39 protein-coding genes are annotated in these 45,517 nt (G+C 70.4%); 28 read left to right on the top strand and 11 right to left on the bottom strand.

What is annotated here, in order from left to right:
• The first annotated feature begins 121 nt into the window (after nucleotides 1–121).
• Nucleotides 122–991, top strand: a complete 870-nt coding sequence (locus ACWBNA_RS28720) for a trypsin-like serine peptidase (RefSeq protein WP_482707411.1) — start codon at nucleotides 122–124, stop codon at nucleotides 989–991.
• 6 nt (nucleotides 992–997) lie between these two features.
• Here the strand turns inward: ACWBNA_RS28720 and ACWBNA_RS28715 are convergent, their stop codons facing one another.
• Nucleotides 998–2,620, bottom strand: coding sequence for an N-acyl-D-amino-acid deacylase family protein (locus ACWBNA_RS28715; protein WP_482707410.1), 1,623 nt, complete (start codon nucleotides 2,618–2,620; stop codon nucleotides 998–1,000).
• 10 nt (nucleotides 2,621–2,630) lie between these two features.
• The gene (locus ACWBNA_RS28710; protein WP_482707409.1) at nucleotides 2,631–3,896 is read right to left on the bottom strand and encodes an amino acid deaminase; all 1,266 of its coding nucleotides are present in this window, start codon (nucleotides 3,894–3,896) and stop codon (nucleotides 2,631–2,633) included.
• Nucleotides 3,897–4,050: 154 nt separating this feature from the next.
• Here ACWBNA_RS28710 and ACWBNA_RS28705 point away from each other — a divergent pair, with 154 nt between their 5' ends.
• From ACWBNA_RS28705 to ACWBNA_RS28685, 5 genes are all read left to right on the top strand, one after another.
• Entirely contained in the window at nucleotides 4,051–5,475 is a 1,425-nt protein-coding gene (locus tag ACWBNA_RS28705; protein WP_482707513.1) for a sugar kinase, read from the top strand.
• Nucleotides 5,472–6,236, top strand: a complete 765-nt coding sequence (locus tag ACWBNA_RS28700) for an IclR family transcriptional regulator (RefSeq protein WP_482707408.1) — start codon at nucleotides 5,472–5,474, stop codon at nucleotides 6,234–6,236. Before ACWBNA_RS28705 ends, ACWBNA_RS28700 begins: the two co-directional genes overlap by 4 nt.
• Nucleotides 6,233–6,643, top strand: coding sequence for a RidA family protein (locus tag ACWBNA_RS28695; RefSeq protein ID WP_482707407.1), 411 nt, complete (start codon nucleotides 6,233–6,235; stop codon nucleotides 6,641–6,643). Before ACWBNA_RS28700 ends, ACWBNA_RS28695 begins: the two co-directional genes overlap by 4 nt.
• A gap of 149 nt (nucleotides 6,644–6,792) precedes the next feature.
• Nucleotides 6,793–8,271 carry a GntP family permease gene (locus ACWBNA_RS28690; RefSeq protein ID WP_482707406.1) on the top strand — a complete coding sequence of 493 codons (1,479 nt, stop codon included), beginning with the start codon at nucleotides 6,793–6,795 and terminating at the stop codon, nucleotides 8,269–8,271.
• A gap of 65 nt (nucleotides 8,272–8,336) precedes the next feature.
• Nucleotides 8,337–8,903 (top strand): hypothetical protein, encoded by a 567-nt coding sequence (locus ACWBNA_RS28685; RefSeq protein ID WP_482707405.1) that lies wholly within the window; start codon nucleotides 8,337–8,339, stop codon nucleotides 8,901–8,903.
• A gap of 48 nt (nucleotides 8,904–8,951) precedes the next feature.
• Here ACWBNA_RS28685 and ACWBNA_RS28680 read toward each other — a convergent pair whose 3' ends face one another.
• Entirely contained in the window at nucleotides 8,952–10,304 is a 1,353-nt protein-coding gene (locus ACWBNA_RS28680; RefSeq protein ID WP_482707404.1) for a M14 family metallopeptidase, read from the bottom strand.
• A gap of 308 nt (nucleotides 10,305–10,612) precedes the next feature.
• Between ACWBNA_RS28680 and ACWBNA_RS28675 the strand changes: the two genes are divergently transcribed.
• The 4 genes from ACWBNA_RS28675 to ACWBNA_RS28660 all read left to right on the top strand — a co-directional run bounded on the left by ACWBNA_RS28675 (nucleotide 10,613) and on the right by ACWBNA_RS28660 (nucleotide 16,119).
• Complete coding sequence (locus ACWBNA_RS28675) at nucleotides 10,613–12,943, top strand: ATP-binding protein (RefSeq protein WP_482707403.1); 2,331 nt, start codon at nucleotides 10,613–10,615, stop codon at nucleotides 12,941–12,943.
• A gap of 167 nt (nucleotides 12,944–13,110) precedes the next feature.
• A complete protein-coding gene (locus tag ACWBNA_RS28670; RefSeq protein ID WP_482707402.1) occupies nucleotides 13,111–14,019 on the top strand; it encodes an anti-sigma factor RsbA family regulatory protein in 909 nt (302 codons plus the stop codon).
• 162 nt (nucleotides 14,020–14,181) lie between these two features.
• Nucleotides 14,182–14,664, top strand: coding sequence for an ATP-binding protein (locus ACWBNA_RS28665; RefSeq protein ID WP_482707401.1), 483 nt, complete (start codon nucleotides 14,182–14,184; stop codon nucleotides 14,662–14,664).
• Between the two features lie 141 nt (nucleotides 14,665–14,805).
• Nucleotides 14,806–16,119: an Nramp family divalent metal transporter gene (locus ACWBNA_RS28660; RefSeq protein WP_482707400.1), complete on the top strand. Its 1,314-nt coding sequence runs from the start codon at nucleotides 14,806–14,808 to the stop codon at nucleotides 16,117–16,119.
• 13 nt (nucleotides 16,120–16,132) lie between these two features.
• Here ACWBNA_RS28660 and ACWBNA_RS28655 read toward each other — a convergent pair whose 3' ends face one another.
• The gene (locus tag ACWBNA_RS28655) at nucleotides 16,133–17,395 is read right to left on the bottom strand and encodes a hypothetical protein (protein ID WP_482707399.1); all 1,263 of its coding nucleotides are present in this window, start codon (nucleotides 17,393–17,395) and stop codon (nucleotides 16,133–16,135) included.
• A 60-nt stretch (nucleotides 17,396–17,455) separates the two neighbouring features.
• On the bottom strand, nucleotides 17,456–17,965 hold the full coding sequence (locus ACWBNA_RS28650; protein WP_482707398.1) for a SigE family RNA polymerase sigma factor: 510 nt from the start codon (nucleotides 17,963–17,965) through the stop codon (nucleotides 17,456–17,458).
• 151 nt (nucleotides 17,966–18,116) lie between these two features.
• Between ACWBNA_RS28650 and ACWBNA_RS28645 the strand changes: the two genes are divergently transcribed.
• Entirely contained in the window at nucleotides 18,117–18,548 is a 432-nt protein-coding gene (locus ACWBNA_RS28645; RefSeq protein WP_482707397.1) for a hypothetical protein, read from the top strand.
• A 69-nt stretch (nucleotides 18,549–18,617) separates the two neighbouring features.
• The gene (locus ACWBNA_RS28640; protein WP_482707396.1) at nucleotides 18,618–19,004 is read left to right on the top strand and encodes a hypothetical protein; all 387 of its coding nucleotides are present in this window, start codon (nucleotides 18,618–18,620) and stop codon (nucleotides 19,002–19,004) included.
• 216 nt (nucleotides 19,005–19,220) lie between these two features.
• On the opposite strand, the gene ACWBNA_RS28635 is transcribed toward ACWBNA_RS28640, so the two are convergent.
• From ACWBNA_RS28635 to ACWBNA_RS28615, 5 genes are all read right to left on the bottom strand, one after another.
• Nucleotides 19,221–19,751: a hypothetical protein gene (locus ACWBNA_RS28635; protein WP_482707395.1), complete on the bottom strand. Its 531-nt coding sequence runs from the start codon at nucleotides 19,749–19,751 to the stop codon at nucleotides 19,221–19,223.
• Nucleotides 19,752–20,128: 377 nt separating this feature from the next.
• Entirely contained in the window at nucleotides 20,129–26,758 is a 6,630-nt protein-coding gene (locus ACWBNA_RS28630) for a polymorphic toxin-type HINT domain-containing protein (RefSeq protein ID WP_482707512.1), read from the bottom strand.
• A 251-nt stretch (nucleotides 26,759–27,009) separates the two neighbouring features.
• Entirely contained in the window at nucleotides 27,010–28,263 is a 1,254-nt protein-coding gene (locus ACWBNA_RS28625; RefSeq protein WP_482707394.1) for a DUF1266 domain-containing protein, read from the bottom strand.
• Nucleotides 28,264–28,337: 74 nt separating this feature from the next.
• Complete coding sequence (locus ACWBNA_RS28620; protein ID WP_482707393.1) at nucleotides 28,338–29,093, bottom strand: LppU/SCO3897 family protein; 756 nt, start codon at nucleotides 29,091–29,093, stop codon at nucleotides 28,338–28,340.
• A 51-nt stretch (nucleotides 29,094–29,144) separates the two neighbouring features.
• Nucleotides 29,145–30,812 (bottom strand): IS200/IS605 family accessory protein TnpB-related protein, encoded by a 1,668-nt coding sequence (locus ACWBNA_RS28615; protein WP_482707511.1) that lies wholly within the window; start codon nucleotides 30,810–30,812, stop codon nucleotides 29,145–29,147.
• A 338-nt stretch (nucleotides 30,813–31,150) separates the two neighbouring features.
• On the opposite strand from ACWBNA_RS28615, the gene ACWBNA_RS28610 reads away from it, so the two are divergent.
• The gene (locus ACWBNA_RS28610; protein WP_482707392.1) at nucleotides 31,151–31,516 is read left to right on the top strand and encodes a hypothetical protein; all 366 of its coding nucleotides are present in this window, start codon (nucleotides 31,151–31,153) and stop codon (nucleotides 31,514–31,516) included.
• An 85-nt stretch (nucleotides 31,517–31,601) separates the two neighbouring features.
• Here the strand turns inward: ACWBNA_RS28610 and ACWBNA_RS28605 are convergent, their stop codons facing one another.
• Nucleotides 31,602–33,305 carry a chitinase gene (locus tag ACWBNA_RS28605; protein WP_482707391.1) on the bottom strand — a complete coding sequence of 568 codons (1,704 nt, stop codon included), beginning with the start codon at nucleotides 33,303–33,305 and terminating at the stop codon, nucleotides 31,602–31,604.
• A 323-nt stretch (nucleotides 33,306–33,628) separates the two neighbouring features.
• Here ACWBNA_RS28605 and ACWBNA_RS28600 point away from each other — a divergent pair, with 323 nt between their 5' ends.
• From ACWBNA_RS28600 to ACWBNA_RS28530, 15 genes are all read left to right on the top strand, one after another.
• Nucleotides 33,629–34,501: a hypothetical protein gene (locus tag ACWBNA_RS28600; protein WP_482707390.1), complete on the top strand. Its 873-nt coding sequence runs from the start codon at nucleotides 33,629–33,631 to the stop codon at nucleotides 34,499–34,501.
• A gap of 67 nt (nucleotides 34,502–34,568) precedes the next feature.
• A complete protein-coding gene (gene cpaB, locus ACWBNA_RS28595) occupies nucleotides 34,569–35,276 on the top strand; it encodes a Flp pilus assembly protein CpaB (protein ID WP_482707389.1) in 708 nt (235 codons plus the stop codon).
• A gap of 9 nt (nucleotides 35,277–35,285) precedes the next feature.
• Nucleotides 35,286–36,545, top strand: a complete 1,260-nt coding sequence (locus ACWBNA_RS28590; RefSeq protein WP_482707388.1) for a CpaE/TadZ family protein — start codon at nucleotides 35,286–35,288, stop codon at nucleotides 36,543–36,545.
• 2 nt (nucleotides 36,546–36,547) lie between these two features.
• Nucleotides 36,548–36,949, top strand: a complete 402-nt coding sequence (locus ACWBNA_RS28585) for a TadE/TadG family type IV pilus assembly protein (RefSeq protein ID WP_482707387.1) — start codon at nucleotides 36,548–36,550, stop codon at nucleotides 36,947–36,949.
• Between the two features lie 32 nt (nucleotides 36,950–36,981).
• On the top strand, nucleotides 36,982–37,473 hold the full coding sequence (locus ACWBNA_RS28580; RefSeq protein ID WP_482707521.1) for a hypothetical protein: 492 nt from the start codon (nucleotides 36,982–36,984) through the stop codon (nucleotides 37,471–37,473).
• A complete protein-coding gene (locus tag ACWBNA_RS28575) occupies nucleotides 37,443–37,757 on the top strand; it encodes a TadE/TadG family type IV pilus assembly protein (RefSeq protein ID WP_482707510.1) in 315 nt (104 codons plus the stop codon). The genes ACWBNA_RS28580 and ACWBNA_RS28575 overlap by 31 nt, the downstream gene beginning before the upstream one ends.
• Before the next feature lie 10 nt (nucleotides 37,758–37,767).
• The gene (locus ACWBNA_RS28570) at nucleotides 37,768–39,105 is read left to right on the top strand and encodes a TadA family conjugal transfer-associated ATPase (RefSeq protein WP_482707386.1); all 1,338 of its coding nucleotides are present in this window, start codon (nucleotides 37,768–37,770) and stop codon (nucleotides 39,103–39,105) included.
• Between the two features lie 11 nt (nucleotides 39,106–39,116).
• Nucleotides 39,117–40,061, top strand: a complete 945-nt coding sequence (locus ACWBNA_RS28565; RefSeq protein WP_482707385.1) for a type II secretion system F family protein — start codon at nucleotides 39,117–39,119, stop codon at nucleotides 40,059–40,061.
• A gap of 18 nt (nucleotides 40,062–40,079) precedes the next feature.
• On the top strand, nucleotides 40,080–40,967 hold the full coding sequence (locus ACWBNA_RS28560) for a DUF5936 domain-containing protein (RefSeq protein ID WP_482707384.1): 888 nt from the start codon (nucleotides 40,080–40,082) through the stop codon (nucleotides 40,965–40,967).
• A gap of 7 nt (nucleotides 40,968–40,974) precedes the next feature.
• A complete protein-coding gene (locus ACWBNA_RS28555; RefSeq protein ID WP_482707383.1) occupies nucleotides 40,975–42,345 on the top strand; it encodes a sensor histidine kinase in 1,371 nt (456 codons plus the stop codon).
• An 18-nt stretch (nucleotides 42,346–42,363) separates the two neighbouring features.
• Nucleotides 42,364–43,140: a response regulator gene (locus tag ACWBNA_RS28550; RefSeq protein WP_482707382.1), complete on the top strand. Its 777-nt coding sequence runs from the start codon at nucleotides 42,364–42,366 to the stop codon at nucleotides 43,138–43,140.
• 100 nt (nucleotides 43,141–43,240) lie between these two features.
• Nucleotides 43,241–43,438: a Flp family type IVb pilin gene (locus ACWBNA_RS28545; RefSeq protein WP_383858049.1), complete on the top strand. Its 198-nt coding sequence runs from the start codon at nucleotides 43,241–43,243 to the stop codon at nucleotides 43,436–43,438.
• Nucleotides 43,435–44,034, top strand: a complete 600-nt coding sequence (locus ACWBNA_RS28540; RefSeq protein ID WP_482707509.1) for a pilus assembly protein TadG-related protein — start codon at nucleotides 43,435–43,437, stop codon at nucleotides 44,032–44,034. The genes ACWBNA_RS28545 and ACWBNA_RS28540 overlap by 4 nt, the downstream gene beginning before the upstream one ends.
• Nucleotides 44,035–44,068: 34 nt before the next feature.
• Complete coding sequence (locus tag ACWBNA_RS28535) at nucleotides 44,069–44,647, top strand: hypothetical protein (protein WP_482707381.1); 579 nt, start codon at nucleotides 44,069–44,071, stop codon at nucleotides 44,645–44,647.
• Between the two features lie 7 nt (nucleotides 44,648–44,654).
• A complete protein-coding gene (locus ACWBNA_RS28530; RefSeq protein WP_482707380.1) occupies nucleotides 44,655–45,287 on the top strand; it encodes an OmpA family protein in 633 nt (210 codons plus the stop codon).
• The last annotated feature ends 230 nt before the right edge of the window (nucleotides 45,288–45,517 follow it).

Raw genomic sequence — 45,517 nt, 5'->3', positions numbered from 1 at the left:
CCCCCCCCGCCCTAAAACACCTCCTTGCCTCGCCGCGCCCCTCCGTTGAAAATGCGCATGACAAAACTGCGGGTGGCCGGAAGATCTCCGGTCACCCTCGTCATGTAGAGGGGACCCCCACATGAGAAAGCCTCTCGTCGCCGCACTCTTCGCCCTGGTGATCGCCGGGGCGGGCGCGGCACCCGCGGTCGCGGCACCCGCACCCGCCGCGCCCGCGGCCAAGGCGGACACGAAGACGGCCGCGTCGCCCACGCTCCAGGCCGTCACCCTCGCCGGGACCGTCGCGCTGAGCAACTGTTCCGGCTCGGTCGTCCGCTTCCCGAACTCGCTGGACACCGCCCCCGCGCTGGTGCTCACCAACGGTCACTGCCTGGAGAGCGGCTTCCCGGAGCCTGGCGAGGTGATCGTCAACCGGGCGTCCAGCCGCACCTTCGGCCTGCTCAACTCGGCCGGCACCCGCGTCGCGACCCTGCGGGCCAACAAGATCGCCTACTCGACGATGACCGACACGGACGCCACGGTCTACCAGCTCACCAGCAGCTACGCGACGATCCGGAACAACTACGGCATCAGCGCCCTGACCGTCCAGGACACGCACCCCACCGCCGGCACCGCGATCACCGTCGCCTCCGGCTACTGGAAGCGGCTCTACAGCTGCAGCATCGACGGGTTCGTGCCCACCCTGAAGGAGGGCGACTGGACCTGGAAGGACTCCGTCCGCTACACCTCCGCCTGCAACACCATCGGCGGCACCTCGGGCTCGCCGGTCGTCGACCAGTCCACCGGCAAGGTCGTCGCCGTCAACAACACCGGCAACGAGGACGGCGAGAGCTGCACGGTGAACAACCCCTGCGAGGTCGACGCGAGCGGCAACGTCACCGTCCGCCAGGGCATCAACTACGCCCAGGAGACCTACCGGTTCCCGGCCTGCTTCACGACCGGCAACCAGCTCAGCCTGAGCGCGAGCGGCTGCGTCCTGCCCAAGCCGTGAGAAGGCTCAGGGCGTCCTCCGCACCGCCCGCCCCGCCAGTACGTCCGTCCGCCGGCCGTCCTCGATGACGAAACGGCCGTCGACCAGGACGTACGGGATGCCCGTCGGCAGCACCCGGGGATGCTCGAAGGTCGAGCCCGCCGCGACCGTGGCCGGGTCGAACAGCACGAGGTCCGCCCGGTAACCCTCGCGGACCAGCCCGCGGTCCGGCAGTCGCAGCCGGGCCGCCGGGCGTGCGGTGAGGTGGGCGACGCACTCCTCCAGGGACAGCACGCCCAACTCCCGTACGTACCGGCCGAGATAGTGCGGGAACGTGCCGTACGCGCGCGGGTGGGGCTTGGCGCCCTGGAGGATGCCGTCCGAGCCGCCGGTGTGCACGGCGTGCCGCATGATCGCCCGCACGTTCTCCTCGTGGCCGACGTGCTGGAGGATCGTCGAGCCGAGGCGGTCGTCGAGGAGGAGCCGGCGGGCGGTGACCCAGGGGGCCTCGCCGCGCAGAGCGGCCGACTCCTGGACGGTTCGGCCGACGTGGTCGGCCAGCCCGGGATCCGTCACGCCGGAGATCTCGATCGTGTCCCACTCCACGGGCACACCGTGGCAGCCGTCCGCGCCGACGACCTCCAGGTGGTGCCGGATGCGCCCCGCGGTCTCCTCGTCCGCCAGCCGCTTCAGGACCTCCTGGGGGCCGCCCTCGCTCGCCCAGCTCGGCAGCAGCGCGGCCAGCGTGGTGGAGCCCGGCGTGTAGGGGTACGTGTCGAGGCTGATGTCGGCGCCGTCGGCGAGCGCGTCGTCCAGGAGCGACAGCAACTCGGGCGCGCGGCCCTCGTTCACACCGAAGTTCATCGTGGCGTGGGCGAGATGGAGCGGGCAGCCGGCCTCCCGGGTGAGGGCCACCATCTCCTCGTACGCCCGCAGGGCCCCGGCCCCGTACGAGCGGTGGTGCGGACAGTAGTAGCCGCCGTACGAGGCCACCACCCGGCACAGCTCGGTCAGCTCCGCGTCCTCGGCGTACATGCCGGGGGTGTAGGTGAGGCCCGACGACATGCCGACCGCCCCCTGCTCCATCCCCTCCGCCACCAAGCGCCGCATGTGGTCCAGCTCCCGGGGCGTCGCCTCGCGGTCCTCCCAGCCGACGGCGAGCGCGCGGACCGTGCCCTGGGGGACGAGGTAGGCCGCGTTCACGGCGATGCCCCGGCCTTCGAAACCGACGTCGAGCCGGTCGAGGTACTCGCCGACCGACCGCCAGGAGAAGTCGATGTCGTCGCCGTCGCCGTTCCAGCCGGTGATCGCGCGGCGGACCCCGACGAGCGTGCGGTCGTCGACCGGCGCGTACGACAGCCCGTCCTGGCCCAGGACTTCGAGGGTGACGCCCTGCGCGGCCTTGGCGCTGTGGTCGGGGTCGCGGAGCAGGGCCAGGTCGCTGTGGGCGTGCATGTCGATGAAGCCGGGGGAGAGGGCCAGTCCCTCGGCGTCCAGCTCGCGGCGCGCCTTGGGGCGTTGACAGCCGGCCGCCGCGGCCTCCTGCACGATCGACACGATCCGTCCCTTGTCGATCACCACGTCGGCACGGTACGAGGGGCCGCCGGAGCCGTCCACGACGTCCGCGTCCCGGATGACGAGCTCTTCCACGCCGGACCCCCTAGAAGAACGTACGGATGTAGTCGACGACCGTGCCGTCCGCCTCCGCGACCGGGATCAGTGGCCACTTGTCGAAGGACGTGCACGGGTGGGACAGCCCGAGGCCCAGCCAGTCGCCGACCTCAAGGTCAGCCGCCGGGGCCGTCCGCAGCCAGGCGTGCTGGTCGGACAGGGCCGTCACCTCGATCCCGGCGGCCGGACGCTCCACGCCGTCCCGGCGGACCACCTGGGCGAAGGGCAGATCGAGGTCGTACGCCGCGTCCCGCTTGCCCGCGTTCACGAAGGCCTGCTCGGCGGAGGGCCGGGACACCACCTGCGTCCACAGCCGGAAGGCGGGCTCCAGGGCGCCCTCCTCGGGGACCCGGTTGAAGGGGGTGATCTTGCGGTAGTGGCCGTCGTCGTGCGAGACGTAGGCGCCCGAGCGCAGCAACTTCAGCACGGGGGCGGACAGTTGCGGAATCCCGGCGAAGACGTCGGCGACCGCGTCGAACCAGGCGCTGCCGCCCGCGCTGACGACGATCTCGTCGGCCCGCGTGAACCGGCCCGCCTTGTCGAAGTCCGCGACGAGCGCGATCAGCCGCCGCAGCCACGCCTGCACCCGCTCCGGGGTGGCCCGCGGGACCTCGCCCTCGTAGCCCGCGACGCCGACGAGTCGCAGGGTCCGCGTCCCCGCCACGGCGTCCGCGACCGCCGCGCACTCCGCCTCCGTACGGACCCCGGTGCGGGCCCCCTCGCCGGCGGCCAGCTCGACGACGACGTCCAGCGGGCGGCGGGCACCGCGCAGGGCCGCGTCCATCAGCTCCACGCCGCGTACGGAGTCGACGTAGCAGATGAAGCGGAAGTCCTCGTCGGAGTCGAGCTCGGCGGAGATCCAGCGCAGGGCGGCCGGGTCGACCAGCTCGTTGGCGAGGAAGACCCGCCGGATGCCGAACGCCCGGGCCACCCGCACCTGATGCGGCACCGCGAGCGTGACGCCCCACGCCCCGTGCTCGATCTGGCGCTGGAAGAGCTGGGGGGCCATGGACGTCTTGCCGTGCGGGGCGAAGGCGAGGCCGTGCCGGGTCGCGTACGTCTCCATGAGTGCGAGGTTGTGCGCCAGGCGCTCGGCGGAGAGAGCCAGTACGGGGGTCGCGAAGCCGTCGGTGAACAGGTTGCGGCGCTGGGCGGCCAGCTCGCCGACGGTGAGGCCGTCGGCGTCCGGGGGGAGGCCCTTGAAACGGTGGTCGACGCGTTCCGCCGCCAGGCGGGAGAGCGCTTCGCTGGCCATGGGAGCCTCCCTGATCAGGTGCGTTGCCCGAGCGTTGCGTAGCATGCAACGCTCATTGCGTATATCGCTTACGGCTGTCTAACATCTCCGCCAACACCGGGTCAACGGAGCCGCCGCCCGCGAACGAGCCTCAGGAGCTACGACGATCGTGACCATCAGCGGACCCTGCAACGCCCCCGACGTCGTGGACGTCGTCGCGCTCGGCGAGTCCATGGTCACCTTCCTGCCCTCCCGGCCGGGCCGCCTCGCCGACGTCCCCTCCTTCGACCGGGCCATCGGCGGCGCGGAGTCCAACCTGGCGTGCGTGCTGGCGGCCGCGGGCCACTCCGTGCGATGGGTCAGCCGGGTCGGCGCCGACGCCTTCGGCGACCACCTGACCGACACGATCGGGGCGTACGGCGTCGACGTCTCCGCCGTCCAACGGGACCCGGTCCGTCCGACCGGCATCTACTTCCGCACGGCGGGGGACCGGTCCACCGACGCCCACGAGGTGGCGTACTACCGGGCGGGGTCGGCGGCCTCCGCCATGACGGTGCACACCGTGGACCCGGTGGCGGTGCGGGCGGGCCGGATCCTGCACCTGTCGGGGATCACGGCGGCCCTGTCCGATGGCTGCCTGGCGCTGCTGCGCGAGCTGACCACCAGACGCCCCGGCCGCCCGCCGGTCTCCTTCGACGTCAACCACCGCACCGGCCTGTGGCCGGACACCGACGGACCGCTTGTGCTGCTGGAACTGGCACGCGGCGCCGACATCGTGTTCGTCGGGGAGGACGAGGCGGCGGAGGCGTGGGGGGTCACGGGCGGCCCGACAGCGATCCGCTCACTGCTGCCGGAGCCCGCCGTGCTGGTGGTCAAGGAGGGAGCGCGGGGAGCGACGGTGTTCGAACGCGAGGGAGGAGGCGAGGGCAAGGGAGGGAGCCGGGGCGAGGAAGCGCGTGACCTCACCCAGCTCCCGCTGCCTGCGGGGGAGCGTGACGTCCAGAGGTTCGTGCGGCCGGCGGATGAGCGTGAGGCCGAGTCGTTCCGTGGGTCCGCGGAGGAAGGTGGCGTCGAGTCGTTCCTTGGGTCCGCGGGGGAAGGTGGCGTCGAGTCGTTCCGTGCGTCCGCGGGTGAGTGTGACGCCCGGTCGGGCCGTCCGGACGCGGACGCGAGTGGCTCTCGGCCGGCGGAGGGCGGCAGCCCGTACGCGTGGGGTCGCGCGGCCCAGCCGCCGACAGTGACTCCGGCCTGCGCGCAGGCGGCCGAGCCGGCCCCGCCTCATCCCTCCGTCCCCGACACCGTCACCTTCGTCCCCGCCCTCGATGTCGACGTTGTCGCACCCGTCGGTGCCGGTGACGCCTTCGCCGCCGGGTTTCTCTCCGCCACCCTGCGCGGACTGTCCCTGAGGGTCCGCCTGAGGCACGGCCACCTCTGGGCCGCCGCCGCCCTCACCGCCCCCGGCGACCTCGCCCCGCCGCCCACCCGCGAGCACGCCGACCGCCTGGCCGCCCTCGACGACGACGCGTGGGGGAGACTTCGACTCGGCCCCGGCTGGACACAGGCCGCACAGCGGGCCGAGGAGGAGGTACGTACGCCATGAGCCAGACCGTCGACCGCGCGCTGAACATCCTGCCGCTGCTCGCCGAGGGCCCCGCCGACCTGGGGCAGGTCGCCGACCGCCTCGGAGTGCACAAGTCCACCGCCCTGCGCCTCCTCCGCACCCTGCACGAGCACGGCATGGTCTACCGCCAGTCCGACCAGCGCTACCGCCTCGGCGCCCGCCTCATCGCGCTCGCCCAGGAGGCGATGGAGAACCTCGACATCCGCGAGATCGCCCACCCCCACCTGGTACGCCTCAACGAACAGTGCGGGCACACCGTCCACCTCGCCGTCCACGAGGACGACGAGGTCCTGTACATCGACAAGGTGGAGAGCCGGTACCCGGTGCGGATGTACTCGCGGATCGGCAAGCCCGTCGCCATCACCGTCGCCGCCGTGGCGAAGCTCCTCCTCGCCGACCGGCCCGAACCCGAGCGCCGCGCCCTCGCCGACAAGCTCGACTACCCCATGTACACGGCCCGTTCGACCCCCAACGCCCCAGCCTTTCTGAGGGAGTTGGACAAGGTCCGTGAACAGGGCTGGGCCACCGACCTCGGTGGCCACGAGGAGTCCATCAACTGCGTCGCCGCGCCGATCCGCGGCGGCGACGGGCGGGTCGTCGCCGCGATGTCGGTCTCCGCGCCGAACGTCGTCGTCACGGCCGACGAACTCCTCACCCTGCTGCCGCTGGTCCGCCGTGTCGCGGACGCGATCAGCGGCGAGTACTCCGGCAGATCCCCCGTCAAGGAAGCCACCTCATGACCGAGAAGACCGCGCTCACCCCGACGACCCACACCACCCCGCCCGCGAAGTTCTCCCACGGCGTGCGCAAGGGCAACATCCTCCAGGTCGCCGGACAGGTCGGCTTCCTGCCCGCCGAGGAGGGCAAGCCGCCCACGCCCGCCGGTCCGACTTTGCGCGAGCAGACCCTCCAGACCCTCGCCAACGTCAAGGCGATCCTGGAGGAGGGCGGCGCGAGCTGGGACGACGTGATGATGATCCGCGTCTATCTGACGGACGTGGACCACTTCGCCGAGATGAACGCCCTCTACAACACCTACTTCGAGGAGCAGGCCCTCACCGCCCCGCCCGCGGCCCGCACGACGGTCTACGTCGGCCTTCCCGCCGGGCTCCTCGTCGAGATCGACGCACTCGCCGTCCTGGGCTAGGCCCCGGGGCCCGCCGACGGCCCCTCAACTCACGTCGGCTCCTCGACTCCCGCACTGCGTACACGGCATGGCGCCCACCGTTCCCACGGGCGCCGTGCCGCGCTCCCCCCTGCCCGAAAGCCGTATGTACTTACCCAGAGGACCCCCCAATGTCCTATCCGCTCGCCGCGTCCACCACCCCCGAAACCCCACCCCACACCGGAGGCCTGCTCCTCCTCATGGACGGCACGGCGGGTCTCCTGACCGTCGCCGCCCTCGGCATAGGGCTCCTGCTCTTCCTGATCATCAAGGCCCGCCTGCAGCCCTTCGTCGCCCTCCTCGCCGTCTCCATAGCCGTCGGCCTGCTGGCCGGACTGTCGGTCACCGAACTCTTCGGCACGGTCCAGCGGTCGGACGCCGTCTCCACCATCGAGTCCGGCATGGGCGGCATCCTCGGCCATGTCGCGATCATCATCGGCCTCGGCACCATGCTCGGCGCGATCCTCGAAGTCAGCGGCGGCGCGGAGGTGTTGGCGTCCCGTCTCCTCAATCTCTTCGGCGAGCGGCGCGCACCGCTCGCCATGGGCCTGACCGGCCTCATCTTCGGCATCCCGGTCTTCTTCGACGTCGGCATCTTCGTCCTCGCGCCGATCGTGTACGCGGCGGCGAAACGCTCCGGCAAGTCGATCCTGCTCTACTGCCTGCCGCTGCTCGCGGGCCTGTCGATGACCCACGCCTTCCTGCCGCCCCACCCCGGTCCGGTCGCGGCCGCCGGTCTCCTCCACGTCGACCTCGGCTGGGTCATCCTCATGGGCATCGTCTGCGGCATCCCGGCCGTGCTGGCCGCCTGGGCGTACTCGGCGTGGATCGGCCGCCGCATCTTCGTCGCCGTACCGCAGGACATGGTCGAGGCGGCGGCGGAAGCCAGGCTCGCCGTGGTCGACGAGCAGCGCGCGTCGGGCGTGGAACCGCGGGAGACGCCGGTACCGCTCGGCACCGTCCTCGGCATCATCGGTACGCCGCTGGTGCTGATCCTCGCGGCCACCTTCTCGTCGATCGCGCTGGACCCCTCCACCGGCCGCTCGGTGATCGAGTTCTTCGGCAGCCCGTTCGTGGCCCTGACGATCGCCCTGCTCCTCGCGTACTACCTGCTCGGCATCCGCCGCGGCTGGTCCCGCAAGTCCCTGGAGACGGTGTCCACGGCCTCGTTGAAGCCCGTCGGCAACATCCTGCTGGTCGTCGGTGCGGGCGGCGTCTTCGGCGCCGTCCTCAAGGCCAGCGGCGTCGCCCAGGCACTCTCCGACACCTTCAGCGACGTCGGCCTCCCGGTGATCGCCCTGTCCTACCTGATCTCCGTGGTCCTGCGCGTCGCCCAGGGCTCGGCGACGGTCGCCATCGTCACCACGGCCGGCATCGTGGCCCCCCTGCTCGCCGAGGGCGACCACTCCCAGGCCTTCGTCGCCCTGGTCATCATGGCCATCTCGGCCGGCTCGATCTTCGCCTCGCACGTCAACGACGGCGGCTTCTGGATGGTGGCCAAGTACTTCGGCATCAGCGAGCGGGACACCCTGAGGACGTGGACCGTACTGGAGACGGTTCTGTCGGTGGCGGGGTTCGTGGTGGCGGCGGTGCTGAGCGTGTTCGTGTAGGCGTCTGATAACGAAATCGGGGGCTGGCTGTGTCCGACACAGGATCGTCGACCATACTGCCCGCTGTGGAGCAGCGCATAGGTTCGAGCAGCCAGCCCCTGGAAGGCGCCGGATTCGACCCGGCATTCATCCCCGGGCTCACCTCACCCGCGTCCGGCGAGCCGGCGGATGCCGATCCGGCGGACGCCAAGTCGACGGGCGCCAAGTCGACGGAGGCCGTGGAGACGGAGGAAGCCGCCCCCGAGAAAACCGCGGACGCCGACGAGCCGGAGGCGTCCGAGGAGTCGGAAGAGACCGGGGAGCCGGACGAGGCCGGAGAGGCCGGGGAGACCCCCGACGGTCCCGTCTTCGAGGCCTCCGACCGCCGCGCGAAGATCGTCGCCGACCACCGGGGCGTCCGCCTGGCCCTCGACGACCAGCAGTGCGAGTTCCGCTGGGACGAGATCGGCGCGGTCGAGACGGAGACCCCCCGTTTCGGCAAGCGGTTCACCATCACGGTCCACACCCCTGACCGCCGCTGGTACCCGATCGAGATCGAGGCGACGGCCAGGAGCCGGTTCACCGAGTGGGAGTCACAACTGGACGCGGTGCTCGACGCCTACTTCGACGAGGACGCGGCCGAAGTGGCGTAGGAGCGCAGGAGCGTAGGAGCGCAGGAGCACGGGGGCACCGCGCACCACCTAGCCGCCGCAGTACTGCGTCTCCTTGCCGATGGACCGGTACATGCAGTCGGAGTTCTCCAGCAACTGCAGGACCGCGTCCCGGTTCCGCGCGGTCTCCCGCTCGATGACCTCGTCGGGCGGGTAGAAGCCCCCGCCCGCACTGGACGACGGGTACATCTCGAACGTGTAGCTGAAGATCTTGTGCGAACCCCACAGGTAGTCGTCGATCGACCCGTCCGTGATGTACAGGTCGCTGGACTGCTCCGGTGTGTAGCCGTTGCTCGCGGCCATCTTCTGCCCGACGGCCGCGAAGGCGTTCCGGTCGTCGGCCGTCATCCCGGTGGTCGTGTTCGCGGTGGTGTACCCGAAGGGCCACAGCACCAGTTCGCTGTACGTGTGGAAGTCGATGCCCGCCTTGATCTGCTGGACCCCGCCGACCACCCGGCTGCGCACGAAGTCGGCGACGACCTTGACCTCCGGCGCCGACTCGGCGGCGGTGCCCCGGTACGTCTCGGAGGACGCCGAGCCCGACGAGCCGCCGCAGCAGCCCCACCGATAGGCCCAGTTCCGGTTCATGTCCGTACCGACGTACGACGAGCCGCTGTTGGGCTGCCGGTTCTTGCGCCAGGAGCGGTAGGAGCCGGTGGCGATGTCGTACTCGCCGCCGTCCGGGTTGAGGTCGGGCACGATCCAGATCTCGCGGTTGTTCACCATGTCGGTGATCCGGGAGTCGGAGCCGTAGCCCGCCCCGAGCTCGCGGATCAGGTAGAGCGCCATCTCCACGGTCAGGTGCTCGCGGGCGTGCTGGTGGTGGGTGAAGAGCACCTCGGGCTCGGACTCGTCCGTCGCCACGTTGTCGCTGATCTTGATCGCGACGATGTCCCGGCCCTGGTACGACTTCCCGATGACGCGTCTGCTCATGATGTTCGGGTAGGCCGAGAGGCGGGTGGTGATCTCCGCGTTCATCTCGGCGTGGTTGTGGTAGCGCGAGTCGGCCGAGGGGAAGTCGAGGAGACGTACGTCGTCCTCGCCGTTCGACCGGTCCGGCACCGCGCCCAAGGCGGTGACCTCGTAGCCGAGTTGCCTCAGCTTCCTGACCTGGTCGGCGCGGCCCGAGATGAACACCGAGTGGTCGTCGGCGTCGTCCACGGTCACGCCGGACCGCTGAAGTGCCGTGCGGGACTTGGCGTCCGAGTGCAGGTGCACCTCGTACTGGCGGATGTCGTCGGCCGACGGGGCCGCCTTCCGGGCGCTGTCGGCGTTCGCGGAGAGCGGGGCCGCGAGGGCGAGAGCCATCAAGGAGGCGACGGCGGCGACGGCGGCGCGCCGTCTGCCGCCGCGGGGGCCCGAGCCTCGTGTGCGAAGTCGCATGAAGTTCTCCTGGTTTCTCCGGGAATTCCGGGATCTCCGGAAGTGGGGAGTGGAGCGGGGGGTGGTTCAGCGACGAGCTGGTGCGGGTGTGCCGCTCATCGTCGGTGTATGGCATGAGCAGGTCAAGAGTGAATAAGGACGCGATGGCGTGAACTGTGCGGCGCGAAAGGCCGTGCAGTGTACGCCGGTTGACGCCCGGTGAGGCGGTCGCCGGTGAAGTGCACTCGCGGGTGTGACCGACGCGTGCATATATGCCGGGCCGCGGGACAAGGTGGGGCATCACCGAAACCCCAGAGGACTGGCTGATCATGGGCGGATCAGCGCCACGACGGGACTGGCACCTGCCGGTCGAGACGACCAGCTTCGTCGACCGGCGCCGTGAACAGACCGACGGCCGCGAGCTGTTGGCGCGAGCACGGCTGGTCACGCTGACCGGGCCCGGCGGCGTCGGCAAGACCCGCCTCGCCGCACGCATCGCGGCCCGCGTCCAGCGCGCCTTCCCGGACGGCGTGCGCTTCGTGCACCTGGCCGGCCTCGACGACCCCGCGCTCGTCCCGCTCGCCGCCGCCGACGCCCTCGGCCTGCACGACCACTCCGCCCGGCCACCGCTGACCGCCCTCGTCGAACACGCACAAGACCGGCGCCTCCTCCTCGTCGTCGACAACTGCGAACACCTGCTGCACGCCTGCGCCGACCTCGCCGCCGCCCTGCTGCGCGGCACCACCGGCGTCCGCGTCCTCGCCACCAGCCGGCACCGCCTCGGCCTCACCGAGGAACACCTGCTGGACGTACACCCGTTACCGGTCCCCGACCCCGACGGCGACCTCTCCGCCGCCGACGGCTACCCGGCCCTCGCGCTCTTCGCCGACCGCGCCGCCGCCGTCGCCCCCGGCTTCCGGCTCACCGCCGCCAACCGGGCCGCCGTGGCCCGCCTGTGCCGCCGCCTCGACGGCCTCCCGCTCGCCATCGAACTCGCCGCCGTCCGCATGCGCGTCCTCGGCGTCGAACAGCTCCTGGACCGCCTCGACGACCGCTACCGCCTCCTGTCCGCCGGCAGCCCCGCCGTCCTGCCCCGCCACCAGACACTGCGCGCGGCCATCGACTGGAGCCACGAACTGTGCACCGAACGCGAACAGTTGGTGTGGGGCCGGCTGTCGGTCTGCGCCGGCGGCTTCGACCTGGAGACGGCCGAGGCGGTCTGCGCCGACGGCGAGCGGATCCGGTCGTACGACGTCCTCGAAGCGGTCGCGGGCCTCGTCGACAAGTCCGTGCTGTGCCGCGAGCCCGGCCCGGACGGTGGGCGCTACCGCCTCCTGGACACCCTGCGCCACTACGGCCTGGACAAACTACGTCAGTCGGCGGGCGAGGAGCCCGCCACCCGCCGCCGCCACCGGGACCGCGTGCAGGCCATCGCCGCCGCCTGCGAACAGACCTGGTTCGGCCCCGGCCAACGGGAGATCGTCGCCCGCCTGCGGGCCGACCAGGACAATCTGCGCGCGGCGCTGGACCACAGCCTCACAGCGCCGGGGGAGGCGCTCGCCGGACTCCGCCTCGCCGGCACCCTCTGGTTCTACTGGCACGCCTGCGGCGCCCCCCGCGAGGGCCGCTACTGGCTCGACCGCGCCCTCGACGCCAACCCCGAGCCCACCCGCGAACGCGCCCGTGGCCTGTGGGTCGCCGGACTGCTCGCCGGGTGCCCCGAAGACCTCACCCGGGGCCTGCGCAGAGCCGAGGAGGCCCACACCCTGGCGCGCGGCCTCGGCGACGCCGCCGAGGCCGCCCACGCCGACTACGTCATCGGCGTCATCCGGCTCTTCAGCGGCGACCTCCCCGCCGCGCTGGCCCACTTCGAGGCCGGCGTCGCCCGCGGCCGCGTCAACGGCCAGCACCTCAGCCTCGTCGGCCTGGACCAGGTCGAACTCGCCTGCGCCCTCGCCTTCCTGGGACAGGCCGACCGGGCCGTCGAGATCTGTCGCCGGGCCCTTCGCCTCTGCGAGGAACACGGCGAGGAATGGGTGCGCTCCTACGTCCTGCGGATGCTCGCCCTCGCCCACGCCGTGAAGCAGGACTGGCCACGCGCCGAACGGCACGCCCGCGAGGCACTCCGCCTCAAACTCGCCGTCCACGACGTCATCGGCATCGCCCTCACCCTCGACCTGACGGCCCAGATCGCCACCCAGGGCGACGCCCACGAACGCGCGGCCGTCCTCCTCGGCGGCGCCGACCGCGTCTGGACCGCCGTCGACCGCGACCGCTGGGGAGCCAAGCCCCTGATCACCACCCGCCGCGACAGCGAACGCCGTGCCCTCGACGCGGTCGGCCGGTCCGCCTTCCGGCAGGCCTACGACCGCGGCGCCGCCCTCGACCTCACCGAGATCGTCCGCTACGCCCTCCAGGAACCCGGCCGCCCCCCACACCCGCCCACCACACCACCGTCGAACGGCGCCCCCGAAATCCGCCTCACCCGCCGCGAGGCCCAGGTCGCCGAACTCGTCGCCGAAGGACTCGCCAACCAGCAGATCGCCGACCGATTGGTGATCGCCCGCCGCACCGCCGAAGGCCATGTGGAACGCATCCTCAGCAAACTCGGCTTCAACAACCGCAGCCAGATCGCCACCTGGGTCACAGCCCAGCGCTGACGCCACCGGCCCAAGGCCGGGGCTGCCGTAGCCGCGGGCAGTCGTGCCGCTGGGGCGGCACGGGTGGGCGCGGCGGCACCCTGTCGGCGCCGGGCTGCGCCAACGCCCCCGCCCAGCCCTCACCCAGCACACCGCCACACCAACCGCACGAAAGGGATGACACCCCGGTGACCCACCAACCCGCCCCCACCCAGACCCCCTTCGACCACCGCATGACAGCCTTCGGCGCTGACGACGAATTCCTCGCCACCGCCCTCCCCTTCCTGGCAGAGGGTCTCGCCGCAACCCACGAGCCCCCGCCCGTCGCCATCGTCGCCCCGGACAAGCTGAGCCTCCTGCACGACGCCCTCGGCCGCGACGTCGACAACGTCGGCCTCATCCCGCACACCGACTGGTACACGGGATCCGCCGCCAACGCCGTCGCCCAAGGCGCCGGTTACCTCGCCGCACACGCCGGCCCCGGCGGCCGCGTCCACCTCCTCATGGAACCCGTGTGGAACGGCCGCGCCGGCCGCTCCTCGCGCGAGACCGCCGAGTGGATCCGGTACGAGGCCCTCGCCAATCTCCTCTTCGCCCCGTTCGCGACCACCGCCCTGTGCGCCTACGACACCCGCACCGCGGGCCCCGCCGTCGTCGACGCGGCCCGCCGCGCCCACCCCGACACCGGCGCGTACGAGGACCCGGCACGCATCGCCGCCGAGCTGGACGCCGTACCGCTGCCGCCGCCGCCGGCCGACGCGGAACCCCTCGCGCGGCCGGACGCCGAAGTCGTACGGCAGCGGGCGCGGGCGCGTGGACTGGCCGTCGCGGACGCGGAGCTGTTCGCCGAGTCGGTCACCGCGGCGGCGGCCACCGTCGGCCCGGTCACCGCCACCCTCCTGTGGGGCGAGGCCCCGTCCTGCGTCTGCGAACTGCGTACCGCCCGCCGCGTCGACGACCCCCTCGCCGGCTTCGTCCCGCCGCCCACCGGCGACCTGGAACCCGCGCAGGGACTGTGGTTCGCCCGCCAGGTGTGCGCCTACGTCGACGTCCGCGACGAGGCCGCCGGAGCGACGGTCCGCCTTCAGTACGCGTAGCCACTCGCCGTAGCAGCCGTAGCAGCCGTGGCCGCGCTGCCGTAGCCGCCATGGCAGCCGTAGCAGCTGTGGGAGCCGTGGTAGCCGTAGCCACCGGTTACAGGTAGGGAATCGGGTAGTCCTCCCCGTGTTCCGACCGGCCCGGGAGGACACCCTGAAAGCATGCTGCAACTCTCCGGGGGAGCCCTCCCGGACCCCGACTCCAGATACGGCGCCTACCCCCAACCCCCCCTGGGAGCAGGACATCTGAGCGTCGAGTACGACCCTCGTCCCACCGCCGTCCGCGAGGCCCGCGCCGAGGTCCGCAGGCAGCTGGAGGGATGGGGCCTGGCAGAGCGCGAGGAGGTGCTGGACGCGGCGGAGCTCCTGGTCAGCGAACTGGCCACCAACGCCCTGCTGCACTCCGCGAGCCGCTTCCGGCTCACCCTGACCGCGGCGCACGGAGTCCTGCGCTGCGAGGTCGCGGACTTCGGCCGCCGTACTCCGCAGGTACTCTCCGCGGGCGCCTCGGAGAGCGGCCGGGGGATGTTCCTGGTGAACGCGCTCGCCCTGCGCTGGGGCTGCCACCAGGACGGGCCGGGCAAGACCGTCTGGTTCGAGCTCGGCACGTGCGGGTCCGACGGCTGCGGTCGGCGACAGCCGTAGGGCCTGTCCGCGGGCCCTGTCTGTCACCACATTCCCCGGGCCCCGGCGGTCCGCCGAGCCCCGGGACCTGCCCCGGACCACCGTCTTCCTTCACCGCACGCCCCCTTGTGCCCTCGCCCGCTTTGCGCTTTCTTGATCGGCATGGCGGACACCACGGACAACACAGCGACAGGGACGGCAGCCACCCCAGCACCCCGCAAGTCCAGTTGGAAGTACATCGGCCCCGGAATCGTCGTCGCCGCGACCGGCGTCGGCGCCGGCGACCTCGTCGCCACACTCATCGCGGGCAGCAACTTCGGTTACACCCTCCTGTGGGCCGCCGTCATCGGCTGCCTGGTCAAGATCTCCCTCGCCGAGGCGGCGGGCCGCTGGCACCTGTCCACCGGCCGTACCCTCTTCGACGGCTGGGCGAGCCTCGGCCGCTGGACGACGTGGTTCTTCGTCGTCTACGTCGTGATCTGGGGCTTCGTCTACGGCGCGGCGGCGATGTCGTCGAGCGCGCTTCCGCTCCAGGCGCTGTTCCCCGACGTGATGGACCTCAAGTGGTGGGGCGTCGCGTGCGGCCTGGTCGGCCTGGTCTTCGTCTGGTTCAACAAGTACGACGTCTTCGAGAAGGTCATGACGGTCCTGGTGGGCGTCATGTTCGTGGTGACGGTCTACCTGGCGATCCGTGTCACCCCGAACCTGGGCGACGCCTTCGCCGGCCTGCTGCCCGTCCTCCCCGACGAGAAGGACTCCATCCTCAACACCCTCGGCCTGATCGGCGGCGTCGGCGGCACCATCACGCTGGCCGCGTACGGCTACTGGGTCAACGCCAAGGGCTGGACCAACACGGGCTGGATGAAGGTGATGCGCCTGGACAACCGCGTCGCCTACGCCACCACCGGCATCTTCGTCGTCTCGATGCTCTTCGTGGGAGCGGAGCTCCTCCACTCGGCCAACGTCGCCATCGCGAGCGGCGACAAGGGCCTGATCCAGCTCAGCGACATTCTCGAGGACAAGTACGGCACAGCGACCGCCAAGTTCTTCCTGATCGGCTTCTTCGCCACCTCCTTCACCTCCCTGATCGGCGTCTGGCACGGCGTGAGCCTCATGTTCGCGGACTTCGTGGCCCGCTATCAGAAGCGCGGCGAGGTCAAGGGCGAGGAGGTCGCGTCCGGGGCGCGCGAGAAGTCATGGCCCTTCCGCGCGTACCTGCTCTGGCTGACGTTCCCGCCGATCGTGCTGCTCTTCCAGGGCCAGCCGTTCCGCCTGATCATCCTCTACGGCGTGCTCGGCGCCGCCTTCCTCCCGTTCCTGGCCGGCACGCTGATCTGGCTGCTGAACTCGGCCCGCACCCCGAGGGAGTGGCGCAACGGCCCGGTGAGCAACGCGATGCTGGCGGTCGCCGGCCTGCTGTTCCTGGTCCTGTGCGTGAAGCAGATCTGGGACCAGCCGTGGTCGGAGTTCTTCTAGGTGCTTCCAGCAACTAGCGGAGCGCGTCCCACTTCGGACTGAGGGCGATGGACCTCAGCTGCTCGATCGTGAGGGCGGGCGTCGCACGGGTCGCGTCGCTGTTCTGGTCGGCGGCGTTGAAGGCGCTGATCACGACCCGCCGACCGTCCACCCTCATGGTGTCGGCGGTCCACATGACGACCCCCGACCCGGCCTTCTCGCCGGGCCCCTGCCGGATGGTCACCCGTGTGCCGTTCGGCAGCGTCTCGGATCCGGAGCCGTACAGGTCGCCCGCGACGTCCCGCATGTCGGGCTGGACGTTGACCTGGACGAAGGTCCTGCCCTTGCCGTCGTCGACGACGACGTAGGCGTACTCGGTCTCCTGGCCTCCCTTGGCGACCACTTCGACGCCCTGGGGAAGCAGGCCGGTGAGGGTCTGCCGGATGGCGTCGCCGTCAATACCGGCGGGAGCCGTCACGGGTGCCGAGGGCTCGGGCTTCGCCGCGTCCTCGGGCATGGCGTCGACGGCCTGCCGCCAGACCCCGGCCGAGGCCAGCTCCTTCAACTGAGCGGTGGACAACGGCGGGTTCGGCCTGCTGATCGGCGCGTCCTTCTCGGCCGCGGCGTTCCACTCGCTCACGGTGACGTACTGCCCGTCGGGCGTCACCAGGTCGGCGGTCCACAGCTTCGTGTCGACGCGCCGGTCGGGATACTCGTACCCCTGGAAGATCTTGAGCAGCGATCCGTCCGCCAGCCTGGTGGAACTGCAACTGTCGTAGGGGGTGAGCACCTTGTCCGGGCACTCGGCGATCTCACGGGCCCGGTCGCTTCCCGGCTCGATCCGGTCGAGGCCGAGGGACACGCTCGCGGGGCCCTTGCCGTCGTCGAACACGACACGTGCGTACGGCGGATAGTCCTCGTTCGTGCCGCGTGCGTCCGACTCGCTGAACTGGCCCTTGGGGAGCAGCTCCTGGAGCGTACGGATCATGTCGGCCCGGGACATGGACAGGGGCGTGGCGGTCGGGCTCGCGGCGGCGGTGGGCCCGGTGGCCACGGAGCGCTGTTCCGGCTCCTGGGAGCCTTCGCCGGGCAGGACCAGCACCCCGCCCACGCCGACGAGCGTGAGACTCGCCGCCCCGCCCACGACCGCGGCCCGGCGTCGCAGCCGCAGCCGCCGGCCGCGCGCATGCCCGGCGGCGGCGAGTGCGGCACCGTCGGAGGGGAAGGTGTGTCCGACCTGACGCAGCGCGGCGCCGAGCCGGTCCTCGAAGGGGTCGCTGTGCTGTTCGACGGGCATGGCAAACCACCGTTTCGGCATGGTCGGAAGTATCGGACGTGTTTGAGGGTGGGCTGGGTGTCAGGGACTGACGTACTCGGCGAGGTCCTCGCCCAGGAGCTCGCGCAGTCTCCCCAGGGCACGTGTGCACCGGGTCCGTACGGCGGCCGAGCTGGCGTTCATCGCGTCGGCGGTCTCCTCGATCGACCGGTCCTCCCAGTACCGGAGCACGATCACCGCCCGGTCCTTGGCGGGCAGCCGTGCCAGCGCCTCCAGCAGCGTCAGCCGCAGCGAGACGTCGCCGTGGGCGCCGTCGGCCCGGTCGGGCAGCACGTCGGTGGCCCGCTCGGTACTGCTGCGGCGCCGCTGGTGGGTGAGGAAGGTCCGGGTGAGGACGGTCTGCGCGTACCCGGCGGGGTTGCCGACCCGGGCGACCCGGTGCCAGCTGATGTAGAGCCGGCCCAGGGTCTCCTGCACGAGGTCCTCGGCGAGGTGCGTGTCCCCGGCGGTGAGCAGACAGGCGGACCGGTACAGATGCGCGGCGCGCGCCGCCGCGAACTCCGCGTACTGATCCGCCAGGACCTGCCTCATGTGCTCCCCCTGCTCCGTGCCCCGACCCTGCCCTCACCTCATTGACGCGGTGGGCCCCGGGAAATGTTTCACGCGACTTCGCGCGGGGGGTCCGTGGGTGGGCGGGTAGGTTGCGTTCGACCCACCGATGAGGCGCGAGGAGCAGACGGACATGAACCACGCGGCGTACGGCCCACAGCCGCCCGACGGCACCCGGCCGCCGCCCCCGCCCACCCCACCGGGCTTCGGCCCGCCGCCCCCGCCCACCCCACCGGGCTTCGGCCCGCCGCCCCCGCAGTACGCGCCGTCCCAGCCTTCCGCTGTCGGACCGGAGTTCTTCGCGGTCCACCGCGACAGCTCGATCGTGGTCGACGCATCGGGCGTCGCCCTCGAGATCAACAGCCACGAGGCCGAATTCCCCTGGCCCGAGATCCGCAGCGTCCACTACAAGGCGAGCCCTTCGGGCAAGGCCCTCATGATGGCCGTCGTCCACGTCGACGGCACGGTGTACGAGTGCGTCGTGGACGCGAAACCGAGGGAACTGCTGAGGGAGTGGTTCGGGCAACTGGCGGCGGTGCTGGGCCATTACCGGCCGCTGGGGTAGGCCGGGGCACCCGCAGTGGCGCAGGCACCGGATCTGGAACCGAACCCCTCATCAAGCCAGACTGACCTTATGCCGAAGATGCGATTGCCCAAGACGGGTAAGGCGGGCTTTGCCGAGCTGGTTGCCTCCTTGCCGCACGCCGAGACCGGTGAGGGCGGACTCGTGCCCTCACCGGCGACCGCGGGGGAGTTTGTCGACGAGCTGGGATGCCGCTGGGCGAAGAGCCGTGGACCTCTCGATCCCCGGTTGGCGAAACGACTTGTACGGACGGCGGACGACGTGATCATCGGCGAGGGGGCGGGGGACGTGCTGCGCTCAGTGCCTCACCACGACCGTGAGGCGGCTTGGGCGGATATCGAGGACCGGCTCGACTCATCGGAGCTGCGCACCTATCAGGCGTACGAGTTCGCTTCGGCGGACGGCCGTACATTGGTGTATTTCGAGGAGTTCTGCTGAGCCCTGTGGAAAAGACCCGGCGGCGTACGGCCCGCAGCCGCCCGATGTTCAGCGCTGCGGAAACCTGCGTGAGGCGTGCCGTTCCTCCGTGCTTTCTGGGTTTCTCTGCCGAACGGCAAAGCCCGGCCGAGTAACTCGGCCGGGCTTTGGGCAACATTCCTTGCTGACGAGAGATCGGGTCGGTTGGAGGCAGACCGACCCAACTGCACCTCCCGGTCAAGGCCCCTGATCATCCTGCTCTTCGCCCAACGGGTCCAGGCTGTCTCCCACCGACCATTCGCTTCCCGCGCTCTCCAGCCCATGCTCGCGGAGGCACGCCCATGGCTCTCCGAACTCCAGCAGTGCGGCGGCGGCCTCCGCTGGATCCCCGGACAGTCCCGCCCCGGTTTGCGACTCGACGTCGCCGAGCCGCTGGGACACATACCGGGTCCAGGAATCTCCATCGACCACCCGGAAGTCCCACGTACCAGAAATCCTGAGGATGTCCTCAGGGCCGGCACCGTCGAGTTCATCGGCTCCGCGATCGCCCTCGGAATCCGCAGACGCGAGCTCAAGGTCATAGAACGGGCCTTCGCGACCCGACACGTCATATACCGTCTCGGAGTATCTACGGGCCGCCGAGCGGACAGCTTCGAATTCCTCTTCCAGCACCTCCTCCGTGGCACCGGACGTCGATACTGTTTCGGCATGCCTGCGCAGGGCAGAAAGCAACTCCTGCATCGCTGCGTCAAGTTTCACCTTGCTCACCCTCTCTTTCTGCCGTGTCCATCGCTTGCCATTCTTCTCCGGCTGCCCACTTCCGCCGGTACACGACTCCGGGTGTCTTCAGGGCGAGAGCGACGGCGTCCTGGTCCGGTTTCATCCTCGCGGGCTGCTTCGGCACATGCCGGTATCCCTGTTCGCGCATCAACCGCGCGGCGCCTGCCCAGTTCGGGGCGGCGACGAGTACCTCGTCGTTCGGGTCACAGGCCCCACTGCGGTCGTCGAGGACCGCGAAGGCGACAACAAAGGATCCCGAGCGGACGAATCCTGTCATATCACTCATGGCTGTGTCCTGGTTCGGTGGTTCGGTCCCCTGGGGGCAGAGACATATCTGCCCCCAGGGAATGCGTGAATCAGATCAGTCAGCCCCGGCGGCCCAGCCCACGGCCGTGCCACCGGTAGTGAATCGTGCCGGACTTGTTGCCGCGCCACCAGTCCAGGTGAGCGTGACCGCCGTTACGGCACGGACCACGAAGCTGGCATGTATATCCCCTCTGCCGCATCTTGTTGTAGTCGTTCCTCCGGGCCTTGTAGGCGCCTCGACGACTTCCGAACCATTTACTGCTCATGATCCGGCAGTTGTGAACCAGCGCCGGAGCTCCGTCGGTCTGGACGTAATAGGTGTGCGTCCCGCCGACCGTGAGGTTCCGTACCTGACGCACAGCCTGATGCCGCACTGCTCCGGTGACGACCGGGGTTCTCCCGTCGGGCGCCACAAGCCGGTCCGAGGACCGCACCTTCCCGGCATCGACCCAGCCCCGCCCCTGCACATACAGGGGGTGCTCCGTGGTGGCGGTGAGCGGCTCGGTCCGTCCGTCACCGTCCGAGTCGACGGACAGGGTCACCAGGTCCTTCATGCCGTCACCGATGATGACGTCGGTGACCGGGGAGACCTTGATCTCGCCCGTGATCTCGTCGGCGGCCCGGACCAGATCGCCCTTGACCACCTCACCGATCGGCTTGGTGCTGCCGTCCGCCATCACGACCGGGGTGTCGGGCAGGAAGGAGTTCCTGCGGCACGCCCGTCCGATGGTGCGTGCTGCGCGGATGGCCCGGTAGCCGCGGTAGGCGCGGTAGCCCCATGCGGCGGCGCCGAGTCCGGGAATGAAGCCGGCCGCGGTGAGGGCGATGTCCCACTTGTTGCGCCAGGCCCAGCGCTTGGCCTTCTTGAAGAACTTCTTGAAGCCCCACTTGCCGTCGAGGTCGACACAGTTGACGGGGTCGGCCATGCAGTACTCGTAGGCGTTGGAGTTGCCGCCCTGTTCCGGGTCGACGGACAGGAAGCGCCCTGTGGCCGGGTTGTACTGGCGTACGCCCATGAGGGTGTAGCCGGCGACGGTCTCGCTGGAGCGCTGCTTGCCGCCGAGCCAGCCGTAGCGCACGGCTTTCTGCTCACCGCGGGGGTTGCCGTACTCGTCCGTGTCGAGAACGACGGGTGCTTCGCCCGCGTTGAGCGGGAGTTGCAGGGCGACGTCGCCGTGGACGTCGGTGAACTGGAGCACGGTGTCGCCGGTGGCGCTGGTGACCGCGCCGAGGTCCCCGGACAGGGAGTCCACGTTGCGGGTCAGGGCGCCGGTGGCGGTGTTCTCGATGACCCAACGGGGGTTGTCGGTGTCGCCGTCGTAGTGGTTGAGCTTGTTGTCCGTCGGCGACCAGGTCCCGCCGTTGTCGGTCTCCACCGTCCAGGAGCGGAAGCGCAGGTTGGCGTCCAGCTGCCAGGTCTGGCGCTTGCCGTTCACGGTCTGCTGGCGGACGAGGTCGTTGGCGTAGTAGCCGACGGTCGTCCCGCCGGGCAGGGTGGTGGTGCGGCCGAAGGCGTCGTAGACGTAGCCGCTGTCGGTGATGCGGTCGGCGCTGTCGAAGGTGGAACTCTTGGTCGTGCCTCCAGTGGTCGGGCAGTCCAGGCCGGGTGCCGCGGCGGCGCTGACCAGGGACGTGCGGTTGCTGTGCTTGTCGAGTCCGTAGGTGCGACGGGTGCAGACCGTCTCGACGGTGTCCTCGACGGTGGTGAGGCGCCCCACGGCGTCGTAACGGTAGGTCTGGTCGGACCATCCGGAGTGGCTGGTGGTCTGGCCGTGGACCGATTCGGTCACCGCGTCCGACATCACGACGGTGCCGTCACTGTCACGGGTGTAGGTGCGGTCGACGGGCGCGCCGGTGGTGTCCTCCGTGACGGTGAGGGTGTAGCCGCCGGGCAGTTTCTCCGTGGTGACGGAGCCGTCCGCGTCATAGGTGGCCGAGAAGGCACCGGCGATGGAGTCGGTGGTCTTCGTGGCCAGGCCGCGCGGCTCGGCGGTGTGGTCGTAGGTGTAGGTGACGGTGGACGGAACGGTGTCGGTGACCTTGACCGGGCGGTCGAGCAGGTCGAACTCGGTGGTGGTCTTTCCGCCGTCCGCGTCGGTGTAGGAGATCTGGCGGCCGAGCTTGTCGTAGGCCCGGGTGATGGTGCCGCCCGTGGGCGACGTGGTCTTCGTCTCCTTGCCGGTGGCCGGGTCGTACTCGGTGGTGGTGTCGGGGACCGCCTGGCCGCTGCCGCCGGTGACCTTCACCGTGGTCGGGCGCCCTGCCGCGTCGAACGACGTGGCCGTGGTGCGGGTGACGCCGCCCGCGGTCTCGGTTCCCTTGGCCGCGTTGCCCCACCAGTCGTACTCGGTGGTGGTGGCCGGCAGCTGGCTGGGGTTGGAGCCGCCTCCCGTGACGGCCCCGCCGGGTCCGACGGAGCAGACCAGGTCCGCCCACTCGGGGCGGCCGGCGCAGGTGCCCGTGCCGGTGGCGGACCAGTAGGCGGTCACGACCGTGCCGGCGTCCGTGCCGGTGCTGCCGGTGTTCATGGTCTTGGCGACCCGGCCCAGGGCGTCGTACTCGGTCGTGGTGGTGATGGCCAGTCCGGCGGGGTCCTGAACGGACTTCACCGGCATTCCCCTGGCCCAGTCGTACTCCGTCTGGACGACCCGGGTCTCCGCGTGGACGGTCGGGTGCTCACGGACCTGCGCACCGGTGGTGACCTTGGTGACCTGGTCCTTGATCGTGGCCGTGCCGTCCGTGGGGCGGCCCGCGTCGTACTCGTTGACCGTCCGGGAGCGCGCGGTGACCGGGGTTCCCGCGGCGACGAGCGTCGTGGTGCCGGACTTGAGATCGGCGGTCAGGTCGGCGCGCCGCAGCGGGCCGAACTCCTCCAGTTCGCGCGTGCCGCTCTCGTTGTAGAGGGAGCGCGTGGTCAGCAGCTCGGCACGCTCGGCCGTGGGCAGGGAGGCGATGCCGAGCTCCGCCTGTGCCGCGCGGTCCGCGGCGGAGATGCCCAGGGCGAGGGCCCGGTTGGCCGCCGTCAGTTCACGGACGGTGTTGCCGAACCGGTCGTACTCGGTGGTGCTGATGTGCCCGCCGGGTGTGGCGGAGTTGACCGAGCGTCCGGAGACTCCCAGATAACTGATCTCCGCACGGGCGTAGGACGACGCGCTCAGCGCGTCACCCGAGTGGGACGCGGGGACGGAGTCGGCGGGGAAGACCGCCGTCGCGTCGGCCGGGGCATCGGTCTGCCCCCATGCCTTCACCTCGCTCGCGCCCAGCTTGTAGGGGGCACTGGTACCCGTCAGCGGCACGTCGTAGACGATGCTCGTGACCGCCTCACCGGAGACGGTGTCGGCGCTGCCCTGTTGCAGGGCGGGCCGGGACGCCTCGAGCAGCATGCCCTCTCCGGCGGCGCTGCTGGATCCCGCCTTGCCGTAGGTGAACGTCCAGGGCAGCTCTCCGGGCGGGGTGATCTTGGTGACCCGGCCCGCGCTGTCGTAGGCGTACTCGGTCTTCAGCGAGGGCGAGATCTGCGGGTGCCACGTCTGACGAAGCCGGCCGGTGCCGTCGTAGAGATACATCTGTACGGACTTGGAAGTGGCCGCCGAGGCGCCCGGCTCCGTGGACCAGAGGCGGATCTCCTTGACCTGGCCGCTGTAGTCGCCGTAGCCGGTGTCGGTGGCGGTGGTGGTCGTCGCGTAGACGAACTCCAGTGCCCGGCAGCCCTTGGTGGTCGGGGTCGCGGTGCACGTCGCGGCGGTCGCGGCGGAGGTGGGGGCGAGGATTCGCTTGGGGCGGGCCAGCTTCTTGCCGTCGACGGTGACCGTCTCGGAGATCACGGTCGTGGTCGAGCCCGACAGTCCGTCCAACAGGGTGCTGGAGACCTGCCAGGTGTCCGCCGCGGCGTCGGGCTTGGTGAACTCGGTGAGAGTGCCTTCGGTGTCGGACAGGGTGAAGCTGCCGCCGACGCTGCCCTTGAGGGTCTGGTCCTCCGCGCCGGGCTCGGGGACCCAGCCGGTCTTCGCGGTGTTCGCGGTGAAGTGCGTCTCCTCGTTGTCGGAGTCCACCACGACGACCGCGGTGTCCGAGATCCGGCGGATGTGCGAGTAGTCGGATTCGGTCGCCTCGGCGACCGTGCCGGACACCCACTGCTTGCCGAAGATCGGCGCCTGCCCGGTCTGGGCGGTGGCGGCGTCCGGGGTCCGGGAGGAGGCGGTCCTGCTGACCGAGAGCTCGAAGAAGGAGGCGTCCGTCTGCGAGAGCGTGTAGTCGCCGGTCAGCAGGTTCACCGAGCCGGGGCCGACCTCGTCGGCGGCGGCGCCGTCCGCGGTGCGGTCGACGACCACCGTGAGTGCCTCGGTGCTGCCGGAGGCGGAGTTGGCGCCGGTGAAGTCGGCCTTGATCTGGACACTGCCGTCAGGATCGACGGTGCTCGTCGCGTTCCAGGTCAGGGGCGCGTTCTTGCCGCCGGTGAGCGGGACGGGCCAAGCGGTCAGGGGGGTGCCGCCGGAGGTGACGTCCCCGACGGGGATCTTCACCCAGGGGTCGGCCTCGGAGCGACGCCAGGAGAAGGACACGGCGTTGTACTTGGCCGCGTCGGCCTCGGCGACCAGGGGCAGCCTGCGCGCGGAGCGCTCGCCCTCGCTCGGCTGGATGAAGCCACCCGGACCGGCGTGGAAGACGTACTCGACCGCCTCGGACTTGTTGTCGGCCTTGTCCACGGCCCGCACCTGAAGGGTGTGGGTGCCGTTCTTCGGCGGGGCGATGGCGATGGCCTTGTCCGCCGTCGAACCACCCGTGGCGACCTTCGTCCAGGTCAAGCCGTCCAGTGACCATTCCAGCCAGTTGTGGTCGGCGGCGGGCGGCGTGACGGTGAACGTGCCGGTCTGTCCCGCGCCCTTGACCCACTGACCGCTCGGATAGTCCGTGGAGACGATCTTCGAAGGGGCGGAGGGGGCGGAGGTGTCGACCGTGAAGATCTTCCACGCCGACCAGCCGTTGTTGTAGTGCGTCCCGTCATACGGGCTGGTGCGGAACTTGTACGTCTTGCCGTTGCTCAGCACACCGGCCGGAACCGTCACCGGGGCAGTCTGCCCGGAGGGCACGTACTTCGACACGATGACGTCGCCGACCTGCGTGTTGGTGGCGTTGTCGAAGATCTGGAAGGTGCCGTTGACCTTGTCGCCGTCGGCGTCGACGAAGGTGTCCCGAAGCGTCGGCGTGGTGGTGTTCACCGTGTACGCGCCGCTGTAGGAGAAGTACGGAGGCCCGGCCTCCTGCTTCGTTCCCGTGCGCGGCCGGTAGTTGTAGTTCACGACCAGCTTCGGCGGGTTCGACGCGGCGTTGGCGGAGTTGACCCGCTTCCACTGCGCGATCACGGACTCGCTGGTGGCACGCAGGCCCATGTGTCCGCGCGTGGCGTTCGCCGATGCCCACTCCTGGGTCAGAGCGGTCACATCGGCGTTGATCCACCCGTCGGGCTGAGTGGTGCAGGAGGCGTTGCCCCGGGTCTCGGTGGAGGTGGCCTTCTTCGCCGTCATGGTGGGGCGGTTGGTCCACCGGCTGGAGGTGGAGGCCGCGCCCGACGCCCACACTTCCCACGGGTATGCCTTGCAGTCCGTGTTGTTGCCGGAGTGGAAGTTCCACAGGGACAGCTTGGCGTCCAGCACCAGCGCGTCCTGGATCGGCGTGGTGTTCCAGGAGATGAAGGACTGTGCGGTGCGCGGGGTGCCGTCGGAGTTGGTCGTCCCCGGGTTGCCCAGGTCCAGTTCGGTGTCGGACGACCAGTCGACCGTCTCGCCCTGCTGTACGTACGTGTCGAAGACGTTGGACAGCGAGGAGGTGGACGGGTCGACCGTCACCGGGTACTTGGTGGCCGGGTCGGCGAGGAACTTCGCGTCCGGGGTCACCACGAGGTCGACGGAGGAACCCTTCCGCACCACCTTCATCGACACCGGCACACGGCGTGTGTGCTCACCGGACCGCTTGTCGACGGTGGAGTCCCACATCACTGGCGCGGGCATGACAGCCCGTTTTTTGTCCTTCTTGTCGGTGAACAGCACACTGCCGTCGGGCAGTTGCCTCACCTTGAGGCCCTTGGCCGTCAGCGGCAGCGTGTACGCGTAGCCGTCCGCGGCGGGCTTCTTCTTGATCTCGACGTACTGCTCGAAGCCCGTACGGGTCGCCTCGACCACGACGTCCGCGCCGGGCACGGCGTTGACGTACTCCGCTCGCGTGCCGTCCAGCTTCGGCTCCGGCAGACCGCCCTTCCACTGGAGGGTGATCTGCTCATCGCCCTCCCCCAGGGTCACCAGGTCGACGGCCTTCTGCCGCTGCCCGGCCCTCAGGGACTTCGCGGCCGTGCCGGTCTTCCCCGCCAGGCGCAGCCCGTTGGGGTGCGCCACCGGCTCCACGCCCTTGCCGGACTCGCGCAGCTTCACGTCGACGGCGACCCACTTGCCGTCCCGCTCGAAGCGGACCGGCCCGGCCGACAGCTCCGTCGTCAGACTGCCGTCCTTGTTCGCCCAGGTCCTGGACGTCTCGGTACGTTCCGACAGGGCCTCGACCCGCTTGCCCGACAGTCGGGCCGCCACCCTCGCCGAGGGGATGTCCGCCGCGTTGGTCGCGGTCTTCGGCTGGGGGGCCTTCGCCTGTTCCTGGGCGGGGGCGGCCTGTGCCGTGCCCTGCAGTGCGGCCGTCACCAACAGCACCGCGAGCCCGCCCGCTGTCCAGCGCAGGCTTCCACTCTTCTCGTGCCATATCCGGCCTCTCTCGTCAGGAGAGGCTAAAACTTCCACGGGTCTCACGAATCCCCCTAGTAAACACACGTCGCAGTGGCAAACGAAGGAAGTCTAAGGAGGTGTAAGGGCCATGTAAAGAAAATTCAAAGGTTGTGAAGGTGAAGCGAGTCACTCCCGTCCGGCGCCGTATGGGCGGCCGGGTCGTACGGACGGGCCTACCGGAAGGGGATGTTGAGCCAGGGGCTGCCGGGGTCGGACATCAGCAGCCGATGGGCGTCGACCATGTCGGTGTACCACTGCCCGAACTCCTCGTCGTCGAAGTGCAGACACCGCCCGAGGATGTAGCCGACGGAGAAGTCCTGCCACGACTTGTACGACCGTGCCGCCGTCCGACCTGCCTCGATGACGGCGGCCTCGGCCTCCCGCACGCTCCCGAACCGGGCCCCGAGCCCCCACCGGGCCATCTTCGAGGCACGCCCGAGATCCCAGGCCTCGACGGAGCTGATGTACCGGTTCTCGTCGAGCACTCCGTCGGCGCGCATCCGGGCCTCGTACCGGGTGATCCGCCCGATGAGCCGCTGCACGCCCGCCACCCGGGCCTCGGTCTCGGATTCGGGCCGTGGCTCGATCTTGGTGACCCCGTCGGCGGTGACCACGGTCGAGCCCTCGTCCCGGGCGCGAATGACGTTGGCGGCGGCCTGACGCCAGTAACCGACGTCGACGTGTCCACCGAAGTCACGGGCGATGGTCCGGCGCAGGCCGAGGGCGAACTCCCAGACAGGGCTGTGAGATTCACAGGCGACCAGGCCCCGAAGGGCGGACAACCATTCCTCCCGCGTGGTGATGCCCCACCACTCGCTCAGCCGCTTGCGCTCGTTGGGATAGCCGGTGCCGTGCCAGGCCATGGCGTTCCAGAACGAGCCGTTGTTGACACAGAGGAGGGCACCGCAGGCCAGTCCGTGGGCGACGGGACCGTGCAGCGGGCCACCGACGCTGAGCGTGCGCAGGCGCAAGGAGGGTTCCGGATCGCGTTCACCGCGCGAGTACTGAGCCCAGACGTCGGAGCGCGGCGGCGCGGCCGGGAGGAACGCCTCGCACGGGCTGCCGGGATTGACCACGATCATCGGTGGATCGGTCGGCGCCCACACCCGGGCGAACCACCGGAGGGTGTTCCAGTCGAAGACCCGGTTCGGCTCCGGAACGGGAAGCATCCCCGCGGTGTACACCGGCCAGACCGGACCGCCGGCTCGCGGATCGAACCCGAAGACCGGGTACGTTCCGCCCGCTCCGGCATCCACCTTGTCCCGTCGTACCTCGAAGAACAGCCGGTTCTGCGCGAGCGTGGTGAAGTACGCCGCCCAGTCGTCACGCGCCTTGGCTTCGAGCAGCGCCTGCTCGATGTCGGTCGGCGCGGTCCAGGCGGGCGATGTAGGGGACCCGAAGCCGGCGGGCGGGGGGCCGAAAGACATGCGAACATCCTCAGGAGTCTGTGCCGAACGGTGCGTCCACACGTTCGGGCCGACATGCCGTGCCGGAAACCCGTTCACCGCCGGGCGGGACGCAGACACAGCGACGTCGCACCGTCCGCGCTGTACTCCAGGCCGGCGAGATAGTCCCCGGTCGCGCACCCCTTCGCACCGGGCTCGGTCACCTCGAACTCCGCGTCGGACGCACCGCAAGTCACCGGCTTCAGGTCCTGGTCACTCCAGGAGCCGTCGTTGCGGGCACACGAACCGACCGTGAGCGTCTTCGGCGGATCGTCCCCGAAGACCATGCCGATGACCATCAGCACCGGGATGGCCATCACGACCAGACCGATCGCGGCCAGCGGCACTGCGGCGACGAGGCCGGCCGGCCGCCGCAGCACGGGCTTGCCCGGGTCGAGCGGCGGGCGCCAGCTCCCGGTGGCGGGCTCCGGGAGACCGCGCACGGTGGACCGGGCACCGAGGTTCAGCAGCAGGACGAACGGCGTGATGATCGCGGACAGCGGCCCCCACCAGCCCTGCACCAGCGTGTCCGCCTGCATCTGACGGAAGACAGCCGTCCCGCAGGTCCGGCAGAACATCCCTTCCCGCCGCAGGAACCGCATGATCACGACCATGCCCTGATGCCCACGAACGGTCACCGCGGCGGCAGGAGCGGCTCCGCACACCTCACACACGAGGCCCGGCCCGGGCATGGCTCCCATGGGTGCCGGTCCGGCGTACGAGAAGGACGGCGCCGGCACCTGGGGCGCGTACGCGGGGTGCGGGGCAGGAGGCTGCTGCTGAAATGGGGGCGTGGGCGGCGGTACGTTCACGGAGCCTCCGTCGGTGATCAATCGGCCGGTGAAGCACCTTACCGACCGTTCCTAAAGACTGAGCGGGAGTGAGTCCTGTTGCCAGCACTCTTGCTCAGCCGGGTGTCCCGAACGGTGTTGGGCACCCTGGTCGCCCGCTTTCGCTCCACCGCCGGGCGGCGCGCATCGTGTGCGCGGTCCGGGAAGGTGGGGGCGGGGTTCCTCACGCCTGCGGGTGTCCGGTCGGGCCTGGACGGTCCGATGCCCACCACGATCACTCTGGTCGGGGTGGGGCGGTGCTGTCCGTCGCCGGATCGGATGTCCGAGGGCGCGTCGCCCGACCGCGATGCTCGCCGCATCGTGCCGGGACGTCTTGCGTCGTGGGGTGGTCATTGGCTGTTGCCAGTGCTGGGCACCCCAGCGGCTGGTGTAGGCCGGGTCGACTGCGACCACCGCCACGTTCTGCTCGGCGGCCATCGACACCAGCCGGGCCCTGAGTTTCGCGGTCGGGAAACGGGAGATGAGGCGCCGGAAGCGCTTGTTGCGGCCGTGCTTCTCCCGGCTGGTGCCGTCGGTGAAGTCGAGGTCCTCGATGGCGATCGCGGCGGCCCCGCAGCGCAGGGTGTGGTGCAGCAGCCGGGTCAGGGCGTGCCGGATCTGCGCGTCCCGGTGCTCGGTACTGCCGGTCAGGTCGTAGAAGTAGCGCTGCGGCTCGCCGACCGGGTTGCCGTGCACGTCGAGGTGCCAGGCCGCGAGGTGGTCGTCATTCATGTCCACGCCCACCACCCCCCGGACGAGGGCCGCGTCGAGGGGCAGGACGGGGGTGGCGGCGCGCTGCCAGGAGGCGGTGACATACCAGCGGCCGCGTGCGGTGTCGTGGTGGATGCGGTACGCCACAGCCCGGTTGGCGGTGATCCGGTCACGCCACTCCTGCCCGCGGTGCGGGAACGCCACCGTCGCGTCGAGGACGTAACGGCCATGCGGGGCGTTGGCCAGACGGGCCAGCGGGGCCGGGAGCTTGACCGAGAGCCGACCGGTGTCGGTGACGCGGATCGTCTCGTTGCCGAACCGCTTGCCGGACTCCCCGTCTGCGGCCAGGAACATCCGCTCCGCCCGCCACCGCTCCCGCCACGCCTGCCCGCTCAGCCCGGCCGCCTCAAGGTGGTGACGGGTGTTCGCGAGGCGCTTGCCGCCGCGCACCACATGCACCCGGCCCGCCGCCCGGTCCGCCTCCACCACCGTGAGGCGGTCCTTGAGGGTCTGCAGGCGGCGGGACTTGGCATGCCACTCACCACGCGTCGAATACCCACGCACCAGCCCTGCTCGTTTGTCCGCCTTGGCGCCGAGCGGCCGGGCCAGCCGCGCCTCGATGGACGCGATCTGCCCGCGCAGCCAGGCCAGATGGGCGGCCTGGCCGCGCCGGGCCAGCGCCCACTGATCGTGCGTGGCCTTGGTGATACTGCCCGCCCACCGCGCCGAAGACCTCCCGGTCAACTCCCGCTTGCGCACCGCCCACCCGGCCGCGTCATGCGCCGGCCCCTGCCTGGACCGCTCCGCGAGATCCGCCGCGGCCAGCGACCCCAAGTACACGCCGACCTCGGCGAGCACTTCCGCATCCGCCGCCGACACCCGCAGCCGGTCCCGAACAGCCACCCCGGAAGGACCGGGCACCACGAACGACGCCGCCACCTCCCGCAACCCGCCCACCCTCCACCCCGCCCGGCCGAAGATCCCCGTCACGGCAGTCAACGAGCAGCCCCCGCAAAGGTCACCCATTCGACCCGAGAACTCACGTTCCCCGCCCGAGAGCCAAGGGCCACAGCACACCCCAGGGGGGAGGGCGCACTCCTGACACAGCGGAACAACCGCATCCAGCGCCGGCACTCACTCACGCTCACCAGAAGTCACTCATGCTCAGAAAACCGGCAGCAGTTCCCGACCCCCTCAACTGCCCCGCCCGGCAGCCGAGTCCGGCGCCCGCCACGGCCGTGGTCGACTACCGGCCAAACCCGCTCGACCGTCTCTCACCCGTCGTAGGCTCCCCCGCTCATGGTCGACGCCGATCTTGGGGGACGAACGTGGAACGACCGGACGACCGCACCGCATCCGCCCTGCGCTTCGCCTCGGAACTCGTCGCCTGGGTGGCCACACCGTGGGCCCTGTCCGCGTACTCGTGGGTGCTCGCCGTGTTGGCGGTGGTGGTGCTGATCGGCCTTCCGACCGTCTTCTCCACTCCGGGCGACAAGGCGCAGGTGATCGTCCCGGTCCCGGGACTGGTCACGATCCTGCTCGTGGTGCTGCAGTTCGCCGCGGCCGTGATCTCCGCGTGGGTGGTGTGGCCGGCCGTCGCGGCGGCCATGGTGTCGCTCCTCGTCGCCGCGAGCCTCGTCACGGAACGCCGGCGTTGGCAGTGGCTGGTCTCCACGGACCGACGAACAGCCTGAACCGGTCCCGGTCGACACCGACCGGATCCCGGAGCCGGCCGGCAGCGCCGCCCGGCCCCGGGGAGTCCCGCTCACAAGAGGTTCGTCACGGCAGCGCGTGCACGTGTGGCCCCACCGCGTTGGACCACGCGTTCCCCGCCGCCGCGTCCCAGTTGGTCGACCAGGTCATCGCGCCACGCAGGTCGGGATAGGTCCGGGGTGGCTTGAAGGACCCGCAGGCCGTGCCCTTCGTCAGGCAGTCCAGGGCGCTGTTCACCACGGACGGGGACACGTACCCGCTTCCCGCGCCGCTCGGCGAAGCCGGCACCCCGAGGCCCACCTGTGACGGAGCCAGCCCGCCCTCCAGCTGGATGCAGGCCAGGGCGGTCAGGAAGTCCACCGAGCCCTGGCTGTACACCTTGCCGTCGCAGCCCAGCATGGAACCGCTGTTGTAGTACTGCATGTTGACGACCGTGAGGATGTCCTTCACGTTCAGGGCGGTCCGGAAGTACGCGTTGGAGGTGGACTGCATGTCGATCGTCTGCGGGGCCATCGTCAGGACCAGGGAGCTCCCCGCCTTCGCCGACAGCGCCCGCAACGCCTGCGTCATGTACGTCGTGTTGAGGCCGTTCTCCAGGTCGATGTCGACGCCGTCGAAGCCGTACGTCTGCATGAGCGCGTACACCGAGTTGGCGAAGTTCGTCGCGGAGGCCGAGTCGTTCACCGACACCGCCCCGCGCTCGCCGCCCACCGAGACGACGACCTTCTTCCCGGCGGCCTGCTTCGCCTTCACGTCCGCCTTGAACTGGTCGACGGTGTAGCCGCCCAGACCGGCGGAGTCGAGGGTGAAGGTCACCGCGCCCGGTGTCGCCGTGGCGTCCGCGAAGGCCACCGCGATGATGTCGTAGGAGGACTGGACGGCGGAGAGCTTCTGGACGGTCGCCCCGTTGTTGAAGTTCTGCCAGTAGCCCGTCACCGCGTGCCTGGGCAGCGAGACGTCACCACCGCCCTCACCCGCCGTGGTGGTGCCCGTCACCGTCGCCGACCTCCCCGACTCTCCCGCCGTGTTGGTCGCCGTGACCTGGAAGGAGTACGACGTCGAAGCCGCGAGGCCGGTCACGGTCGCGGACGTTCCCGTCACCGCCGTCACCTTCGTGCCGTTCCGGTAGACGTGGTAGCCGGTCGCGCCCGGGACCGTGCTCCACGACAGGGAGACCGAGGACGGGGAAGTTCCCGACACCGACAGTCCGCTCGGCGCCGCCGGGACGGTGGGCGCCGGATCCCCGCCCCCGCCCCCGTCCGGCCCGAACACCGACACGTCGTCCGCGAAGTACGCGGCCTGCCCGTACCAGCCGTGCGTGTACACCGTCACCGAGGTCGTCGACGCGCCCGTCGTGAACGACGTCGACAGCTGCTTCCAGGACGGGGAGTCCGGCGTCCACGTCGACACGTCCGTCGTACCCGTGCCCGTCGCGCCCAGGTACGCGTACCCGCCCCGCACCCACGCGCTCAGCGTGTACGTCGAGTTGGGCTTCACCGCCACCGTCTGGGTGCACCGGGCGTGGTCCTGCCCGGCCGGGGTCGCCCGCAGCGCGGCCGAGCCGCCGTGCGCCGGTGCGGAGACCGTCGTACCGCTGCCCGCGGAGCAGGTCCAGTCGGTCAGTCCCGACTCGAATCCGGCGTTCTTCGCGTTGTTGACGTCCGCGGCGGACGCCGGGCCCGCGCCGGCCACCGCGAGGGCGAGGGCTGCGGCGAGGGCTCCGGAAAGGAGCAACCGGGTCCGTCCGGGTATGCCTGGTACGGGGTCCACTGGGGCCTCCGGTGGGGGAGAGGGGCGGAGAGGGCTGACGGTGGCCACCGTTGGACGTACAAGTTGGTCCAGACCAATTCGGCTGTCAAGGGGGCGGGCGGAGGGAGGGGGTCGGCTGCCGGGTCAACTCACCCTCGTAGCAAATGATCTCGTGGCACATGCACCCCATCTGGACTGAAATAGCCCCCTTTTGCACTCCCAACAGGACCAGGAAGTCACAGAAACGCTGTTCTCCGGTCACAGGGGCGTGGATACAGTGCTCAGGTAGTCACGCAGTGAAGTCGACTGGGTGCGCCGGGGTAGGGCCGGGCGGGCCGACAGGCATGGGATTCGGGGAGCTGCGCGTGCCAACTGCCATCGCCGTGACCAGTGCCGACATGGCGCTGCCACCGCAGGACGACCGGACCATGCCCGCCGTGGTCCTGTCGGGCCTGGACACCGAGCCGCTCGACCGGTCGCTCGCCGTCCTGCAGTCACTGATCGACCAGCACGGGTACGTGATCGTCGTGTGCTCGCAGGCCGTCCCGCAGCAGACGCAGCGGCGGCTGCACACGGTGCGCTCCCTGCTGGAGAGCGACCGTATCGCCCTGTTCCGTCCAGAACTGCCACCGCTCGGACTCGCCGTCCTCGCCCGCCAGTTGAGGCAGCTCGCCTCGTGCGACCTGAGCCCGGGCGTGCTCGCCTCGGCCGGCCGCCTGCTCACCCACTACATCCATGCCGGGGCGCTCCTGGGCTCCGTGGCCAAACTCGACCGCGTCCCCGTGGGACTGAAGTCGCACGCGAAGTCCTGGGTGCCCGGCAGCCAGTTCGCGGTGCTCGCGCATCCGCAGCCGCAGCTGGAGCGGATCGGCCCAGGGGCCACCCTCGCGGGGCCGGAGTTCGCCACGTCCATGCTGGTGGCGAAGGGGCAGCTCCAGTCCGACTGGGTCACCGCCTCGCTGGCCAAGGCCTGGCAGGTGCAGGGGCTGCGCGAGAGCCCGCTGCCGGCCGAGTCCGCGCGATGGTGGGGGACCGGCAGGCTGATCGAGTTCTGCACCTTCCTGCCCGACCTGTCGGTGCTCTACCAACTGGTCACCTCGGTACGGCAGAACACCTGTCACTGGTGCGGCATCGACGTCATCGGCGACCGCTGCGTCTTCTGCTCCGCCACAGCGCCCGTGTCACCTGTTCGCGAGAACCAACTGCCCGCCGGATAACGCCCCAAGGGCAGACCCGCACCCCCCGACTCCGCTCGACCGAACCCCCAATGAGGTTGCACGGTTCATGAACTCCCGTCAGCGCCGCGGCGTGATACTCCTGCTTCTGTCGGTCCTGTGCGCCCTCGGCGCGTTCGCCGGCGTGCTGTCCGTCATCAACGACGTGAAGTCCAAGGTCGGACCCGAGGTCACGGCGTACCGGCTCAAGGCCGACGTGCAGCCCTACACCAGCCTCGACGCGGGCCAGTTCGAGAAGACCGAGATGCCCGAGCGGTGGCTGTCGGAGACCGCCGTCACCGACCTCGCCCAGATCCGCGGCAAGATCGCCGTCACCACGCTGAAGGCCGGCTCCCTGCTGCAGAGCGACATGATCGTCGACCAGCCCGCTCTGCAGCCCGGGCAGCAGGAGGTCGCCATCATGATCGACGCGGCGACCGGCGTCGCGGGCAAGATCACGCCGGGTTCGACGGTGAACGTGTACGCCACGTTCGAGGGACAGCGCGAGGGCGACCCCGCCCAGTCCAAGATCATCGTGACCAACGCCAAGGTCCTCGACGTCGGCAAACTGACCGCCCTCAAGCCCGACGAGAGCGACCGCACGCGACAGGAGACCGATGCCGTCCCCATCACCTTCGCGCTGACCACCGTCGACGCCCAGCGCATCACGTACGCCGAGTCGTTCGCCGAGGAGGTCCGGCTCGCGCTCGTCGCACCCGGCACCGACACCACCGTCCCGGAGAAGGACCGCACCTACGAACTCGCCAAGGACAAGTGAGAGGCCGCCATGCCCACGAGGATCCTCCCGGCTGTCGGCGACGCGGACGCGGCCCGGTCCATCACGACCCTCCTCAGCCAGCTCCCCGACGCCGAGCCGGTGGCCCCCGTCGTCGACTCCACGCAGCTCATCGACACCCTGGCCCGCCTCGCCGCCGAGTCGATCGACGAACTGCCCGAGGTGGTCGTCGTCCACGAGCGCATCGGCCCGGTCCCCGCACTGGAACTCATCCGCGAAGTCGCCCTCCGCTTCCCGGCCGTCGGCGTCATCCTCGTCACCTCCGACGCCAGCCCCGGCCTGTTCCAGGCGGCGATGGACTACGGCGCCCGCGGCCTGATCGCCCTGCCGCTCGGGTACGAGGAGCTGGCCATCCGGGTACAGGCGGTCGCCCAGTGGTCGGTGGGCGTACGGCGTCACCTGGGCGCCGGCGGCGACGTGTTCACCGGCGTCGGCGGGACCGTCGTCACGGTGAGCGGCGCCAAGGGAGGCGTGGGCGCGACCCTCACCGCCATCCAGCTCGCCCTCGCCGCCCAGGCGTCCGGCCGCAGCACGGCCCTCGTCGACATGGACCTCCAGGCCGGCGACATCGCCTCCTTCCTGGACGTCCAGTTCCGCCGCTCGGTCGTCGACCTGGCCGCCATCACCGACATCTCCCCGCGCGTCCTCGCCGACGCCGTCTTCCGCCACGACACCGGCCTCGCGCTGCTGCTCGCCCCCGGCGAGGGCGAACGCGGCGAGGAGGTCACCGACCGGGCCGCCCGCCAGATCGTCAGCGCCCTGCGCTCCCGCTACGACGTCGTCGTCGTCGACTGCGGCTCCCAGCTCGGCGGCGCGGGCGCGGCCGCCGTGGAGATGGCCGACACGGCGTTGCTGGTCACGACGCCGGACGTGGTCGCGGTCCGGGGCGCCAAGCGCACGGTACGGATGTGGGACCGGCTGCAGATCCGCAAGGCCGAGGAGACCACCGTCGTCGTCAACCGCCACACCCGCGGTACGGAGATCCAGCCACCGCTGATCCAGAAGATCACCGGCACCCCCGTCGCCGGCACCGCGATCCCGGCCAACTTCAAGGAACTGCAGGGCGCGGTGGACGCCGGCCGCCTCCACGAACTGGACAACAGGAGCACGGTGAAACAGGCCCTGTGGGGCCTCGCGGGCGAACTCGGACTCGTCAAGGGGTCCGAGGCGCCCGGCCACCGGGCGGGCCGGCTTCGCGGCGGCGACCGGACGGCGATCGGCTTCCGGCGGCGCAGAGAGCTGGGGAGGTAGCGATGCGCCGACCCGGGAGGAGGACGCGCCGTCCCTGGTGGAGGGACGACGGCGGCCAGGTCGCCGTCGAGTTCCTCGGCATGACCCCGCTGATCATCCTGACGCTGGTGCTGATGTGGCAGTTCGTGCTGCTGGGATACACGTACACGCTCGCCGGGAATGCTGCGGACGAGGCGGTGCGGGCGGGGACGGCTGCGGAATTGGGGGCGCGACAGGGCGCGTGTCAGCAGGCGGGCCTGGACAAGCTGCCGGGCGCGTGGAGCGGCGAAGTGACCTGCGAGACCGGGGGCGGCTATGTCAGGGCCACCGTCACGCTCCAGGTCCCCGTCCTCTTCCCGGGCTCGATCGGCTTCCCCGTCGACGTCGAGGGCCACGCGGGGGCCGTGGAGGAGGTGAAGGACTGAGATGTCGTACGACGGGACAGGACGGGGGCGCGATGGTCGCCTCCGCGACGGACGGGTCGGCGAGGGACGGGCCCGCGACGGGCAGTCCCGAGATGGTCGCCTCCGCGACGGACGGGCCGGAGACGGACGGACCGGAGACGGACGGACCGGAGACGGACGGACCGGAGACGAACGGGCCCGCGATGGTCGCTTCCGCGACGGACGGGCCGGCGAGGGACGGGCCCGCGACGAACGGGCCCGCGATGGTCGCTTCCGCGACGGACGGGCCGGCGAGGGACGGGCCCGCGACGAACGGGCCCGCGATGGTCGCTTCCGCGTCGGACGGGCCGGCGAGGGACGGGTCCGTGATGGGCAGTCCCGCGATGGTCGCCTCCTCGACGGACGGGTCGGCGACGGACAGGCCGGCGACGGACGTCTCCGCGAAGGGCGGGTCCGCCCCGGGCGATTCCCGGGTGGACGCCTCCGCACAGGCCGCGACCGCGGCCAGGTCGCCCTGGAATACCTCGGGTTCATCCCGATCCTGATCCTCGTGGCGATGGCCGGCGTCCAGATCGGGCTCATCGCCTACACCGCCCAGCAGGCCGGAACGGCGGCCCGGGCCGGCGCGCGTGCCGCCTCGCTCGACATGGGTGCCCAGGAGGGCTGCCAGAACGCGGTGAGCGGCTGGCTGGCGGACCAGACCTCCTGTGACGCCGCGCTCGGTGCCGACGAGGTCACCGTCACCGCCACCGTCGACATCCCGTCCATCGTCCCCGGCTGGGACTTCGCCCCCGCCCAGAAGACCGCCACCATGCCGGTCGACCACTGAGGAAGCACCCATGAGCCTGCGGTCACGCATCAACTCCCCGGAGGAGAACGGCAGCCGGGGCGAGGACGGCCACCTGGTCGCCTCCTACCGGGCCAAGCTGCTGGAGGAGATCGACCTCGCGGAGATGAGTTCGCTGGCGGCGGCCGAGCGCCGGGCCCGTCTGGAGCGGGTGCTCGGGCACATCATCAGCCGGGAGGGCCCGGTCCTGTCAACGGTGGAGCGCTCCCAGCTGATCCGCAGGGTGGTCGACGAGGCGCTGGGCCTCGGCATCCTGGAGCCGCTGCTCGAAGACGCGTCGATCACCGAGATCATGGTGAACGGCCCGGACTCGATCTTCGTCGAACGCGGCGGCCGGGTCGAGCAGTTGCCGTTGCGCTTCCCCTCCCACGACCAGCTGATGCAGACGATCGAGCGGATCGTCTCGACGGTCAACCGGCGGGTGGACGAGTCGAACCCCATGGTCGACGCCCGTCTCCCGTCCGGCGAGCGGGTGAACGTGATCATTCCGCCGCTGTCCCTCACCGGAGCCATCCTCACCATCCGCCGCTTCCCCCGCTCCTACACGCTCCAGGAACTGGCGGGCTTCGGCTCCCTGGACGACCACATGCTGTATCTGCTGGCGGGGCTGGTGCAGGCGAGGTTCAACATCATCGTGTCCGGCGCGACCGGCACCGGAAAGACCACGCTCCTGAACGCCCTGTCCGGGCTCATCCCCGAGGGCGACCGCATCATCACCATCGAGGACTCGGCCGAACTCCAGCTCCAGCAGCGGCACGTGGTCCGACTGGAGTCCCGCCCGCCGAACGTGGAGGGCCAGGGCCGGGTCACCATCCGCGACCTGGTCCGCAACTCGCTGCGCATGCGACCCGACCGGATCGTCGTCGGTGAGGTCCGCGGCGGCGAGTCCCTGGACATGCTCCAGGCGATGTCGACCGGCCACGACGGCTCACTGGCCACCGTGCACGCCAACAGCGCCGAGGACGCGCTGATGCGGCTCAAGACCCTGGCGGCGATGTCCGAGGTCGAGGTCCCCTTCGAGGCGCTGCACGACCAGATCAACAGCGCCGTCGACGTGATCATCCAGCTGACCCGGTTCGCCGACGGCGCCCGCCGCATCACCGAGATCGCCCTGCTCGACAGCCACGGCAGCGAGCAGTACCGCATCGCCACGGTCGCCCGCTTCACCGCCCAGCCGATGGCGGCCGACGGCCGGATCTACGGCCGGTTCGAGTACTTCCCGATCCCGCGCCGCGCCGCCGACCGCCTCTACATGGCGAGCCAGCCCACGCCCCAGGCCTTCGGCGTGGCCCAGTCCGCAGATCAGCTCGCCATCCGAGTAGCCAGGTAGGAACCACCCCCATGGATCTCCAGACCCTCCTCAGCCTCACCACCGGCATCACGCTGCTGACCTGCGTACTCGCCGTCATCGGCGTCCACACCTACGCCAAGGGCAGGGCGCAGCGGGCCGCACTCGTGGAACGCCTCGCGGCGGCCGGCCAGATACCGCACACCGGCCGCCGGCGCCATTTCCGCAACCTGGACCGGCGACTGCGCCGTATGAAACTCGGCCGGAAGCTGGAACTGCGCCTCGCCGCGACCGGCCTGGACATCACCCCCGGCGAGTTCTTCGCCGGCATGCTCGCCGCGGTCGCCGGCCTCTGGCTGATCGGCCAGGCCACGCTGGCCCCCTTCTTCGGCCCGATCGCCGGACTGCTGGGGATCTGGGCGGCCGTCCAGTTCCTCAACTGGCAGCGGCAGCAACGCATCGAGAAGTTCATCAACCAACTCCCCGAAATGGCCCGCATCCTGGCCAACGCGACCCAGGCGGGACTGGCCCTGCGTACGGCGATCGGGATGGCCGCGGACGAGCTGGAGGCCCCGGCCGGCGAGGAACTCGCCAAAGTGGCCAACCAGTTGGCGGTGGGCGCGACGCTGGACGACGCGCTCGGCGAGATGGCCGAACGACTGCCCTCGCGCGAACTGGTCGTCCTGGTCACGACCCTGGTCCTGTCCAACCGGGCGGGCGGCCAGGTGGTGAGCGCGCTGCGCAACCTCACGGAGACGCTGGAGGAGCGCAAGGAGACCAGGCGCGAGGTCCGCACCCAGCTGTCCCAGGTGAACATGACCTCGTACGCCGTCCCCGTCCTGGGCATCGGCTCGCTCTTCCTCATGAACGGCGTGAAGGACGGCGCACTGGACCGCATGACGGGCTCACCGGTCGGCCAGGGGGCGGTCATCGTCGCGTTCGCCCTGTACGCGGTGGGCTTCATCCTCATCCGCCGCCTGTCCCGCATCGACGTCTGAGCGGCGGAGGATCACACCATGGCACTCCTGCTCGCCCTGCTGATGGGCCTCAGCGTCTGGGGCGTCTTCGCCGGCATCCGCATGTACCGGGCCGACGCGAAACTGCCCTCCGACCTCGCGCTGGCCCTGGAGGTCGGCGCCACCCGCACCGGCGCGGTGGACTCCCTGATCGACCGCCTGGGCATGCGCTACGCCCCCGCGGTCCTCCGTCTGATGGGCCCCAAGCAGGTGGCGAAGTACCGCCGCAAGATCGACCTCGCGGGCAACCCCGGCGGCCTGACCATCGACCGCTACGCGGCCCGCCGGGCGGTCTACGGCTTCCTGGGTGGCGTCGGCTTCCTGGTCTTCCTGCTCCGGGGCGACGTCCTGGTCGCCCTGTTGCTGCTGGCGTTCGGCGCGTTCTGGACGGAGGTCGGCATCTGGTCGGCGATCCGGATCCGCAAGGACGTCATCGAGCGGACCCTGCCGGACTTCCTGGACGTGCTCGCGGTGGTGGTGAGCGCGGGGCTGGGCTTCCGGCAGGCACTCGACCGGGTGGCGTCCAGGTACGAGGGCCCCTGGGCCGACGAACTGCGCATCACCCTGCGCCAGATGGACCTCGGCATGAGCCGCCGCCAGGCCTTCGCGGAACTGCGCCGGCGCAACGACTCCGAGCAGGTGGCGATGTTCGTCACGGCACTCCAGCAGGGGGAGGAACTCGGCGCGCCGATCGTCGACACCCTCGTCTCCCTGGCCAAGGACATGCGCCGCACGGACGCCCAGAACGCCCGCCGCAAGGCCGCGCGGGCGGTACCCAAGGCCACGATGATGATCACGACGTTCATGGTCCCGGCCACGATGATCCTGCTGGGGGCGGGCCTGCTGCTGGGATCGGGAACGGACTTCGGGTCCATCACGGGGGAGTAGCGGGGACATGTTGACGGTGAGGAAGCCGGGGCGCGAGGCGAAGCCCTCCGCGACGGCGATCGGACGCGCGAGCGCCGACGAAGACCAGGCCCCACCGGGGGCCCACCTCGACGCACCCGCACTCTCCGTCCAGGTGAACGCCCTCCAGGCCATGTGCCGCCAGGTCTTCGGCTTCCGCCTGGCCATGATCGCCCTGGCCGCCCCCGCCGCCCTCCTCAACGCCAACCCCGGCCTGGGCGTCCGCCTGGTCGGCGCGGCCGTGGTGGTCACCTTCATGACCTCCTACGTCCTCTTCAGAGACTGGGAACGCTTCGGCCCCCTCCTCCTGCGCCACCCCACCCTCCTCGCCGCCGACACCCTCCTCGCCTCCCTGCTCCTCGTCTCCGCGGGCCCCGACACCACCCTCGCCTACGTCAGTGTCTGCACTCCCCTCCTCGCCGGCCTCCTCTACGGCTGGCGAGGCGCGGCCGTCTTCGCGTCGGTCCAGTCCCTGGTCCTCCTGCTGGTCTACGCGACCCTCGAGGACGGACCGCACATCGGCCCGGCGGAGCGGCTGCTCCTGCCCGGCCTCTGCGTTATCACCGGCGCCGTGGGCTCCACCCTGCGAGGGCTCATGCTCCGCTTCGGCACGGCGACGCAGGCGCTGGCCACCGTCAAGGCCCGTCTCGCTGTCACCGAGGCGGTCGGCGCCGAACGTGCCCGCCTGGCCCGGGAGATGCACGACTCCGTCGCCAAGACCCTGCACGGCGTGGCCCTCGCGGCGGACGGCCTCGCCCACTCGGCGGGCTCGGCGGACATGGACCCGGCCCGGGTGAGACAGCAGGCCGAACTGGTCGCCCGCGCCGCCCGCCGCGCCGCCGCCGAGTCCCGCGAACTCCTCACCGACCTGCGCCGCGAATCGGACCCCTCCCACCGCACGGACGTACTGTCCGAACTCGCCGCCCGCACCGAGGACTTCAGCGCCCGTACGGCCCTCCCCGCCACCTACCACCCCACCGGCGAGAAGGACACCGAGCCACCCCTCGTCCCGCCCGCCGTGGCCCGCCAACTCCTCACCATCGCCACGGAGGCCATGGACAACGCCCACCGCCACGCCTCCGCGACACACCTGGAGGTCTACGCCGGCGTCCACGGCGACCTGCTCCGCATCCGCGTGCACGACGACGGCCGCGGCCTCCCCCCGGACACCACCCTCGAACGCCTGCGCAGGTCCGGCCACTTCGGCCTGGTCGGCATGGTCGAACGCGCGGCGACGGTCGGCGCCCGCATCGACATCGGCCGGGGCGCCAACGTGAGCGGCACGGAGGTCCTCCTGGAACTCCCCCTGGCAGCAGTGACCTCCAACCCGTCCGTAACCCCCCATCCAACGACCCATTGAGAGGAGGCCGAAAAAAAGATGCCGGACCAACAGACGCCGCCCCGCGCCCCCCTGCGCGTCGTCGTGGCGGACGACAACCCGGTGGTACGCGCAGGCCTCACCGCCCTGCTCTCCGGCCGCGCGGACATCACGGTCGTCGCGGAGGCCGCCGACGGCCACGAGGTCTGCGCGGCGGCCCGCGACCACCGCCCCGACGTGGTCCTCCTGGACGTCCGCATGCCCGGCATGGACGGCATCTCGGCACTCCCGTACCTGGTACCGATCGCGCCCGTGCTGATGCTCACCTACAGCGCGGAGCCGGAGACCGTCCAGGAGGCCCTGAGCCGGGGTGCCGTCGGGTACCTGATCCACGGCGAGTTCACGGTGAACGAGCTTGTCACGGCCGTATGGGCGGCTGCGGAGCCTCGGAAGGGTGCGACTGCATACGAAAATGCGGAAGCAATCATTCCGCAGGTGAGCGATGAATTACCCTCTCCACCAGGCTATTTCGGCCTACGAGGCCTTCCGTCTTCAAGTTCTGCAAGTAATTTCCGCAAAGGACTTTCGCAACTGCAACCAGGTGTGGGACAGTCGTCGAGGTTGCGGTTCCGGCTGAGTACGAGGGAGGCGGAGATCATGGACCTCATCGCATCGGGGATGAACAACCAGCAGATCGCCGCCACCTGCTTCATCAGCGAGAAGACGGTCAAGAACCACATCAACCGCATCTTCGCCAAGCTCCACAGCACGAGCCGCTCCCAGGCCGCCGCGAAATGGCTGGGCACGGCGCCGAGTTCGTACCGGGGACTGGGGTGACCTGTGGCGACCGGGAATTGGGCCCAGGGGCCCTCGGCAGGACGGGGTGTTCCGGCTTACGGTTCGCGTGTCGAAGGCGACGACAGCGGAGGGGAACACCATGAGCAACTGGATCAACACGACCGTCACGTACCTTCAGGCCCGCGCTGCCCGCGACGACAGGGGGCAGACCGCGGTGGAGTACCTGGGGATCATCGCGGTGGTGGTGGCGATCGTGTTGGCGATCACGGGGACGGACATCGGGCAGACGATTTACAACGCGATCACGGACAAGATCACCGAAGTCACGGGCGGCTGAGGCTCCGTAGGTGCAATGACGCAGGGCAGGCCTTTCCCATCTACATCACGGTGGTGGCAGGTCTGCTCTTTCTCGCGTTCGCGTACCTCGCGGTCGGCCAGGCCGCGGCGAATCGAAACGGTGCCCAGACCGCCGCCGACGCGGCGGCACTCGCGGCGGCCCTGGACACGCGGGACCAACTGGCGGACAAGTGGGTGGAGGACGTACTGGATCCCACCCAGTGGCAGGACATCTTCGACGGTGAGGTGCCGGGACTCGTCGACTCCTGCTGGCGCGCTGACCAGCTTGCCGCTGAGAACGAGGCCCAGGTGACCTACTGCGGGTCGCCGACACCTCTGGACTACGACGTCGAGGTGCAGACCAACAAGCCCGTCGGCGACTCGATCGTTCCCGGCACGGATGATCTGAAGTCCACAGAGTCCGCCACCGCCGTGGTCGAGTCGCTGTGCACGTTCGAGCTCCCCGGAGAAGATGCAGGGGACGACGTGCTGCCACAACTCACGTGCGACGACGGAGTCGTCTGGGACCTGGACCCGGACGACCTCGCCGATCTGCCCAAACCCGAGGACCTCTTCGACGTCCACCTGGCCGACTGACGAGCGAACGACGAGTGATGAAGGAAGCGGAGAGATGAGCAATCGGTTCACAGCGAGCGCCCGCAGGGGAATGGTCGCGTTGACCGTTGCGGCCGGTCTGGCCGTCGGTGTGGCCGGCTGCGGGGGAGGCGGCGACGACAAGAAGCCGGAGTCGTCGCCGTCGGCTTCCAAGGGCGATGGTTCCCAGCCGAGTGCTCAGGATGGCGATGCGGGATCCCCCATGGCCGAATTGAAGGGGCCCAACGGGCTGCTGCTCGAGATCACTTCGGCCAATCGCGATTCCGGCGGCTTCGTCACGGTGGGGGGCAACCTCAAGAACGACGGTGACAAGTCACTCACTATTCCCGCTCAATTGAGCGGGAACGAGACCGAGATCCTCCGAAACGGCCGCTCCTTCGGTGGAGCCACCTTGGTGGATTCGAAGGGCAAGAAGCGCTACTACGTCCTGCGTGACACCGACGGTCGCCCCCTCACCACCACCGGGATCTCGACGGTCAAGTCCGGTGAGGCCATTCCGGTGTTCATGCAGTTCCCGGCTCCGCCGGACGATGCGTCCGAGGTGTCCTTCCAACTGCCCATGTTCGCGCCTGCGGACATCACGATCTCTGGGTGAGGCCCCCATGACCCCCAAGCCCCCCCGCCTCGCCCTGACTCTCACCGCCGCCTCCGTCATGCTCGCCACGAACCTCTTCGCCGCGACCGGCGTCCACGCCGACGACACGCCCAGCGTCCCGCCGGGCACCGAACCCACCGCCTCCGCCCCCGTGAACGTCGACGCCAACGACCCCGACCTCAAGCTCCCCGAGGGCGCCACTCTCGCCGAGGCCAAGGTTCTCGACATCAAGCAGGTCGTCGAGGACCAGAGTGGCGACGAGCGCCGTGAGGACACGAACGCGGACGTGAAGTTCGCGCTCCAGGCGGAGGTGTTGTTCGGCAAGGACAGCGCGAAGCTGAGCGCCGAGGCCAAGGCCCGTATCTTCGCGATCGCCGATGAGATCAAGACGCAGAACGCGACGAAGATCCGAGTCTTCGGCTTCACGGACAATCTGGGCTCCTCCGCCCACGGCGACGTGCTGTCCAAGCAGCGGGCCAACGCCGTGCAGGACGTTCTGGACCAGGAACTGAACGACCCGAACCTGGTCTTCGAGGTCCGCGGCTACGGCGAGCAGTACCCGATCTCGTCGAACGCGACGGAGTCCGGTCGCAAGAAGAACCGACGGGTGGAGGTCTCGTTCCCCCGGTCGGAGAACTGACCGCGACGGCACCGGAGGTGGTGTCAGGTACACCGTCGGCCGGGTGGGCAGAGCCATGGTGGGGTGACCAGGGCGTTCGTAGCCTCGTCGGTATGACGGATGACGAGCTGACGACGTACCACGAAGAGCAAGAGCCCTCGCGGCGCCGCGCACTGCGCCTCGCCGCGGCGGCCGGCGGTGCCGCACTCGCCGTCGGCGTCGGCGCGGGACCCGCGCGGGCGACCGGCGCC

The organism is Streptomyces sp. Q2, assembly GCF_056820935.1.
The sequence above is the reverse complement of the archived record's forward strand: the minus strand, read 5'-3'. Positions and strand labels throughout refer to the sequence as shown.

Bases quoted from the DNA above. Each gene is read 5' to 3' on its own strand.
- ACWBNA_RS28660 (WP_482707400.1), top strand. From the start codon at position 14,806: ATGGCGGACACCACGGACAACACAGCGACAGGGACGGCAGCCACCCCA.
- ACWBNA_RS28545 (WP_383858049.1), top strand. From the start codon at position 43,241: ATGAGCAACTGGATCAACACGACCGTCACGTACCTTCAGGCCCGCGCT.
- ACWBNA_RS28700 (WP_482707408.1), top strand. From the start codon at position 5,472: ATGAGCCAGACCGTCGACCGCGCGCTGAACATCCTGCCGCTGCTCGCC.
- ACWBNA_RS28655 (WP_482707399.1), bottom strand. From the start codon at position 17,395: ATGCCCGTCGAACAGCACAGCGACCCCTTCGAGGACCGGCTCGGCGCC.
- ACWBNA_RS28530 (WP_482707380.1), top strand. From the start codon at position 44,655: ATGACCCCCAAGCCCCCCCGCCTCGCCCTGACTCTCACCGCCGCCTCC.
- ACWBNA_RS28675 (WP_482707403.1), top strand. From the start codon at position 10,613: ATGGGCGGATCAGCGCCACGACGGGACTGGCACCTGCCGGTCGAGACG.
- ACWBNA_RS28535 (WP_482707381.1), top strand. From the start codon at position 44,069: ATGAGCAATCGGTTCACAGCGAGCGCCCGCAGGGGAATGGTCGCGTTG.
- ACWBNA_RS28550 (WP_482707382.1), top strand. From the start codon at position 42,364: ATGCCGGACCAACAGACGCCGCCCCGCGCCCCCCTGCGCGTCGTCGTG.
- ACWBNA_RS28570 (WP_482707386.1), top strand. From the start codon at position 37,768: ATGAGCCTGCGGTCACGCATCAACTCCCCGGAGGAGAACGGCAGCCGG.
- ACWBNA_RS28565 (WP_482707385.1), top strand. From the start codon at position 39,117: ATGGATCTCCAGACCCTCCTCAGCCTCACCACCGGCATCACGCTGCTG.
- ACWBNA_RS28585 (WP_482707387.1), top strand. From the start codon at position 36,548: ATGCGCCGACCCGGGAGGAGGACGCGCCGTCCCTGGTGGAGGGACGAC.
- ACWBNA_RS28560 (WP_482707384.1), top strand. From the start codon at position 40,080: ATGGCACTCCTGCTCGCCCTGCTGATGGGCCTCAGCGTCTGGGGCGTC.
- ACWBNA_RS28580 (WP_482707521.1), top strand. From the start codon at position 36,982: ATGGTCGCCTCCGCGACGGACGGGTCGGCGAGGGACGGGCCCGCGACG.
- ACWBNA_RS28645 (WP_482707397.1), top strand. From the start codon at position 18,117: ATGAACCACGCGGCGTACGGCCCACAGCCGCCCGACGGCACCCGGCCG.
- cpaB (WP_482707389.1), top strand. From the start codon at position 34,569: ATGAACTCCCGTCAGCGCCGCGGCGTGATACTCCTGCTTCTGTCGGTC.
- ACWBNA_RS28665 (WP_482707401.1), top strand. From the start codon at position 14,182: ATGCTGCAACTCTCCGGGGGAGCCCTCCCGGACCCCGACTCCAGATAC.
- ACWBNA_RS28690 (WP_482707406.1), top strand. From the start codon at position 6,793: ATGTCCTATCCGCTCGCCGCGTCCACCACCCCCGAAACCCCACCCCAC.
- ACWBNA_RS28680 (WP_482707404.1), bottom strand. From the start codon at position 10,304: ATGCGACTTCGCACACGAGGCTCGGGCCCCCGCGGCGGCAGACGGCGC.
- ACWBNA_RS28640 (WP_482707396.1), top strand. From the start codon at position 18,618: ATGCCGAAGATGCGATTGCCCAAGACGGGTAAGGCGGGCTTTGCCGAG.
- ACWBNA_RS28625 (WP_482707394.1), bottom strand. From the start codon at position 28,263: ATGTCTTTCGGCCCCCCGCCCGCCGGCTTCGGGTCCCCTACATCGCCC.
- ACWBNA_RS28555 (WP_482707383.1), top strand. From the start codon at position 40,975: ATGTTGACGGTGAGGAAGCCGGGGCGCGAGGCGAAGCCCTCCGCGACG.
- ACWBNA_RS28590 (WP_482707388.1), top strand. From the start codon at position 35,286: ATGCCCACGAGGATCCTCCCGGCTGTCGGCGACGCGGACGCGGCCCGG.
- ACWBNA_RS28600 (WP_482707390.1), top strand. From the start codon at position 33,629: ATGGGATTCGGGGAGCTGCGCGTGCCAACTGCCATCGCCGTGACCAGT.
- ACWBNA_RS28720 (WP_482707411.1), top strand. From the start codon at position 122: ATGAGAAAGCCTCTCGTCGCCGCACTCTTCGCCCTGGTGATCGCCGGG.
- ACWBNA_RS28650 (WP_482707398.1), bottom strand. From the start codon at position 17,965: ATGAGGCAGGTCCTGGCGGATCAGTACGCGGAGTTCGCGGCGGCGCGC.
- ACWBNA_RS28710 (WP_482707409.1), bottom strand. From the start codon at position 3,896: ATGGCCAGCGAAGCGCTCTCCCGCCTGGCGGCGGAACGCGTCGACCAC.
- ACWBNA_RS28695 (WP_482707407.1), top strand. From the start codon at position 6,233: ATGACCGAGAAGACCGCGCTCACCCCGACGACCCACACCACCCCGCCC.